The organism is Streptomyces sp. GbtcB6 (assembly GCF_019091475.1).
Lineage (GTDB): Bacteria > Actinomycetota > Actinomycetes > Streptomycetales > Streptomycetaceae > Streptomyces > Streptomyces hyaluromycini.
This window is the reverse complement of sequence record NZ_JAGXJL010000009.1, coordinates 169,773-225,506: the sequence shown is the minus strand read 5'-3', so window position 1 is coordinate 225,506 and position 55,734 is coordinate 169,773. Positions and strand designations below refer to the sequence as shown.

53 protein-coding genes and 2 pseudogenes (1 of these 55 cut by a window edge) are annotated in these 55,734 nt (G+C 71.6%); 25 read left to right on the top strand and 30 right to left on the bottom strand.

Annotation, left to right across the window (positions count from 1 at the left end; genetic code table 11):
• Window positions 1-35: 35 nt before the first annotated feature.
• Window positions 36-290 (top strand): annotated as a pseudogene (locus KVT45_RS17940) (hypothetical protein); the annotation flags it as partial.
• Between the two features lie 248 nt (window positions 291-538).
• On the opposite strand, the gene KVT45_RS17935 reads toward KVT45_RS17940, so the two are convergent.
• Window positions 539-1,015: a hypothetical protein gene (locus KVT45_RS17935; protein WP_217548579.1), complete on the bottom strand. Its 477-nt coding sequence runs from the start codon at window positions 1,013-1,015 to the stop codon at window positions 539-541.
• 164 nt (window positions 1,016-1,179) lie between these two features.
• On the bottom strand, window positions 1,180-1,617 hold the full coding sequence (locus tag KVT45_RS17930) for a glutaredoxin domain-containing protein (RefSeq protein WP_217548577.1): 438 nt from the start codon (window positions 1,615-1,617) through the stop codon (window positions 1,180-1,182).
• Between the two features lie 64 nt (window positions 1,618-1,681).
• Between KVT45_RS17930 and KVT45_RS56360 the strand changes: the two are divergent.
• Window positions 1,682-1,939 (top strand): annotated as a pseudogene (locus KVT45_RS56360) (transposase); the annotation flags it as partial.
• A gap of 17 nt (window positions 1,940-1,956) precedes the next feature.
• Here KVT45_RS56360 and KVT45_RS17925 read toward each other — a convergent pair.
• The gene (locus KVT45_RS17925) at window positions 1,957-3,234 is read right to left on the bottom strand and encodes an MFS transporter (RefSeq protein WP_308310778.1); all 1,278 of its coding nucleotides are present in this window, start codon (window positions 3,232-3,234) and stop codon (window positions 1,957-1,959) included.
• Between the two features lie 47 nt (window positions 3,235-3,281).
• Here KVT45_RS17925 and KVT45_RS17920 point away from each other — a divergent pair, with 47 nt between their 5' ends.
• Window positions 3,282-3,680: a MerR family transcriptional regulator gene (locus tag KVT45_RS17920; protein WP_217548575.1), complete on the top strand. Its 399-nt coding sequence runs from the start codon at window positions 3,282-3,284 to the stop codon at window positions 3,678-3,680.
• Window positions 3,681-3,764: 84 nt separating this feature from the next.
• Here the strand turns inward: KVT45_RS17920 and KVT45_RS17915 are convergent, their stop codons facing one another.
• The 4 genes from KVT45_RS17915 to KVT45_RS17900 all read right to left on the bottom strand — a co-directional run bounded on the left by KVT45_RS17915 (window position 3,765) and on the right by KVT45_RS17900 (window position 7,285).
• Window positions 3,765-4,328 carry a hypothetical protein gene (locus tag KVT45_RS17915; RefSeq protein WP_217548573.1) on the bottom strand — a complete coding sequence of 188 codons (564 nt, stop codon included), beginning with the start codon at window positions 4,326-4,328 and terminating at the stop codon, window positions 3,765-3,767.
• Between the two features lie 152 nt (window positions 4,329-4,480).
• On the bottom strand, window positions 4,481-4,936 hold the full coding sequence (locus KVT45_RS17910; RefSeq protein ID WP_217548571.1) for a DUF1153 domain-containing protein: 456 nt from the start codon (window positions 4,934-4,936) through the stop codon (window positions 4,481-4,483).
• A gap of 154 nt (window positions 4,937-5,090) precedes the next feature.
• Complete coding sequence (locus KVT45_RS17905) at window positions 5,091-5,687, bottom strand: hypothetical protein (RefSeq protein ID WP_217548569.1); 597 nt, start codon at window positions 5,685-5,687, stop codon at window positions 5,091-5,093.
• A gap of 359 nt (window positions 5,688-6,046) precedes the next feature.
• Window positions 6,047-7,285: a 4-hydroxybenzoate 3-monooxygenase gene (locus KVT45_RS17900; protein WP_217548568.1), complete on the bottom strand. Its 1,239-nt coding sequence runs from the start codon at window positions 7,283-7,285 to the stop codon at window positions 6,047-6,049.
• A gap of 473 nt (window positions 7,286-7,758) precedes the next feature.
• Between KVT45_RS17900 and KVT45_RS17895 the strand changes: the two genes are divergently transcribed.
• Complete coding sequence (locus KVT45_RS17895) at window positions 7,759-8,547, top strand: DUF5995 family protein (protein WP_217548567.1); 789 nt, start codon at window positions 7,759-7,761, stop codon at window positions 8,545-8,547.
• Between the two features lie 485 nt (window positions 8,548-9,032).
• Window positions 9,033-10,409, top strand: a complete 1,377-nt coding sequence (locus KVT45_RS17890; protein ID WP_217548566.1) for a glutamate decarboxylase — start codon at window positions 9,033-9,035, stop codon at window positions 10,407-10,409.
• A 221-nt stretch (window positions 10,410-10,630) separates the two neighbouring features.
• Here KVT45_RS17890 and KVT45_RS17885 read toward each other — a convergent pair whose 3' ends face one another.
• The 3 genes from KVT45_RS17885 to KVT45_RS17875 all read right to left on the bottom strand — a co-directional run bounded on the left by KVT45_RS17885 (window position 10,631) and on the right by KVT45_RS17875 (window position 13,231).
• Complete coding sequence (locus tag KVT45_RS17885) at window positions 10,631-11,158, bottom strand: hypothetical protein (RefSeq protein ID WP_217548565.1); 528 nt, start codon at window positions 11,156-11,158, stop codon at window positions 10,631-10,633.
• A 157-nt stretch (window positions 11,159-11,315) separates the two neighbouring features.
• Complete coding sequence (locus tag KVT45_RS17880) at window positions 11,316-12,434, bottom strand: Gfo/Idh/MocA family protein (RefSeq protein WP_217548564.1); 1,119 nt, start codon at window positions 12,432-12,434, stop codon at window positions 11,316-11,318.
• The gene (locus KVT45_RS17875; protein WP_217548563.1) at window positions 12,434-13,231 is read right to left on the bottom strand and encodes a sugar phosphate isomerase/epimerase; all 798 of its coding nucleotides are present in this window, start codon (window positions 13,229-13,231) and stop codon (window positions 12,434-12,436) included. The genes KVT45_RS17880 and KVT45_RS17875 overlap by 1 nt, the downstream gene beginning before the upstream one ends.
• Before the next feature lie 82 nt (window positions 13,232-13,313).
• Here KVT45_RS17875 and KVT45_RS17870 point away from each other — a divergent pair, with 82 nt between their 5' ends.
• Genes KVT45_RS17870 through KVT45_RS17860 form a run of 3 tightly spaced genes read left to right on the top strand, consistent with a single transcriptional unit; the run spans window position 13,314 to window position 15,222 of the window.
• The gene (locus KVT45_RS17870; protein WP_217548562.1) at window positions 13,314-13,943 is read left to right on the top strand and encodes a TetR/AcrR family transcriptional regulator; all 630 of its coding nucleotides are present in this window, start codon (window positions 13,314-13,316) and stop codon (window positions 13,941-13,943) included.
• Between the two features lie 43 nt (window positions 13,944-13,986).
• The gene (locus KVT45_RS17865; protein WP_217548561.1) at window positions 13,987-14,652 is read left to right on the top strand and encodes a nitroreductase; all 666 of its coding nucleotides are present in this window, start codon (window positions 13,987-13,989) and stop codon (window positions 14,650-14,652) included.
• Window positions 14,653-14,697: 45 nt separating this feature from the next.
• Complete coding sequence (locus KVT45_RS17860) at window positions 14,698-15,222, top strand: hypothetical protein (protein WP_217548560.1); 525 nt, start codon at window positions 14,698-14,700, stop codon at window positions 15,220-15,222.
• A 40-nt stretch (window positions 15,223-15,262) separates the two neighbouring features.
• On the opposite strand, the gene KVT45_RS17855 is transcribed toward KVT45_RS17860, so the two are convergent.
• Together KVT45_RS17855 and KVT45_RS17850 are read right to left on the bottom strand one after the other, a co-directional pair.
• Window positions 15,263-16,192 (bottom strand): amidohydrolase family protein, encoded by a 930-nt coding sequence (locus tag KVT45_RS17855; protein ID WP_217548559.1) that lies wholly within the window; start codon window positions 16,190-16,192, stop codon window positions 15,263-15,265.
• A gap of 165 nt (window positions 16,193-16,357) precedes the next feature.
• Window positions 16,358-16,621, bottom strand: a complete 264-nt coding sequence (locus KVT45_RS17850) for a DUF2630 family protein (RefSeq protein WP_217548557.1) — start codon at window positions 16,619-16,621, stop codon at window positions 16,358-16,360.
• Window positions 16,622-17,045: 424 nt separating this feature from the next.
• Between KVT45_RS17850 and KVT45_RS17845 the strand changes: the two genes are divergently transcribed.
• Complete coding sequence (locus KVT45_RS17845) at window positions 17,046-18,401, top strand: RICIN domain-containing protein (protein ID WP_254646975.1); 1,356 nt, start codon at window positions 17,046-17,048, stop codon at window positions 18,399-18,401.
• A gap of 313 nt (window positions 18,402-18,714) precedes the next feature.
• Here the strand turns inward: KVT45_RS17845 and KVT45_RS17840 are convergent, their stop codons facing one another.
• From KVT45_RS17840 to KVT45_RS17830, 3 genes are all read right to left on the bottom strand, one after another.
• Window positions 18,715-19,956 carry an MFS transporter gene (locus KVT45_RS17840; protein ID WP_217548554.1) on the bottom strand — a complete coding sequence of 414 codons (1,242 nt, stop codon included), beginning with the start codon at window positions 19,954-19,956 and terminating at the stop codon, window positions 18,715-18,717.
• 213 nt (window positions 19,957-20,169) lie between these two features.
• Window positions 20,170-20,607 carry a Fur family transcriptional regulator gene (locus tag KVT45_RS17835; RefSeq protein WP_217548716.1) on the bottom strand — a complete coding sequence of 146 codons (438 nt, stop codon included), beginning with the start codon at window positions 20,605-20,607 and terminating at the stop codon, window positions 20,170-20,172.
• 79 nt (window positions 20,608-20,686) lie between these two features.
• Window positions 20,687-20,893, bottom strand: a complete 207-nt coding sequence (locus KVT45_RS17830) for a DUF2180 family protein (protein WP_217548552.1) — start codon at window positions 20,891-20,893, stop codon at window positions 20,687-20,689.
• A gap of 180 nt (window positions 20,894-21,073) precedes the next feature.
• On the opposite strand from KVT45_RS17830, the gene KVT45_RS17825 reads away from it, so the two are divergent.
• The 7 genes from KVT45_RS17825 to KVT45_RS17795 all read left to right on the top strand — a co-directional run bounded on the left by KVT45_RS17825 (window position 21,074) and on the right by KVT45_RS17795 (window position 27,963).
• A complete protein-coding gene (locus KVT45_RS17825; protein WP_217548550.1) occupies window positions 21,074-21,793 on the top strand; it encodes a GntR family transcriptional regulator in 720 nt (239 codons plus the stop codon).
• Entirely contained in the window at window positions 21,790-22,782 is a 993-nt protein-coding gene (locus tag KVT45_RS17820; RefSeq protein ID WP_217548548.1) for an ADP-ribosylglycohydrolase family protein, read from the top strand. Before KVT45_RS17825 ends, KVT45_RS17820 begins: the two co-directional genes overlap by 4 nt.
• Before the next feature lie 84 nt (window positions 22,783-22,866).
• Window positions 22,867-24,351 (top strand): cytosine permease, encoded by a 1,485-nt coding sequence (locus KVT45_RS17815; protein WP_254646931.1) that lies wholly within the window; start codon window positions 22,867-22,869, stop codon window positions 24,349-24,351.
• Window positions 24,348-25,301: a PfkB family carbohydrate kinase gene (locus tag KVT45_RS17810; protein ID WP_217548547.1), complete on the top strand. Its 954-nt coding sequence runs from the start codon at window positions 24,348-24,350 to the stop codon at window positions 25,299-25,301. The genes KVT45_RS17815 and KVT45_RS17810 overlap by 4 nt, the downstream gene beginning before the upstream one ends.
• A 171-nt stretch (window positions 25,302-25,472) precedes the next feature.
• Complete coding sequence (locus tag KVT45_RS17805) at window positions 25,473-26,393, top strand: NADP-dependent oxidoreductase (RefSeq protein ID WP_217548545.1); 921 nt, start codon at window positions 25,473-25,475, stop codon at window positions 26,391-26,393.
• Between the two features lie 70 nt (window positions 26,394-26,463).
• A complete protein-coding gene (locus KVT45_RS17800; RefSeq protein ID WP_217548543.1) occupies window positions 26,464-27,318 on the top strand; it encodes a DMT family transporter in 855 nt (284 codons plus the stop codon).
• 207 nt (window positions 27,319-27,525) lie between these two features.
• Window positions 27,526-27,963, top strand: a complete 438-nt coding sequence (locus tag KVT45_RS17795) for a universal stress protein (RefSeq protein WP_308310771.1) — start codon at window positions 27,526-27,528, stop codon at window positions 27,961-27,963.
• Between the two features lie 105 nt (window positions 27,964-28,068).
• On the opposite strand, the gene KVT45_RS17790 is transcribed toward KVT45_RS17795, so the two are convergent.
• Together KVT45_RS17790 and KVT45_RS17785 are read right to left on the bottom strand one after the other, a co-directional pair.
• Window positions 28,069-28,575: a MarR family winged helix-turn-helix transcriptional regulator gene (locus KVT45_RS17790; protein ID WP_217548541.1), complete on the bottom strand. Its 507-nt coding sequence runs from the start codon at window positions 28,573-28,575 to the stop codon at window positions 28,069-28,071.
• Between the two features lie 98 nt (window positions 28,576-28,673).
• Window positions 28,674-31,058 (bottom strand): excinuclease ABC subunit UvrA, encoded by a 2,385-nt coding sequence (locus KVT45_RS17785; RefSeq protein WP_217548712.1) that lies wholly within the window; start codon window positions 31,056-31,058, stop codon window positions 28,674-28,676.
• Window positions 31,059-31,402: 344 nt separating this feature from the next.
• Here KVT45_RS17785 and KVT45_RS17780 point away from each other — a divergent pair, with 344 nt between their 5' ends.
• From KVT45_RS17780 to KVT45_RS17770, 3 genes are all read left to right on the top strand, one after another.
• Window positions 31,403-32,395, top strand: coding sequence for a phospholipase D-like domain-containing protein (locus tag KVT45_RS17780; protein ID WP_217548539.1), 993 nt, complete (start codon window positions 31,403-31,405; stop codon window positions 32,393-32,395).
• Between the two features lie 145 nt (window positions 32,396-32,540).
• Window positions 32,541-33,377, top strand: a complete 837-nt coding sequence (locus KVT45_RS17775) for a PaaX family transcriptional regulator C-terminal domain-containing protein (protein ID WP_217548537.1) — start codon at window positions 32,541-32,543, stop codon at window positions 33,375-33,377.
• A gap of 199 nt (window positions 33,378-33,576) precedes the next feature.
• Window positions 33,577-35,607 carry an NAD(+) synthase gene (locus tag KVT45_RS17770; protein ID WP_217548710.1) on the top strand — a complete coding sequence of 677 codons (2,031 nt, stop codon included), beginning with the start codon at window positions 33,577-33,579 and terminating at the stop codon, window positions 35,605-35,607.
• 71 nt (window positions 35,608-35,678) lie between these two features.
• Here KVT45_RS17770 and KVT45_RS17765 read toward each other — a convergent pair whose 3' ends face one another.
• On the bottom strand, window positions 35,679-36,143 hold the full coding sequence (locus tag KVT45_RS17765) for a PaaI family thioesterase (RefSeq protein WP_217548535.1): 465 nt from the start codon (window positions 36,141-36,143) through the stop codon (window positions 35,679-35,681).
• Window positions 36,144-36,213: 70 nt separating this feature from the next.
• Window positions 36,214-36,798 (bottom strand): TetR/AcrR family transcriptional regulator, encoded by a 585-nt coding sequence (locus tag KVT45_RS17760; protein ID WP_254646930.1) that lies wholly within the window; start codon window positions 36,796-36,798, stop codon window positions 36,214-36,216.
• Between the two features lie 429 nt (window positions 36,799-37,227).
• Between KVT45_RS17760 and KVT45_RS17755 the strand changes: the two genes are divergently transcribed.
• Window positions 37,228-37,908, top strand: a complete 681-nt coding sequence (locus tag KVT45_RS17755) for a hypothetical protein (RefSeq protein ID WP_308310769.1) — start codon at window positions 37,228-37,230, stop codon at window positions 37,906-37,908.
• A 93-nt stretch (window positions 37,909-38,001) separates the two neighbouring features.
• On the opposite strand, the gene KVT45_RS17750 is transcribed toward KVT45_RS17755, so the two are convergent.
• Window positions 38,002-38,691: a DUF6215 domain-containing protein gene (locus KVT45_RS17750; RefSeq protein WP_217548533.1), complete on the bottom strand. Its 690-nt coding sequence runs from the start codon at window positions 38,689-38,691 to the stop codon at window positions 38,002-38,004.
• A gap of 158 nt (window positions 38,692-38,849) precedes the next feature.
• Here KVT45_RS17750 and KVT45_RS17745 point away from each other — a divergent pair, with 158 nt between their 5' ends.
• Together KVT45_RS17745 and KVT45_RS17740 are read left to right on the top strand one after the other, a co-directional pair.
• Complete coding sequence (locus tag KVT45_RS17745; RefSeq protein WP_308310767.1) at window positions 38,850-39,554, top strand: alpha/beta fold hydrolase; 705 nt, start codon at window positions 38,850-38,852, stop codon at window positions 39,552-39,554.
• 101 nt (window positions 39,555-39,655) lie between these two features.
• Window positions 39,656-41,524, top strand: coding sequence for a glycoside hydrolase family 5 protein (locus KVT45_RS17740; RefSeq protein ID WP_217548702.1), 1,869 nt, complete (start codon window positions 39,656-39,658; stop codon window positions 41,522-41,524).
• A 35-nt stretch (window positions 41,525-41,559) separates the two neighbouring features.
• Here the strand turns inward: KVT45_RS17740 and KVT45_RS17735 are convergent, their stop codons facing one another.
• Both KVT45_RS17735 and KVT45_RS17730 read right to left on the bottom strand, forming a co-directional pair.
• On the bottom strand, window positions 41,560-42,390 hold the full coding sequence (locus KVT45_RS17735) for an AfsR/SARP family transcriptional regulator (RefSeq protein WP_217548531.1): 831 nt from the start codon (window positions 42,388-42,390) through the stop codon (window positions 41,560-41,562).
• Window positions 42,391-42,674: 284 nt separating this feature from the next.
• A complete protein-coding gene (locus KVT45_RS17730) occupies window positions 42,675-43,655 on the bottom strand; it encodes a DMT family transporter (RefSeq protein WP_217548530.1) in 981 nt (326 codons plus the stop codon).
• Between the two features lie 458 nt (window positions 43,656-44,113).
• Between KVT45_RS17730 and KVT45_RS17725 the strand changes: the two genes are divergently transcribed.
• Window positions 44,114-45,385 (top strand): FAD-dependent oxidoreductase, encoded by a 1,272-nt coding sequence (locus tag KVT45_RS17725; RefSeq protein WP_217548528.1) that lies wholly within the window; start codon window positions 44,114-44,116, stop codon window positions 45,383-45,385.
• 30 nt (window positions 45,386-45,415) lie between these two features.
• Here KVT45_RS17725 and KVT45_RS17720 read toward each other — a convergent pair whose 3' ends face one another.
• The 5 genes from KVT45_RS17720 to KVT45_RS17700 all read right to left on the bottom strand — a co-directional run bounded on the left by KVT45_RS17720 (window position 45,416) and on the right by KVT45_RS17700 (window position 49,507).
• On the bottom strand, window positions 45,416-46,240 hold the full coding sequence (locus KVT45_RS17720; protein ID WP_217548526.1) for an AfsR/SARP family transcriptional regulator: 825 nt from the start codon (window positions 46,238-46,240) through the stop codon (window positions 45,416-45,418).
• Between the two features lie 82 nt (window positions 46,241-46,322).
• The gene (locus KVT45_RS17715) at window positions 46,323-46,991 is read right to left on the bottom strand and encodes a ScbR family autoregulator-binding transcription factor (RefSeq protein ID WP_217548524.1); all 669 of its coding nucleotides are present in this window, start codon (window positions 46,989-46,991) and stop codon (window positions 46,323-46,325) included.
• A 174-nt stretch (window positions 46,992-47,165) separates the two neighbouring features.
• Window positions 47,166-47,831: a ScbR family autoregulator-binding transcription factor gene (locus KVT45_RS17710; protein ID WP_217548523.1), complete on the bottom strand. Its 666-nt coding sequence runs from the start codon at window positions 47,829-47,831 to the stop codon at window positions 47,166-47,168.
• A gap of 174 nt (window positions 47,832-48,005) precedes the next feature.
• Window positions 48,006-48,779 carry an SDR family NAD(P)-dependent oxidoreductase gene (locus KVT45_RS17705; protein ID WP_217548521.1) on the bottom strand — a complete coding sequence of 258 codons (774 nt, stop codon included), beginning with the start codon at window positions 48,777-48,779 and terminating at the stop codon, window positions 48,006-48,008.
• A complete protein-coding gene (locus KVT45_RS17700; RefSeq protein WP_217548519.1) occupies window positions 48,776-49,507 on the bottom strand; it encodes an HAD family phosphatase in 732 nt (243 codons plus the stop codon). Before KVT45_RS17700 ends, KVT45_RS17705 begins: the two co-directional genes overlap by 4 nt.
• Before the next feature lie 396 nt (window positions 49,508-49,903).
• On the opposite strand from KVT45_RS17700, the gene KVT45_RS17695 reads away from it, so the two are divergent.
• The gene (locus KVT45_RS17695; RefSeq protein WP_217548517.1) at window positions 49,904-50,860 is read left to right on the top strand and encodes a ScbA/BarX family gamma-butyrolactone biosynthesis protein; all 957 of its coding nucleotides are present in this window, start codon (window positions 49,904-49,906) and stop codon (window positions 50,858-50,860) included.
• Window positions 50,861-50,913: 53 nt separating this feature from the next.
• Here KVT45_RS17695 and KVT45_RS17690 read toward each other — a convergent pair whose 3' ends face one another.
• Window positions 50,914-51,528 carry a lamin tail domain-containing protein gene (locus tag KVT45_RS17690; protein ID WP_217548515.1) on the bottom strand — a complete coding sequence of 205 codons (615 nt, stop codon included), beginning with the start codon at window positions 51,526-51,528 and terminating at the stop codon, window positions 50,914-50,916.
• Window positions 51,529-52,024: 496 nt separating this feature from the next.
• Between KVT45_RS17690 and KVT45_RS17685 the strand changes: the two genes are divergently transcribed.
• Window positions 52,025-53,362, top strand: a complete 1,338-nt coding sequence (locus KVT45_RS17685; protein WP_217548514.1) for a jacalin-like lectin — start codon at window positions 52,025-52,027, stop codon at window positions 53,360-53,362.
• Window positions 53,363-53,461: 99 nt separating this feature from the next.
• On the opposite strand, the gene KVT45_RS17680 is transcribed toward KVT45_RS17685, so the two are convergent.
• A complete protein-coding gene (locus KVT45_RS17680; RefSeq protein ID WP_308310763.1) occupies window positions 53,462-54,022 on the bottom strand; it encodes an FAD-dependent monooxygenase in 561 nt (186 codons plus the stop codon).
• A 69-nt stretch (window positions 54,023-54,091) separates the two neighbouring features.
• Window positions 54,092-55,734 carry the 3' portion of a helix-turn-helix domain-containing protein gene (locus KVT45_RS17675; protein ID WP_217548510.1) on the bottom strand. The gene runs 82 nt beyond the window's last position, so only the last 1,643 of its 1,725 coding nucleotides appear in the window; the start codon falls outside the window, past its right edge; it ends in the stop codon at window positions 54,092-54,094.

Below are 55,734 nucleotides of genomic sequence, written 5' to 3'. Positions count from 1 at the left end.
GCGTGCGCAAGCTCAGGGCAGTGCTCACCGACCCGATGACGGACCTCGTGTGGGTGCAGGTCACCTTCACCTCGCCGTCCATGGACAGGGCTTCCGGGTGCACCAAGGAGAGCACGGCCACGGCGAAGGTCAGACTGCCCGAGCCGCTGGGCGACCGGGACGTGATCGTCGACCACTACATTCGCTTCACCGCGGATGGTGCCAAGCCGCCCGCGCTGCGGTTGTGCGGAAAGCTGGGCTGCACACCGTCGGCCACCGGCTGCACCACCGCCTCCTACGACCAGGCGTTGGAAGACGTAGTACGGCGAATCACTGGAGACCCATGCTTCGACCGGATCGCAGACCACCCGCAGCACATCTCCGACACGCACGTCGGTCGGCTCAGTCGGTTCGGCAACAACTCGCCCGGGCTCCTTGCCCGCCACTGCTGGCCCTTCCTCCAAGCGTCGGTCGATCGTCCCGGAGCCACCCGAGCCCGGGCCGAGAACACCGCCGGGTGACCTTTCCGCTCGTTCCGAATGCCCCGTCTCGAGACGGGCTAGCGCGATGACCGGGGAACACGCTTCTGCCCTCCGACGGGGCGGACATCGACCAGGTCGAAGCCATCCTCGTGGCGTACGAGATGCTGGACTTGGCCCAGACCGGAGTCGCGGACGAACCCGACCCACCCCTGCGTCGTCGCGTGCCGAAGAAGCCACCCGACGACGTCCATCGTCACCCCGAAGTCGTCCTCGTGGACGCTCGTCCGGACGGTCAGTGCCCACGGTTCGCCGCCGTCCGGGTTCGGTCTGTCCACGGCACGGACCAGCAGGGACATATCGGCTCCGTCGAACGAGTGGCTCGCCGAGCCACCGTCGAAGGTCTGCCAGGGACCACCCCATGACTCCCAGTCGGTCGACTTCAACTCTGCCGGCATGTCCCCCTGCCCCAGGAGCCACCTCAGTTCCGAAAGCACCGGCTCGGGCAGGTCCGGCGGCAGGTCGACCGCCAGGAACAGGTCGTAGTGATCACTCACACCAGAGACCCTAGCCCCAGCCACTGACAGCACTCTGCGGGCCTGGCGGACGGCGGTAGATCCCGGGCTGCCCGAACTCGGGTTTCTGGGTCAGCTTCTGAGCTTGTGTCCGACCTCGGTCCGCTCGGTATGCGGGCGCCTCTTCGGTAGGGCGTGGTTTCCGGTCACGCGGAAGGGGAGAGCTGCTCACGCACCCACTCGGGATCGGGGTTGGTGTGTGGCCGGCCCGCCACGACGACGGTCGGCACGATTTCGTTGCCGTCGTTGGCCGCCCTCACCACTGCGGCTCCTGCCGGGTCGCGCCAGATGTTGACCCAGTGCAACTGGCGGGCGCCGCGGCCCAGCCGGACGCGCAGTCGCATGCAGTACGTGCAGCCCGGCCGCCAGAAGACGACCGGCCGGCCGTCGACCGCGCTGCGGCGTTGTGCCTCCTGCGCACCGATCGACCTCGGGAAGATCAGGGGCGAGTTCACGCCGGCGAATGCCAGGAACAGCAGCATGAATGCTGCGGCTGTGCCGGGGCTCCCCTTGAGGATCAGCCCGGTCGCGACGGCTGAGCCGCAGAGCACGAAAAGCATCGGCAGGATCCAAGCGCGCATCATGGTGACGAAGGCTATCGCTGAGTCGAAATGGTCCTCGAACTCGGTCGCTCACCCGGATGTGAAGGTGAGTTCGCTGCCCGATCATGTTCCGCGGGAGGCGTTCGCGAAAGCGCCACGCTTCCGGGACGACCTAGATGACCGGTTCGAGTGTCTGGCCGCTCGCGGGGATGAACTGTTCGGCCTCGCCGGTGCGTTGCCGTGTGTGGACGGGCCGGTGGGGGCGCCGGTCGACCTGACGTCGGTGCTCGGGCACCGGCGCGGGCACGGCGCCATGTACGACGCCTTGAACAACGGGAACGTGGACGTGCCCCGGTCACGGAAGAAATCCGATCCCAGCGGTCACGGGCCCGTTCCGGCTGGTCCGCCTCTCGGATGTGCCCGGTGTCTCCCCCAGGTGCGTACCGCGGTGGCGATGACGGCGAGGGTGATGGTCGCGGTCCCCGAAGCGGTCAGTACCTGCCGGGGTCCCAGGGCAGCGCTGAGAGGGCCGCCGAGCGCAGTGCCCACCGGGGAGGCGGTGAGCAGGGCGGCGCCTCGGGCGGCCAGGACGGTCGTCAGCCAGGCCGCCGGCGTGCGGTTCTGGAAGAGGGTGAAGGACAACGCGGTGAACGGGCCGTAGACCAGGCCGCCCAGGGCGAAGCAGACAAGAGTGATGCTGGTGGACACGTCCAGCCCGAAGGGCACAAGCATCAGGCCCCAGCCTGCGACGATGCCCAGGGTGACCGGCCAGAGCGGAAGCCTGCGCAACGCGCCGGCCGCCAGGCCACCGACGACAGCACCCGCCCCGAACAGGGTCCAGTACAGCCCGAGAAGGCTTGCGTCTTTGTGGAGGTCGTCGGTGACATGCAGCGGGAGCGCAACCTCCACTGGTCCGTAGAGGAAGTTGAAGAACCAGGTCAGTGCGAGAATGCCGAGAAGCTCGGGTTCTCCGCGCAGCAGGTGCAGACCGGCGCCCGCCCGTCCGTTGTCGACCGGCGCGGCCGTCGCTGCGGCCTGGGCCTTGCCGCCCAGCCGGCCGACCTGGACGGCGAGGACGGCGAAGGACACCGCATCGAGCCCGATGATCCAGGCCGGGTTGATCCTTGCCGCCAGGAGTCCGGCAAGTGCGGGACCCACGATGACGGACGCCGAGGCGCTCGAACTGACCAGCGCGTTCGCGGCCAGCCGCTGGTCCTGGGGCAGCATCCGGGAGAGCAGTGAGTACTTTCCCGCACTTCCCCAGGCGTGCAGCACCGACGATCCGGCGAGCAGGACGACATAAAGAACCGGATGCAGCACTCCTGCGGCCCAGGCCAAGGGCACGGACCCGAGCAGCAATGCGCGAAGCCGGCTGTCTGCGGCCAGTAACCGCCGGGGAGGCACACGACTCAGCCGACGGCCGAGGGCCAAAGCCCCCGCCGCACCGGGAAGGGCGTAGGCGGCGACGGCCGCACCCACGACCAGCCCCGACTGCCCGGGAGGCGCGATCAGAACCCCCAGCCACGCCACGGCGACCAGGCTCATCCCGTCGCCGAGGTCGGAGGCCGCCAGGGCCGGCAAGAGCCGTCGGAACTCGGGATGTGAAAACAGCGGCCGATACGTCGGCGGCAGCAGGCGAGTTGTCGATGGAATGGGCACCCGGTCAGACTCGTGGTTCAAGCGTGCTTGAAGTCAAGGGGGGACCAGTGCGAGAGCTGGGCATCGGTGATCTTGCGCGGCAGGTCAGGATGCGGCCCTCGGCCCTGCGCTACTACGAGAGCATCGGCTTGTTGCCGCCCGCCAGACGAGTCGCGGGCCGACGCGTCTTTCCGGCCGGCACCCTGAGGCGGATCGCGCTGGTCAGAATGGCGCAGCGGGCCGGGTTCACCCTCGCCGAGATCCGCCGGCTGCTGGACACCGACACCGGCCGGGGCGCCACCCGGCAGTGGCGCACCCTCACGGAGCGCAAGATCCCCGAACTGGACCGGTTCATCCAGGAGACACAGGCCCTGCGGAACGCCGTCGCGGACTGCCTTGCCTGCGGGTGCATGAACTTCGACAGCTGCCGGCTGCTCTCCTCCGACCCAGCCGCGGAAGACACCTGAGACAGTTCTGAGCAGCGTGCCCGGTGGCGGAACCCGATGGCGGCTGCGGCTCCCTTTCCCCCTCGTCCGTAGGGGCGTGGTCCATCAGCCGGTACCGCCCGTGCCGCCGGTGCCGCCGCGGCCGCCGCTCTCACAGCCGAGCCCGAGGCAGATCCCGCCACGGCCGCCCGTGCCGCCGCGGCCGCCGTCGCCGGTGCCCACCACGGCTCCGCCCGTGCCGCCGGTGCCGCCGTTGGCGCTGCCGCCGCAGATCCCGGCGCAGATCCCGCCCGCGCCGCCGGTGCCGCCCTCACGGCCGGGCGTGCCGGTCGTGCCGGTGCCACCGTTGGCGCTGCCGTTGCACAGTCCGGCGCAGATCCCGCCCTGGCCGCCGTTGCTCCCGTTGACGGTTGCGTTGCAGTTGCCCGCACACACCCGGTCGCCGATCCGCACACTGCCGTCGCCACCCTTGATGGGCCCGAACTGGCCGATGCCGCCGCCCGGCCGGGCGCTGTCGGCGGGAAGCTGCCGGGCGGCCGCGGTGGCCGTACGGCTCTGCGGCACCGGAGCCGCCATCGCGGCCGGCGCCAGCGCACCGGCTACGACACCAGCGGTCAGGGCGGCCGAGAACGTGAGACCGATACGGACCTTCCAAGAACGTATACGCATGGCATTCCTCTTTCCAAAGAATTGTTTTCCGTACTGCGGTTTCCGCTGCATCGAATAAACCCGGTCTTGGGCCGTGCCGTCACGGCCCGGGAACTCGGGGCTTGACAGGAACGCCCCGGCCCGCATCGGGCCGGGGCGCAGGGGGAATTTCCTCAGGAGCCGAAGAGGGAGTTAAGACCCAGCAGCGCGGCCCAGTCCCCGTTGCGCAACTGCTTGTCCCACGTGTCGAACTCCTTCTCGGAGATCTTGTACTTCTTGACGACCTCGGCCTTCTTCGCCTGCCCGGACTCCACGGTCAGCACGATCCGTGCCTTGTCCAGGCCCGTGAGCTCCGACTTGGGCTTGTCGGGCAGGTCGCCGAAGGTGAAGCAGCCGGGCTTGCCGGGCTTGCCGGGTTCTCCCGGCTGACCGGGCGCACCGCCCTTCCCGCCCTCTCCGCCCTTCCCGCCTTCTCCACCATGGCCGCAGTGGGACAGGGCGGCCGGGGCCGTCCGGCTGGTTCCTGTGGTGACGCCCGGCGCCGCCTGGGCGGCACACGCGGTGCCGGTGGCCAGGGCCAGCGAGGCCACCGCCAGGACGAGCGGACGCTGCCAGCGAGTTCTGGACATGGGGGTTCTCCGTTTTCCTTGATCGAGGTTGTGGTTCTGCGGGCGCTGCGCCGGCCGTTCGGCTCCGCGCACCGGTCAACGAGGTGCGGGGATGGGAAGTGGGGGGGTGGGGGCGGAGGCCGCGTGGGCCTTCGCCCCCACCGGGGCGAGACGGTCAGAAGATGCTGCCGCCGCCGGCACCGCCGGCACCGCCCAGGCCGCCGAAGAGGACACCGAGCCCGCCCGCGCCGCCCTTGCCGCCGTTGCCGCCCTGGAAGACACCGAAGCCGCCGTTGCCGCCCTTGCCTCCGTTGCCGCCCTTGAGGATGCCCGAGCCGCCGGAGCCGCCGGAGCCTGCGCTGCCGCCGAACAGGCCGGAGCCGCCGTTGCCGCCGGAGCCGCCGTTGCCGCCGACGACACCGTCGCCGCCACCACCACCGCCGCCGCCACCACCGCCGGACAGGATGCCGGCGCCTCCGTTGCCGCCCCTGCCTCCGTCACCGCCGGTGCCCAGGACGCTGCCGCCGCCGGAGCCGCCGGAGCCCCCGCCGCCGCCGATCAGGCCGCCGCCTCCGGCACCTCCGTCACCGCCGGCGCCGCCGCCCTGGACGAAGCTCACGACATGCGCGGCGGGCATCGGGGCGGCCATCGCGGCGGACGCCGGAAGGATGATGCCCCCGGTGATCACCGCGGCCGAGGCGGCGAGTGCCGCGAGGCGGGAGCCCCGGCGCTTGGAACGGATGCCGCTGCGGGTACGAGAAATACGGGTCATGGGTTCTCTCCTGTCGATACTGTCGATACATGGGGTTTTTCTGTCTGCCCCGGAAATTCCGGACGACGGCCGGTGAAGCGTTCTCGCCGGACCGCCCGAGCGGGACAACTCGCGGTTTCAACGGAAGCGGGAATCCCCTGTCGGGATTTCCGTCCCACCGTTCTGCCTCATTTGTGTTCCGGATTTCCTTCCCGGTGAGGCCCGCACTTCAAGTAGGCCCCGCGGACACCGCAGGGTCACGTTCCGAGGGGTCGTGACTTGACCCGACGGGATGAATCAGGTAAAGCACGCAAAAGGGGCACGCGAGTGCGGCCGCGGCCACTGGGCCGTGCCGGCCCAAGCGCGTTCCGCGGCGTTGGTCAGCGGCCGGTGGAGGCGGGGCGGTCCTGGGCCGGGTCCAGGCCGGTCATGAGTTCCGCGAAGGCCCGCGCGGCCGCCGGAGAGCTGAAGAGCCGGTCGAGGCGGGCGCGGGCCAGACGCTGCAGGAACGGGCCGCAGCGGGTGGCGTCGCCGGCGTCGTGGACCGTCCGGGTCAGCCAGTGGGAGAACTCCTGGTCGCTCCACACGCGCCGCAGGCAGCGCTCGGAGTAGGTGCGCAGGGCGGTGTCGTCGCCGTCGCGAACCTGGTCGCGGACGGCGCGGGCGAAGAGATCGGCGTCGTACAGGGCGAGGTTCATGCCCTTGCCGCCCATGGGGGACACGATGTGGGCGGCGTCCCCGACGAGGAACAGCCGCCCGTACTGCATGGGCTCGTTCACGAGGCCGCGCAGCCGGAAGGTCTCGCGGTCGGTGATCGGGCCCGCGGTCAGGGCGGGGTCGGCGAGCCGGGTGCGCAGCGCGTCCCAGATGCGGTCGTCGGGCCAGGCGCCGGGGTCGTCGTCGGGCGGGCACTGGAGGTAGTAGCGGCTGCTGTGCGGTCCGCGGGGGAAGTGCGCCGCGAAACCCTGCGGGCTGACGGCGAGCAGGGGGTGGGCGGGCGGCGGCGCGTCGGCGAGGACGGTGAGCCAGCCGATGCCGTGGTCGAGGGTGTGGGCGGTGAGGTGGCCGTCGGGGACGGCGGTGCGGGTGACGCCGTGCTCGCCGTCGCAGCCGGCGACGAAGGCGCAGCTGATCGCGTGCGGGGTGCCGTCGGCGGAGCGGTAGCGGACCATCGGGCGGTCGCCGGTCAGGTCGTGCAGGGTGACGTCGGCCGCCTCGTAGCGCAGGTCGCCGCCGTCGGCGAGGTGGGCGGCGGTGAGCTTCTGCACGAGGACCTGCTGGGGGCACAGACGCGCTCCGGGGCCTTCTGAGCCGTCGCTGTCGTCGACGAGGTGGCTCTCGCCGTCCACCCTGAACTCCAGGATGCCGTCGTGCGGCGGGCCGCCCAGCACCAGGTCGGCCAGTCCCCAGGACTCGAACATCCGCACGGCGCGGGCCTCCACGATGCCGGCCCGCTGCCGCTGCGCCACGTGCTCGCGGCTGCGGCGTTCCAGGACGACGCAGTCGATGCCGCACCTGCGCAGCAGACTCGCGACGGTCAGCCCGGCCGGGCCCGCGCCGATCACCACGACGGTCGCGGATTCCGGTGTCTCATCCAACTGCCGTGCGCCCTCGGCCACTTGGCACCTCCAGGCTCAGCGTAGCCGAGTGCGGCCGACGGTGAAGCGGCGCGCTCCAGGCCGGGCCCACACGCTCCAGGCCGGGTGGCTGCCGCCGCACAACGACCGCAGACCGCGCCTGCGCGCCCAGCCACACCAGAGACCGCACCGAAGACCACACCGGAAGTCACACCCCGGACGGACCGTCGCCCGTGCCACCGGAACGACGCTGCGTCCGGCAACGGGCTCGAACGAGCACGTGCCGCACGATCGTGGCCACCGCAGTGACCAGCTCGGTGGTCGCGAAGCGGTCGGCCCACCCCCAGCCCCCGGGTGCGCCGCGGCCGCGGCGGGCAGGTTGCGGGGCCCGCGTCCTGTTTCCCGCACAGCAGGACCCGCTCCCGGTGCACGGTGGTAGGACAGGGCTGCCACCCGCACACCCACGGCTCACCGTGTGCGCGCCGGGCACCCAGACCACGGGAGGGGAACCGTACATGACGGCACAGAACATCGACGACGTCGTGGACAGACTCGCCGGGATCGTGCAGGAAGCCGGCCGCGCCGGCGACCGGGCCGGATACTTCGCGGCCCTGTACCGGCAGGTGACCGTCGAGATCCGCACCGCCATCCACAGCGGACTGTTCGAAGACGGCGCCCGGATGGACCGCTTCGACACCCTCTTCGGCAACCGCTACTTCGACGCATACGACGCCTGGCGCCGCAACCGCGGCGGACCCCGCTGCTGGCGCGAGACCTTCGGCCTCCTCGACGACGCCGACACCATCATCGTCCAGCACCTGCTCCTCGGCGTGAACGCACACATCAACCTCGACCTGGCCATCGCCGCCGCCCGAACCAGCCCGGGCAGCAGCATCCGCACACTGCAGCACGACTTCCAGCTGATCAACGACATCCTCGCGCGAGTGGTACTGGCCGTGCAGGACTCCGTCGACGCCCTGTCCCCGTTCATGTCCCTGCTGGACCGGGCCGGAGGCCGCACCGACGAACAGATCCTGGACTTCAGCATCCGCCAGTCCCGCCAGGAGGCCTGGCACAACGCCCTCCTCCTCGCCGGCCAGAACGACACCGAACGCGCCGCCACCATCGAACGGCTCGACATCCGCGCCACCGTACTCGCGCGGCTCATCACACGGCCGGGCGGCCTCCTCCGCCCCGCCCTGGAAGTCATCCGCCACACCGAGAACAACGACGTACCAGCCGTCATCACCCACCTCGACAACGCCATGCGGCAAACCACCACCGGGCACGGTCCCGCAGACTGACCCTCCGGCACGCCACAGGTGGAGGGAGAAGGAAGAAGGGGGAGGGGAAGGGGGCCGCGGGGCTTCGGCGGTCGCGTGCGGGACGGAGCGGGATACGGACCACACCGCACCGGCAGGCCGACGACGGCGGAGTCACTTGTACAAGGCTCCCGTCCGGGCACCGCACAGCCCCTGTGCACAGCGGAGCCACTCCCCCACGGCACCCGCGCAACTGGGCCGCGCCCTCCTGCTGCTGACCGTCACCTGGGCACACGCGCCGCACAAGGCCCCGTGCCGAACGCGGTCGCATCGACATCGCCCGGACACCCCCGCCGCCCGAAATCCCCTGCTGCCCCCATCCGCCCGTATACGCAAGGGAAAATTCAGTTCATCGGTGCGCAAATCGATCGCTGGATCGGTGCAATCGGCACACATGTCGCACCTCGCGGCGATCTAGCGTCGAAAGTGCACGGGGGCCACACGGACCAGAAAGCACCGAGGCACACATGCCCATCCCGGATACCGACGTCATCTCCGCGACCGCGTTCGACACCCTCACCCCGCCCGCCGCCACCGACCCGTACCTGCCCGTCGACGAACTGCCGCACTCGGCGTCCTCACCCGACCTGGTGCTCCAGCGGCTCCGCGACGAACTCGCACTCGACGGCAACCCGCAGCTCAACCTCGCCACCTTCGCGACCACCTGGATGGAGCCGCAGGCTCGCCAGCTGATGGCCGACACCGCCGAGAAGAACCTCGCCGACCGCGCCGAGTACCCCCAGATCACCGCCATGGAAGAACGCTGCGTACGGATGCTCGCCCGGCTGTGGCACGCACCGCACCCCGAACAGGTCCGCGGCTGCTCCACCACCGGCTCCAGCGAGGCCGCCATGCTCGGCGGCCTCGCCCTCAAACGCCGCTGGCAGCAGCGCCGAAGGGCACAGGGCAAGGACACCACCCGCCCCAACGTGGTGATGGGCGCCAACGTCCAGGTCTGCTGGAAGAAGTTCGCCAACTACTTCGAGGTCGAACCGCGCTACGTCCCCGTGGAACCCGGCCGCTACCACCTCACCCCCGACACCCTCACCGCCTACTGCGACGACAACACCATCGGCGTCGTCACGGTCCTCGGCTCCACCTACGACGGCTCCTACGAGCCCGTCGCCGACATCTGCATGGCCCTGGACGGCTACCAGGCCGCCACCGGCACCGACATCCCCGTACACGTCGACGGCGCCTCCGGCGCCATGGTGGCCCCCTTCCTCGACCCCGGCCTCATGTGGGACTTCCAGCTCGAGCGCGTCGCCTCCATCAACACCTCGGGCCACAAGTACGGGCACGTCTTCCCCGGCCTGGGCTGGGCCCTGTGGCGCGACACCCACGCCCTCCCCGACGACCTCGTCTTCGACATCGACTACCTCGGCGGCCGCTCCCCCAGCTTCACCCTCAACTTCTCCCGGCCCGGCGCCCACATCGCCGCCCAGTACTACACCCTCCTGCGCTACGGCTTCGAAGGCCTGCACCACCTCGCCCTCCGCAGCCGAACAGCAGCCCACACCCTCGCCACCCGCATCCGCGCCATCCCGCCCTACGAACTCATCACCGACGGAACCCAACTCCCCGCCTTCGCCTTCCGCCTCGCACCCGGCACCCACGGCTTCACCGTCCACGACGTCTCCCACGCCATGCGCACACGCGGCTGGCACCTGCCCGCCTATGCCCTGCCCACCCCGTGCCACGACATCTCCGTCCTCCGACTCGTCGTCCGCACCGGACTCACCACCCAGCTCACCGACACGTTCATCACCGACCTGACCGAAGTCACCCGACGACTCCTCCCCCACCAACCCGTACTCGCCGCCCAAACCCCTGCCACCGCCTGAGCGGCGGCACGCGGCAGCACCGCCGGGCCGGTCCAGGGTGGTACCCGGCGCCCATGCCTCCAGGCCGCCGTCCGGTCACCGCTGACCTCCGCGGCGGCCTGGAGGCATGGGCCCGGGCGAGTACCGGTGGCCGCCGCAGGATCCCGATCGCCGACGTGTCCCGCCACAAGACCCCGCCCGATTCCGGAGCGTGGTGCGGCGCCCCGCTCTCGTCCCCGCGGTCACCAGAGCCCGCTCGGCTCCCTTCCGGCCGCTCGGAGCAGGATGTCCCGCGTGGAACCCATCCCGTACTTGTCGACCTCACTGGAGAGTTCGGCCACCTCCAGCAGGAGCGGCCGGATGTCGACACCGGCGGCGCGGGCCTGCCCGCAGAGGCCGTTCAGGCCGACCATCATGTCCCGCGTGTCGCGGCCCTGGTCCTCGACCGACATCTCCACCAGCCGCTGCCGGAAGCCCTGGGGCGTGGGCTCGAAAGGCAGCGTCGTCGCCCAAGTGAACGAGTGACACCGCTCCAGGAGTGCGCGCAGGGCGGCCCGGTCGCCCTCGTCGCCCTCCTGGTAGAGGGAAAGCACGTCCCGCAGCGCGGCCTCCGCCTCCAGCCGCATCCCCGCCTCGTCCAGCGAACGCGAGCCTTCCTGCATCTTCCGCGTCCAGTCGGGGTCGGTGAGGTCCACCGGCCTCGTCGCAATGGGCTCGATGCACGCATCGATCACCCCGACCCATTCCTCGAGCTCGGCCAGTTCCCTCATGGCACCCTTCCCCGTCCGGCCCAGCGCGGTGGCATGCCGCTGCCCGCACTCCGTGGCGGGAGGACGGGGCCGTAGGAGCATAAGGCGCCCACGGCCCCCACCCGCAGAATGGCCCTCGGCGACGCCAAGTGACAGCGGCCGGCACGCGGCAGGCGCCTCAGACGGTGGCTCCGAAGGGGTCCCGGTCCTCGGGGACGAGGGGTGTCCCGGGAGCGGCACTGGCGACACGGACGGTCTCGCCCGAGGTGACGGCCTCGTCGATGGAGGTCATGGTGTCCAGGACGTGGTAGCCGAGGTCCCCGGTGGCGATGTGCGGGCCTCCGCCGCGGACGGCCCGTGCCATGTCCAGGACGCCGAGACCGCGGCCGGCCTCGATGCCCACCGGGGTGACGGTCTCCCACTCGGGATCGCGGCCCCGCTGCGGGACGCGGGTGATCCTGACCTGGCCGGCGAAGGTGTTGGGGTCGGGCAGGACCAGGGTGCCTTCGGTGCCGGTGATCTCGACGAATCCGGTGCGGGTGAGCGGGGAGTCGAAACTGAACACGCTCTGGCCGACCCCGCCGCCCTCGAACTGGGCGAGTGCCGAGACGTGGGTGGGTACGGACACCTCGAACTCGGTGCCCGCCCGCTCTCCGCTGCGTACCGTACGGACCGCGCGGGCGGTGGAACCGAGCGCGGCGACCCGGGTCACCGAGCCGAACAGGCAGACCAGGGCGGTGAGGTAGTAGGGCCCCATGTCGAAGAGGGGGCCGGCGCCCTTGGCGAACAGGAACTCGGGGGCGGGGTGCCACAGATCCGGCCCCGCGTACTGCATGACCGTCTGCGCGGACAGCGGGGTGCCGATGTCGCCGCGGGCGACCGCCCGCAGGGCCGTCTGCAGGCCGGGGCCGAGAATCGTGTCGGGGGCGACTCCGATCCTGAGGCCGGCCGCGGCCGCCTGGTCGAGCAGCGCCCGTGCGTCGGCCCGGTCCACGGCGATGGGCTTCTCGGACCAGACGTGCTTGCCGGCGGCCAGGATCGCCGAGCTGACCTCCGCGTGGACGGCGGGGACGGTCAGGTTGACGACGATCTCGGTGTCCGGGTGGGCGAGGACGTCCGCGGCCGTCCCCCACTCCTCGACGCCGTACTTGCGGGCCTGGGACTCGGCGCGCGCGGTGTCGAGGTCGCCCACGACGAGCACATGTACGTCCGGGAACCTGGTGAGGTTGGTCAGGTACTGGTCGCTGATGTTCCCGGCACCGATGACGCCGACGCCGACCGGGTGCTGTGCCGCCATCAGCCGATGCCTTTCTGGTTCAGGTAAGTGACGCCCGCGGCGACGCCCTCGAAGATGTCGCCGTCGTAGTGGTCGAACTCGATGACGGCGTACTCGGCGTGCGGGGCCGCGGCCAGCGAGTCGTCCAGCCTTATCTGTCCACGGCCGGGGGCGACCTGGCCGGTGTCGGCCGGGTCGAAGGGGGCGCCCGAGGTGAACGGGTCGTCGATGACGGCGCCGTCCTTCACGTGCAGGGCGCGCACCCGTGAACCGAGGCGGTTCAGCAGGGCGACGACGTCGTTGCCGCCGGCCGAGGCCCAGAACAGGTCGATCTCCAGGGCGACTTCCGGGTTCAGCCGGTCGGCGAAGAAGTCGAAGGCGTCGACGCCCGCGACGGTGTGGACGAACTCCTGCGAGTGGTTGTGGTAGCCGACGCGGAGTCCGTGGTCGGCCGCCCGTTCGGCGGCGTCGTTCAGGAGGGCGGCGGTGCGGGCGATCTCCTCCTCGTCGGCCCACCGGGCCGCGGGGACGAACGGATCGAAGAGGATCTCCACGCCCAGCCGGCGCGCGGCCCGGAACGTCTCGTCCAGGGAGGCCGCGGACGCTCCGTCGGGCGACAGGAAGGCGGCGTGCCCGGTGGGCGCGGACAGACCGTGCCGGGCGAGTGCGTCGGCGAGTTCGTCCGCGCGGTGCACGAAGTCGAAGGCCTCGACGTTGGTCAGGCCCAGGGCGGCCAGTTGGCCGAGGGTCGCGTCCTGGTCGGCCTCTAGGGCGTGGCGTACGGAGTAGAGCTGAACCGACATCTGCGGTGTCGACATGGTGACTCCTCTCGGGGCGGACGGCCACTGAACAGAATACCGACAGGGGTGACGGTTTCTAGGGGTCGTTAGCATCTCGTTCATGGCACGGGACACGGCGCGGCAGGGGACGGCCCCACGGAACTACCCCAAGGGGGAGCGGCGGCGCGCCCAGATCATCGAGGCCGCGTTCACCGCGTTCGGGCAGGTCGGCTACCGCAACGCGAGCATGGTGCAGCTCGCCGCCGCCTGCGGTGTCTCACGCGCAGGCCTGCTGCATCACTTCCCCACCAAGGAGTCGCTGCTGGAGGCGGTCCTCGAAGAGCGCGAGCGCCAGGACGACGAGCACTTCTTCCAGTCGGGTGCGGTCGGCCACGACGGCCTGGAGTACTTCGCCAGCATGATCCGGCTCGTCGCCCACAACCAGGCCAACCCGCTGATCGTGAGCCTGTTCGCGGTGCTGTCGAGCGAGGCCACCGCGGCCGACCACCCGGCGCGCCCGTACTTCGTTACACGCTACGAACGTGCCCGCCGGGAGATGCAGTCGGCCGTCGACGACCTGGCGCGTCGCGGTCTGCTGCGTCCGCATGTGGAGGCGTCGGGGCTGGCGGCGGATCTGATCGCGTTCATCGACGGCCTGCAGATCCAGTGGCTGCTCAGCCCGGACGCCATCGACATGCCGGGGCACCTGCGCACGCTTCTCCGCAGCCTCATCAGCGTCGAACTTCCGTAGTTCCGCCGCCCGTCGGGGGGCTGTTTCGAAAGGACGAGCCGACGTGGACGTGTACGAAGCCGTGGACAGCCGGCGGGCGGTGCGCGCGTTCAGTGCCGAGCCGGTGCCCCGGGCAGTACTCGAACGGGTGCTGGCCGCGGCACGGCGGGCACCGTCGAGCGGGAACCTCCAGCCCTGGCAGGTGTACGTCGTGACCGGCGAGCCGTTGGCCGAGCTGAAGCGGCGGGCGACGGCCAGGGCCCTGGCGGGAGACCCGGGCGACGAACGCGAGTATCCGATGTACCCGGCCGAGCTGAGCCCGCCGTATCTGGACCGCTTCGCCGCGGCGGCCGCCCAGCGGTACGCGGCGCTGGGCATCGAGCGCCAGGATCCGGAACGGCCCGTGAAGATCGCCGCGTTGAACTCGGGGGCGTTCGGGGCGCCGGTCGTGCTGTTCTGCTACCTGGACCGGGCGATGGGCCCCGGTCAGTGGGCGGACGCCGGGATGTACCTGCAGACGGTCATGCTGCTGCTCAGGGCGGAAGGGCTGCACAGCTGTCCCCAGGTGATGTGGACGATGTACCGCGAGACCGTCGGCCGGCTGGTCGGGGCCGGTGACGGGCTGGTGCTGCTGTGCGGTCTCGCGGTGGGCTTCGAGCGGGAGGGCACGCCACCGGTCCGCACCGGACGGGCCGATGTGACCGAGACGGTGAGGTTCATCGGGGAGTGAGCCGGCCGGTGGGCTCAGGTGGAGCGGTGTGTTTGAATGCCGCGCATGGACGGCTCCGACCGCATGTGGATCAGCGCGATCCCTTCACTCGACCCGGACACCCGGGAAGTGATCCTGGACCTCGATCACACGTCAGACGATCCGGCCGAGCAGATGGCCTGCATGCTGCTGAACCGGGGGCACGAGGGTGAGGCCGGAGTGTTCTACCTGCTGCCGGAGGATCTGTCGGCCCGGTATGAGCGGAGGGGGGACCGGCTCTCCGTGTCCCTGCTGGCCCGTCGGGACGTCCTCGCCCGGGATCTGACCTCACGTCCGGCCGCGCTGCGTGCGCACCTCGACCGGCTCCCCCGCGATCCCGGCGGCGAAGGGCTGGTCATCCTCGTGCGCCGGGAGGCCGTCACCGACTTCGTACCCCCCGAACGGGACGGTTTCCAGCAGCCCGTCGCACTGATCGACCACAACATCGAGCACGGCGAGGGGCCGGTAGCCCTGGCGGAGTTGGTGAGCCTGTTCGAGAGCGGCGAGGCGGGCGTCGCCGTCGTCGCCGCGCCCGGACCGCCGCCCGCCTGACCGCGGCCCGGCGTTCCACCACGCGGTGTGTGCGTGGCGGTCACAGCAGGAAGAGGCGTGCCGCGTTGTCGTGGCACACCGCCCGCAGCCACTCCTCACCGAGCTCCAGCCTCTCCAGGGCGTGGAGCTGGTGCATGTAGGAATACGGGATGTTGGGGAAGTCGGAGCCGAGCAGGACACGGCCGCCGAGGGCGGCGACGCGGGGCAGGGCCCGGGGCGGGAACGGCATGAACCGCTCGGTGAAGTCGGTGAACGCCATCGTGGTGTCCAGCCGCACCTCCTCGTAGCGCTCGGCGAGGCCGAGGAACTCCTCGTACTCGGGCATCCCCATGTGCGCGACGATCAGCCGCAGCCTCGGATGCCGCGCCAGTACCCGCGCGATCGGGCCGGGGCCGGTGTGCTTGCCGGGGGCGGGACCGGAGCCGCAGTGGATCACCACGGGAATCCCGGCGTCGGCCAGCAGCCCCCAGGTCCGGTCGAGGAGTTCGCCGGCCGGGTCGTACCCGCCCACCTGCACATGTGCCTTGAACACCCGGGCGCCCGCTTCGACGGCCGCACGGACGTACGTCTCGACGCCGGGCTCGGGGAAGAGGGTCGCCGTGTGCAGGCAGTCGGGGGTACGGCGGGCGAAGTCGGCGGCCCATGTGTTCAGCCAGGCCGCCATGCCGGGCTTGTGCGGGTAGAGCATCGCGGTGAAGGACCGGACGCCGAACTCCCTGAGGAGGGCGGTGCGTTCGGCCTCCTCCTTCCGGTAGGCGATGGGCCACTGGAGGTCGCCGATCAGCGGTCCGTTCGTGTCGAAGTAGTTCCAGACCTTGTGCAGGACCCGCTCGGGCATGAAGTGGGTGTGGACGTCGATCAGTCCGGGGAGACCGAGCCGCTCCCGGAAACGGCGGATCTCGCCGCTCTCCTCGTGCGGGCCCGCGTCGGGTTCGGCGGGGGCGGCGGGTGCCGTGCGGCGATCGTTCATACCGGCCACGATCGTTGCCGGTGAGCGACGAGTCCAGTCCCTGTCGGCCGGCGGTGCGGGGACGCGTCGTACCGCCGGGCGGCGGGCACGGCCGCGCGGAGGCGAGGAGGGCGGCACCCCGGTGCGGGGGCCGCCCTCCTGGCACGTCGTCGGGCCGGTGCGGTCTCAGGACAGGTAGCGCTCCACCTGCGACGCCGGGCGGACGTTCGCCTCACCGGGGTCCTGGCCCGCCGCGACCCTGGCGCGGCGCTGGCGGAGCAGGTCCCAGCACTGGTCGAGTTCCGTCTCCAGGCGGGCCAGGCGGGCGTGCTCGGTCGTCCCGTCGATCTCCTGCTGCGCCAGGCGATCACGCAGGTCCTTCTCCTGGCTGATCATTTCCGCGATGCGGCCGAGGATCTGCTTCTCGGCCTCGGCCTCTGGTCCTGTCATGACTACCTCATTCCGGACGACGGAGTGGATCACGGTTATGACGGGGCGTTCGCCGGTACCTCCGCGCCCGCCCCCGTCCCACCACCTTCCCACCTTCTCTCACCCGGCCCCCAACCGCATCGGCCGGGCGACCGAACCCCGGTGGCGGTCAGGCGCCCGAAGCCCTGGCCCGGCAGGTCCCGGCAGGCCGGGAGAGCGGTCGCCGCGGGCCATGCCCGGTGCGCTTCTCGCAGGCCGTGACCGTCGCGGATGTCCGGGACCGGTTCGGCGGGCCGGCGCCCGCGGCCTGGTGACGGAGCATCAAATTCCTTTGTGTGATGTGGAATTCAAGTGGGACGACTGGCGCGGGACGCGTTCCGGCGGGTAAGTCATGGCTCTGTCACCATCGGCAACTCCTGCCACAGCGAAGGGATATCCCGTGCGTCTGCGCTCCTTGCGCGTCCTGTGCTGTTCCGCCGTCCTCGCCCTGTCGGCGCCCGTGTTCCTCCCGGGCACCGCATCGGCCGCGGTCCCGACGGCCTCGGTCTACCTCCAGAACTACGTCACCGGCCTCAACGCCGCCGACAGCGGCGGCACCGTGGCCGCGCACAACCCCAAGGGCAACGAGGACCACCAGCAGTGGACCGCCGTCGCGGTCAGCGGCGGCTACCAGCTCCAGAACGCCGACGAGTCCGGCACCTGCCTGGGGCGCAGCGGCACCGCCGTGGTCACCGCCGGCTGCGGGGCGGACGGCACCACCTGGACGATCACCGCGGGCGCCGACAGCACCTACTCCGTCAGCGTCCCCGGCACCTCCCAGTACCTCACCGGCTCGTCCTCCGACTCAGCCGCCGTACAGGTCGGCTCCTCCGGCGACCTCGCCCGCTGGTACCTCACCCCGGTCTCCTACGCGACCACGGCGATGCCCTCCGCCGACACCCGCACCCTCGACCAGGTCACCTTCCTCACCGCCCACAACGCCTTCGCCAACAGCTCCGACGGCAACTTCGCGTCCTTCCCGGTCAGCCTGTTCCCCAACCAGAACTACGGCATCAGCCGACAGCTGTCCGACGGGGTGCGCGGCTTCATGCTCGACGACTACACGGTCTCCGGCCAGGCCGTGCTGTGCCACAACAGCTGCGACGGCGTCAGCAGCCCGGTCCCGCTCGCCGCCGACCTCCAGCGCATCGTCGACTTCCTCAAGGCCAACCCCGGCCAGTTCGCCACCGTCTTCCTGGAGGACTACGCCTCCTCCGACGTGCTGAAGTCGTCCCTCGCCACCGTCAACGGCCTGTCCGACGTGCTGTACCGGCCCGACCAGGAGGGCGTGGCCGCCAAGGGCTGGCCCACCATGGCCGATCTCGCGGCCCGCGGCAAGCAGTTGCTGATCTTCAGCGACCGGACCCGGGCGAGCGACAACGCCAACGGCTGGACCACCCGGGACACGTTCGGGGTGATGTACCAGCGCGAGTGGACCGTGGAGAACTACTGGTCCATGGGCGGCGGGCTCGGTGGCTCCGACTGGTCCTGCTACAGCCGCTGGGGCACCGACAGACCGCTCACCACGGACTCGTCCGCCTTCCACCCGCTGTTCGTGATGAACCACTTCCGGGACTATCCCATCGCCGGCACCGCCGCCACCGACAACGGCAAGATCCTCAACCGGGCGCAGAACTTCTGCACTCCTGCCGCCCGGAAGAAGCCCAACTACGTGGCCGTGGACCGCTATGACACCGGGTCGCCCACTCCGCTGACCACGGTGGGCACCCTCAACACGTACATCCTCACGCCGGGCCAGTGAGCGGCGGCCGGCCGGGGCGGCGGGCAGGCCGCCGCCCCGGGCGGCGCGGGGTACGGAACCGGTTCGCCGACGGAATCCGGTGCGGGAGTCGGCAGACCGAGCGGGGCCACGCCCGGTCCCGAAGCCGGTGTCGAGCGGGCCGCTGTCAGGCACCTGCACGAGCCGGGCGAGCCGAACACGACGGGCGAGCCGGACGGGGCAGGTGAGCCGGACGCGGCGGGCGTGCCCGGCGGCCGCTGAGCGGCCTGGCCCGCGGGACGGACAACGGGTCGGGGACCGGGATGCCGCCGTGTCGGGCGGGTGGGCCGGCGGCTCAGCCCCGGTTCGGTTCGGTCAGGTCCGGTGCGGGTGCGGGTGCGGCGGTCTGCGCCGGCTCCGCGGTGACCTTGCCGGTGACCACCTTCGAGGGGCGGTTGCCGCGGTCCAGGAGGCCGCCGGTGACGGCCAGTCCCAGGCCGGCCGCCGCGAGGACCGCGCCGACCAGGTTGGGCGCGGCCCAGCCCCAGCCCGCCGAGATGACCAGGCCGCCGAGCCAGGCCCCGGCCGCGTTGGCCATGTTGAAGGCGGAGTGGTTGGAGGCCGCCGCCATCGTCGGGGCGTCCTTCGCGTTGATCATCAGCAGCATCTGGACGGGCGTGGTGATGAGCGCGCCCATCGCGCCGATGAAGGTGACCGTCACCAGGGCCGGGACCGTGCTGTGGACGGTGAAGTAGAACGTCACCAGTGCGGCGCCCAGCAGGATGATCCCGGCGTACATCGTCGGGCGCAGGGCGCGGTCGGTGAGGGGGCCGGCGAGCAGGGTGCCGAGGGTCATGCCGACGCCGTAGAGGGCGAGGACCCAGGTGGTCGAGGCGTCGGAGATGCCCGTCAGGTGCGTGAGCATGGGGACGAGATAGCTGTAGACGGCGAAGAAGCCGCCGAACCCGACGACGGCGGTGGCCAGGCCGATGAAGACCTGCCGGTTGCCCATCGCCCGCAGTTCCTGCCGGATGCCCGCCTGCGGGCCGCGCGGCTGGTGGGGCACGAGGAGGGCGAGCGCGAGGAGCGCGACGAGGCCGATGACGGCGACCGCGCAGTAGGCGTACCGCCAGCCGAGATGCTGGCCTAGGGCGGTGCCGGCGGGGACGCCGACGATGTTCGCGATGGTGAGGCCGAGGAAGATCCGGGAGACGGCGCGGGCCGCGCGGTCGGCGGGCACCAGCCGGGAGGCGACGACGGCGCCCACGCCGAACAGGGCGCCGTGCGGGAGTCCGGCCAGGAAGCGGGCGGCGAACAGCAGGCCGAAGTTCGGGGCGAGCGCGGACGCCGTGTTGCCCACGACGAACAGCCCGGTCAGCAGAAGCAGCAGCCGCTTGTGGGGTACACGCGCGCCGATGCCGGTCAGCACGGGGGCGCCGACGACGACGCCGAGGGCGTAGGCCGAGACGAGGTTGCCGGCATGCGGCACCGACACCCCGACGCCGTCGGCGATCTGGGGCAGCAGGCCCATGGTGGCGAACTCGGTGGTGCCGATGCCGAACGTGACGACGGCAAGGGCCAGCAGAGCCAAAGGCATGGTGAGCGGGGGAACCTTTCGGGGACGGCGGGTTCGGGGAGAGGAAAGCGGGTCGGACCCGAAAGGTGTCTCCACCCCCGATGGCCGGCCGCACCGAGCACCCTTGCCCAGTCCACCCCGAGAACGTTGCAGCGGGATGCGGCGAGCGCGCATTCCTGGATCGGCTCACGCAGCGGGGTGAGGTGCGTCACTCGGGGGTCACGTCGGCAGAAGCTATTGCTGTGCGGCGGCCTGACGGCACTGCGCGCACAGTCCCCACCAGGTGATCTCGGCCTCGTCGACGGCGAAGCCCTTGTCCTCGTCGGGGGTGAGGCACGGTGCCGCGCCGACGCTGCAGTCGACGTCCTCGATCAGACCGCACCGGCGGCAGACGAGGTGATGGTGGTTGTCGCCGACCCGCAGCTCGTAGCGGGCGGGCGAACCGGCGGGCTCGATACAGCGGACGAGGTGGGCCTTCGTCAGGTCTTCCAGCACGTTGTAGAGGCCCTGCCGGGAGAGTCCGCCGGTCTCGGCCCGGTCCGTGCCGATACGTGTTTCGAGATCGGCCGCCGTGGAGTGCGGATGGCCTTGCAGCGCGGTCAGCACGGCCCTGCGTTGGGCCGTGCTGCGCAGTCCCTTGCGCTTGAGCAGGTCGCCCGCGGTCTGCTCCATGGTCATTTCGCTCTCCTACGGCATCCCAACCGTTCCGCCCTTTGAGTGCACGATACAACCAGAGTTGACTCGGTCAGTTCTAGGAAGCCTCCGCCGTACGGCACGTGCCGCAGACCAGGCGCCGGGACGGAAGGACGCTCGTCATGGGGATCACCCCGATGGGACGCTGGACGGTGGTCTGCATGACCCGTGAGTGATCGGCGCAGGTGAAGAGGCCGCAGCGGGTGCAGGCGCCGATCCCGTTGGTGTCGTGACGCCCCGCCTGGGCGCAGTCGTAACAGTGCATGTCGCTTCCCGATGAGACGGCCCACTCGCCTGTGCGGTGGGGTGCGTGATGGCCGTGCGCCGACGGGGTCTCGCCACCTCGGCACGCATCGAACATAACCCCCTAGTTTTGACAGAGTCAAGTTTAGCGAGCGGGTCGGAACCTCTGGACCAACGGCACTTGTTCACTTACTGTCTAGACATGCCTGGACAGGTTCACAAGCACCATCGCATCGCCCGTGTACTCGCCGACGAGATCCGCGCCGGGGTCCATGCCGACGGCAGCCGGCTCCCTGGGGAGCACGCGCTCAGAGAGCGGTTCGGCGTCAGCCGCACCACCCTTCGGCAGGCCCTTCAGGTTCTCGGCGAGGAGGGCCTCATCGCCACCCACGCGGGCATCGGCTCGTTCGTCACCTTCGACGGGACACCGCTCGACAACCGCCTGGGCTGGACCCGGGCGCTGGCCGCGCAGGGCTCCGAGCTGACGACGGAGATCCTCCGCTTCGAGGAGGTCGCCGATCCGGAGCTGGCCGCCCGACTCGCGCTCGCGTCCGACGCGTTCATCGCCCTGGACCGGGTCCGGCGGCTGCCCGACGGGCGGGGCGTGTCGCTGGAGCGCAGCAGGGTGCCGGTCACCGGGAATCTGGCCGGGCTGCCGGAGCGCGGACTCGACGGGGGTTCGCTGAGCCGGGCGCTGATCGCGGCGGGCCGGGTCACCGACTCCGGTGAGGGTGTCGTCTCTGTACGCGGGCTGGCGGAGGCCGAGGCCGCCGTACTGCACCGCTCCCCCGGCGAGTCCTTCCTCCGGCTCGACCAGGTGTACCGGGCCGCCGACGGCTCGGTGGTCGAACAGGTCGGCAGTCTGCTCGATCCCGCCCGCTTCGAACTGCACGTCCGCTCGGGCAACGGAGGCCGCTCGTGACCGACCGACTCGACCGCGCCCTGGGCGCCTTCTACGGACTCGCCCTCGGTGACGCCCTCGGGATGCCCACGCAGGTGATGTCCAGGCAGGACGTCGTACGGGTGTACGGCACCGTCACCGGCTTCGAGGCCGCCCGTCCCGACAACCCGGTCAGCGCGGGCATGCCCGCCGGCTCGGTAACCGACGACACCGACCAGGCCGTCATCGTCGGCCGGCTCCTCGTGGAGGGGCACGGCCGGATCGATCCGCTGCGGCTGGCCCACGAACTGCTCGACTGGGAGAAGGAGATGAAGGCCAAGGGGTCCTTCGATCTCCTCGGCCCGTCCACCAAGGCCGCGCTGGACGCGGTGGCCCGTGGTGTCCCCCCGCGCGAGGCGGGCCGCAACGGTACGACGAACGGCGCCGCGATGCGCGTCACCCCGGTGGGGATCGCCTTCGCCGCCGACCCGCTCGACGCGTTCGTCGACCGTGTCGTGGAGTCGTGCCAGGTCACCCACGACACGACCATCGGCATCGCCGGTGCGGCCGCCGTGGCCGCGGCCGTCAGCACCGGAGTTGACGGCGGCTCACTCGACGAGGCCGTCAGCGCCGCCGTGTCCGCCGCCCGTGCCGGTGCGCGGCGCGGGCACTGGATCGCCGGGGCGGACATCGCCGCCCGGATCGAGTGGGCCCGGGAGCTGGTGCGGGGCCGTACCGAGGCCGAGGCCCTGGACCGGGTCGTGGCGCTCGTCGGCACCAGCGTGGCGAGCCAGGAGTCGGTGCCCGCCGCCTTCGCGGTGCTCGCCCTGGCCGACGGCGACCCGTGGCGGACCGCGCTGCTCGCCGCCAACCTCGGCGGGGACAGCGACACCATCGGGGCGATCGCCGGCGCCGTCGCCGGCTCGGTCGCCGGGCTCTCCGCGCTGCCCGCCGAGGCCGTCCGCACGCTGCGCACCGTCAACTCCCTCGAGCTGGAGCCCTTGACGGCCCGCCTGCTCGCCTACCGCTGAACCACCCCGTCACCCCCGTCGGCCGACCGACGCTCCACTCCGCCCCGCCACCCGCCCTTCCGCACCCTGCAAGGAGGTTCCGTCATGGCCGTTTCGAAGACGAACGATCGCGTCGGTACCGTCGAGACCCGGGGGATCGAACCGGTCCCCGACAGTGAACGGCGCGGCCATGCCGGCCAGATGTTCTGGACCTGGTTCGCCGCCAACATCAGCATCCTCGGGCTGCCGCTCGGTGCCACCCTGGTGGCGTTCCGCGGCCTCGACATCTGGCAGGCGGTCCTCGTGGCCGTCCTCGGATCCTTCGGATCCTTCGCCCTCGTCGGTGCCCTGAGTCTGGCCGGCAAGAAGGGCGGCGCCCCGGCCCTCACGCTCTCCCGTGCGGTCTTCGGGCAGCGGGGCAACGCGGGGCCGACCCTGATCACCTGGCTGAGCCGGGTCGGCTGGGAGACCATCTCCACGACCACCGCGGCCTATGCGCTGCTGGCGCTGCTCGACACGGCGTTCGGTGTCCGGAAGAACACCGTGCTCACCCTGGTCTGCCTGCTGGTCTTCATCGCCTGCACGCTGCTCATCAGCGGCCTCGGCCACGCCACCATCATGTGGATCAACAAGTGGGCCACGGTCGTCTTCGGCCTCCTGAATCTCGTCGTCATGGGCTTCCTGATCTCGACCGTCGACTGGACCAAGGTCCTCGACGCCCCGGCGGGTCCGGTCAGCGCGGTGGTCGCCGGGGTGGGCTTCATCGCCTCCGGCACGGGCATCGGATGGGCCAACGCCGGTGCGGACTACGCCCGTTACCTGCCGCGCGCGATCCCGGGCCGCCGGCTCGTGGTGGCCTCGGCGTTCGGCGCGGGCATCCCGCTGGTGCTGCTGATCTCGCTCGGCTCCCTGCTCTCCGCGGGCGACCGGACGCTGGCCACCGCCTCCGACCCGGTCGCGGCGGTCAACGCGATGCTGCCCTCGTGGATGGCGGTCCCCTACCTCGTCGCGGCCTTCGGCGGACTGCTGATGTCGAACCACCTCTCCACGTACTCCGCGGGGCTCACGATGATCACCCTCGGGCTCCGGGTCCCACGCGCGTACGCCGTCGCTCTCGACGTCATACTGATGTTCGCGGGCGGCATCTACTTCATGCTGGTCGCCGACGACTTCTACGGGCCGTTCTCGACCTTCCTGACGCTGCTGGCCGTACCCATCTCGGCCTGGATCGGGGTGATCGCGGTGGACTCGCTGCGCGGCCGCGACTACGACCCGCGGGCCCTGATGGACACCACCCGTTCCAGCGCCTACTGGTACTCGGGCGGCTTCCGGCTGCCCGCGGTCCTCGGCTGGGCGCTCGCCATCGTCGCCGGCCTGCTCTTCACCAAGGCGTCGACCAGCGCGGACGACGTCTGGTTCGCGGGCCCGCTCTCGGACACCTGGTTCGGCGTCAACGGTCTCGGCTGGGCCGTCTCGATGGCCGTCGCCGCCGGGGTGTACGCGCTGTTCGGCCGGCGTTCCGGCCCCGCCGCGGGTGAAAGCGGCGTCGAAACCTCCTCCTCCGCTCGCCTCCAGGGAGCCGACCGATGACCGGCCGGGTGGTCCTCGCCGGGAACGTGATCGCCGATCTGGTGATCGAGGTCCCCGCACTGCCCGAACGCGGCGGTGACGTCGTCGGCACGCGGACCGAGACAACCGCAGGCGGCGGTTTCAACATGCTGGTGGCGGCCCGCCGCCTGGGCACCGAGGCCGTCTACGCCGGTCTGCACGGCACCGGACCGCACGGCGATCTGGTCCGCGCGGCGCTGGCCGCCGAGGACATCGGAACGCTGCTCCCCGCCCGCACGGACCGGGACACCGGCTTCACGGTGGCGCTGGTCGACTCCGGCGGCGAACGCACCTTCGTGACCAGCTTCGGGGCGGAAGCCACGCTGGCCCCGGCCGATGTGGCCGCCGTCGCGGCGCGCCTGCGTCCCGGTGACCTCGTCCAGCTCTCCGGTTACGGGCTGGCCCTGCCGGGCAACGGCCCGCTGCTGTCCGGCCTCGCCGCCGCACTGCCCGCCGGGAACACGCTCTGTCTCGATCCGGGGCCTCTGGTCGCCGACATCCCCGAGAGCGTCCTCGCGCCCGTCCTGGCCCGCACCGACTGGCTCAGCACCAACGCCCGCGAGGCCCGCCTCATGACCGGGCACGAGGATCCCGGTACCGCGGCGGCGGCGCTCGGGCAGCGACTGGCCCCCGGGGCCGGGGTGCTCGTACGGGCCGACAAGGACGGCTGCTGGCTGGCCGCCCCCGGTCAACCGCCCGTGCACGTACCGGGTTTCCCGGTCACCGCCGTGGACAGCAACGGCGCGGGCGACGCGCATGTCGGTGCGTTCCTCGCCCTGCTGGGCGAGGGGCTCGATCCGTTGACGGCCGCGCGCGGCGCCAACGCGGCGGCGGCCTGTGCGGTGACCCGGCGCGGCCCGGCCACCGCGCCCGGCCGGACGGAACTGGCCGCGTTCCTGGCCGGCGACCCCCTCGCCGAGCGGCTCGCCTGACGTACTCGCGGGCCTCGACGACCGCCGGTCACGAAAGACGACCGCCGGTCACGAAACCGGGAAGAGAGCGTCGCCGCCGGGTCGTTGAACGCCAAGCCGCGGTCGGTGTGTCACCGGCCGACGGCTCGTCGGCGAAGGCTTGTCCCAGCGAGGAAGAGCGGTGATCACGCGATGCAGGCGGTGCGGTTCCACGCGTACGGCGGGATCGATGTGCTGCGGGTGGAGGAGGTCGAGCGGCCGGTGCCCGGGCCCGGCCAGGTGCTGGTCGAGGTCCGCGCGGCCGGGATCCAGCCCGGTGAGGCGATGATCCGCGAGGGTGCCCGGCACGGACGCTGGCCCGCGACGTTTCCCTCCGGGCAGGGCAGCGATCTGGCGGGCGTCGTGGTGGCAGCCGGCCCCGAGGTGCGCGGCTTCGCGGTGGGCGACGAGGTCGTCGGCTTCACCCACGGCAGAGCGAGCCACGCGGAGTACGTCGTGGCCGACGACGTGAACCTGGTGTCCCGCCCGAAGGAACTGCCCTGGGAGGTGGCCGGTTCGCTGTACGTGGCCGGCACCACCGCGTACGCGACGGTGTTCGCGGTGGACCCCCAGCAGGACGAGACCGTCGTGGTGTCCGGCGCGGCCGGCGGCGTGGGGTCGCTCGCCGTACAGCTCGCGCGGCGGCGCGGTGCCACCGTCATCGGGCTGGCGAGCGAGCCGAACCACGCCTGGCTGGCGGACCACGGCATCGTCCCGGTCGCCTACGGGGAGGGCGTGGCCGAACGGATCCGGAAGGCCGCAGGCGGCAAGGGCGTCGACGCGTTCATCGACACCTTCGGCGACGGCTACGTGGACCTGGCCGTGGACCTGGGCGTACGCCCCGAACGGATCAACACGATCCGCGACTGGCAGGCCGCGGCCAGAGTCGGCGCACGGACCTACGGGGAGGGCTCGGCCGCGAGCGCGGTCGTGGTCGGTGAACTCGCGCGGCTCGCCGCACGGGGCGGGCTGGACGTCCCGATCGCCCGCGTCTACCCGCTGGCACAGGTACAGGACGCGTTCCGCGAGCTGGAGCAGGGGCACGCCCACGGCAAGATCGTGCTCCGGCCGTAGCCCCGCTCCGGGCCACCGGCCGGGGCGCTCCTGGGCTGAGCGGGCAGGGCGCAGCAGGCATGCTGGAACCATGGTGCTCGCCGTGCTCTTCGCCGTCCTGGGTGCCGTCAGCAATGCGGTGGGCACGGCCTTCCAGCGCAAGGCCGCGTCCACCGTGCCCGGCCGCAGTGGGCTGCGCCTGCTGCTGACTCTGGTACGGCGGCCCGCCTGGGCCATCGGCATCGCCGGAGTGACGGGGGCCGCGGTCTTCCAGGCGCTCGCCCTGGTCAACGGACCGATGGCGCTCGTCCAGCCCCTGTTCATGCTGGAACTGCCGTTCGCGCTGCTGATCGCCGTACCGCTGATGCATCGCCGGCCCAGCCCGGAGGGATGGCGGACCATCGCGGTGGTGGTGGCAGGCCTGGCCCTGCTGCTCGCCGCGGCGGCCCCGTCCGGCGGCCGCCAGCAGGCGTCCATGCAGCGCTGGATCCCGGTTCTCGCCCTCACCCTGGGCGCCATCGCCGTCGCGGTGCTGCTCGTACGGTCGTCCTCGTCACCGCTGTTCCGCGCGGCGGCCCTGGCCTCGGGAGCCGCGATCGGCAACGCGCTGACCGCCGCCCTCATGAAGTCGGCCACCGGCCGCCTCGCCGACGGGGGCCTGACCGCGTTCCTCACCACCTGGCAGACCTACGGCTTCGCCCTCACCGGGATCGCGGCGCTGATCCTCCTGGAGAACGCGCTGCAGGCCGGTCCGCTCGTCGCCTCCCAGCCCGCGCTGACGATCGGCGACGCGGCGGTGAGTCTGCTGCTGGGCGTCGCCCTGTTCGACGAGTCGGTCCGCACCGGGTGGTGGCTGCTGCCCGAGGTGATCGGTGCCGGTCTGATCCTGTGGGGCGTGACCCGGCTGACCCGGGTGGTCCCGCACCTCGTCGACGTCATGCGCTGAAAGGGCCGCGGTGCCGACACCGTTCGGCTCGCGGCAGTTCAGTGGCTGTTACACGGGCCGCCGTCCGTCGCGCCGGAGGCCGGTGAGATGATCACAGGGTGGGGCTGGAAGAACTCGTTCGGCGCCGGACGCGCCGACCCGCCACGCCGTGATCCGGCGTCCCTGACCACCGAGTAGACCTTCCAGGCCCCCGGAAGGGGAAACACCGTGTCCGTGTTCCAGCGCATCCTGGTCGCCGTCGATCCCAGCCCCGCCCGCCGCTCCGCCGTGCGGCTGGCCGGCGAGCTGGCGCAGCTGACGAACGCCGAGGTCCGCGTCATACACGTCATCGCCTCCGCCGCCTCCGTCGCCGCGGTCGTGCCCCTGGAGGAGGACTCCGAGGCCCAGGCCGTCCTCGACGAGGCGCTGACGGCGCTGCGCGACCAGGGCGTCAAGGCCGAAGGGACCCTCGTGAGGGGGCTCACCACGCAGGTCGCGACCGCCATCGCGGAGACCGCCCAGGAGTTCGCGGCCGATCTCATCGTCCTGAGCCCCCACCACCGCAGCTCCGTCGAGGCGCTGTTCGACCCGCGGGTCAGCGACGCCGTGGCGCACCACACCAACACGGCGATCCTGCTGGCTCCGGAGGGCCAGGACGAGGACTGACCGTTCACCGGCCCACACCGGCCGGCGCCCCGGGGCCCGCTGCGGATTCGTCGTCCGCGGCGGGCCCCGGGGCTTTCGGTCCGTGGCGCTGCGGCGGGCGCTGCGCTAGCGGCGCCGCCAGGGCAGCGCCTCCGGCTCGTCGCTGTCGGCGTCCATGCGGTGCAGGGCGGTGTTGACGGCCTCGCCGATCGCGGCGAGCTGGGTCACCTGCTCGGGGGTGAGGGCGTCGAAGACGGCCCGGCGGACCGCCTCGACATGTCCGGGGGCCGCGCGCTCCAGGAGGCTCATGCCGGCCTGGGTGAGGACGGCGTGCTGGTTGCGGCGGTTGACGGGGTCCTCGCGGCGGTCGACGTAGCCGGCCTCCTGGAGCCGGGTCACCGCATGGGTGAGGCGGCTTCGGGTGATCTTCAGCCGTTCGGCCAGCTCGGACATGGTCAGACTGTGATCCTTGACCGAGGAGAGGTTGGCGAGCAGGGTGTAGTCGGCGTGGGTCATCCCCACGTCGCGCCGCAGCTGGCGGTTCAGGTGGTCGGACAGGTGGGTGGAGAACTGGACGTAGGCGAGCCACGCCCGTCGTTCCTCGGAGTTCAGCCAGCGTGGCGTGGTGGTCATGAGCGCAGCCTAACGATACATGTTTGAATATTCAAACCTCGGTGGGCGACGTGCCTGCGGGGCGGGGACCGGATCCCCGCCCCTCAGGCCGGCCCGGCTCAGCCGCCGATGTACTGCGCGAGGTGTTCGGCGGTGAGGGTCGAGCGGGCGGCCACCAGGTCGGCCGGGGTCCCCTCGAAGACGATCCGGCCGCCGTCGTGGCCGGCGCCGGGGCCGAGGTCGACGATCCAGTCGGCGTGGGCCATGACCGCCTGGTGGTGCTCCACGACGATGACCGACTTGCCGGAGTCGACCAGCCGGTCCAGCAGGCCGAGGAGCTGCTCGACGTCGGCGAGGTGCAGGCCCGCGGTCGGCTCGTCGAGGACGTAGACGCCGCCCTTGTCGGCCATGTGCGTAGCCAGTTTGAGGCGCTGGCGCTCGCCGCCGGACAGGGTGGTGAGCGGCTGGCCGATGGTGAGGTAGCCGAGGCCGACGTCCTTGAGCCGCTGGAGGATGCGGTGGGCGGCCGGGGTGTGCGCCTCGCCCGCGGCGAAGAACTCCTCGGCCTCGGTCACCGGCATGGCCAGCACCTCGCTGATGTCACGGCCGCCGAGGTGGTAGTCGAGGACCGACGCCTCGAACCGCTTCCCGTCGCACTCCTCGCAGGTGGTGGCGACGCCCGCCATCATCGCCAGGTCGGTGTAGATCACGCCGGCGCCGTTGCAGGTGGGGCAGGCACCCTCGGAGTTGGAGCTGAACAGGGTGGGCTTGACGCCGTTCTGCTTGGCGAAGGCCTTGCGAATCGGGTCGAGCAGTCCGGTGTACGTCGCCGGGTTGCTGCGCCGGGAGCCGCGGATGGCGCCCTGGTCGACGGAGACCACCCCGGCGCCGGCCGGGATCGAGCCGTGCACCAGGGAGCTCTTGCCGGAGCCCGCGACACCGGTCACGACGGCCAGGACGCCGAGCGGGATGTCGACGTCGACGCCCTGCAGGTTGTGGGTGGACGCGCCGCGGATCTCCAGTGCGCCGGTGGGCTTGCGGACCGTGTCCTTGAGGGCGGCCCGGTCGTCGAAGTGACGGCCGGTGATGGTGCCGCCGGTCCGCAGGGCCTCGACGGTGCCCTGGAAGCAGACCGTGCCGCCGCCCGCCCCGGCGCCGGGGCCGAGGTCGACCACGTGGTCGGCGATCGCGATGACCTCCGGCTTGTGCTCCACGACGAGCACCGTGTTGCCCTTGTCGCGCAGCCGCAGCAGCAGGCCGTTCATCCGCTGGATGTCGTGCGGGTGCAGGCCGGTGGTGGGCTCGTCGAAGACGTAGGTGACGTCGGTGAGCGAGGAGCCGAGGTGGCGGATCATCTTGGTGCGCTGCGCCTCGCCGCCGGAGAGGGTGCCGGCCGGCCGGTCGAGCGAGAGATAGCCGAGGCCGATCTCCACGAACGACTCCAGCGTGTGCCGGAGCGTATCGAGGAGGGGGGCGACCGAAGGCTCGTCGACACCCCTGACCCATGCGGCCAGGTCGCTGATCTGCATCGCGCAGGCGTCGGCGATGCTGATCCCGTCGATCTTCGAGGAGCGGGCGCCCTCGCTCAGCCGGGTGCCGTCGCAGTCGGGGCAGGTGGCGAAGGTGACCGCCCGCTCCACGAACTCGCGGATATGCGGCTGCATCGACTCCTTGTCCTTGGAGAGCATCGACTTCTGGATGCGCGGGACCAGACCCTCGTAGGTCATGTTGATGCCCGCGATCTTCATCCGGGTCGGCTCCCGGTACAGGAAGTCCTGCAGCTCCCTCTTGGTGAACTTGCTGACCGGCTTGTCCGGGTCGAAGAAGCCCGACTCGATGTAGAGGCGGGAGTTCCAGCCGCCGCCCTTGTAGCCGGGGACGGTGATCGCGCCCTCGGCGAGGGACAGGGTCTCGTCGTAGAGCTGGGCCAGGTCGAGGTCGGTGACGGCGCCCCGGCCCTCGCAGCGCGGGCACATGCCGCCGGTGATGCTGAAGCTGCGCCGCTCCTTCACCTTCTGCCCGGCGCGTTCGACGGTGACGGCGCCGGCCCCGCTGATCGAGGCGATGTTGAAGGAGAACGCCTTGGGCGAGCCGATGTGCGGCTTGCCCAAGCGGCTGAAGAGGATGCGCAGCAGGGCGTTGGCGTCGGTGGCGGTGCCGACGGTGGAGCGGGGGTCGCCGCCCATCCGCTGCTGGTCGACGATGATCGCGGTGGTCAGTCCTTCGAGGACGTCGACCTCGGGGCGGGCCAGGTTGGGCATGAAGCCCTGGACGAAGGCGGGATAGGTCTCGTTGATCAGACGCTGCGACTCGGCGGCGATGGTGTCGAACACCAGCGAGCTCTTGCCCGAGCCGGAGACGCCGGTGAAGACCGTCAGCCGGCGCTTCGGGATCTCGATGCTGACGTCCTTGAGGTTGTTCTCCCGCGCGCCGAGCACGCGAATCAGCCCGTGGCTGTCGGCCACATGCGGCGCGGACGTGGTCGTTCCGGTCTCTCTGGCCATGCTCAAACCCGTCTCCGTCTGCTGCGCGGGGTCTCGGTCGACGGCCGCCACGCTAGCCGGGGAGGAACAGTAACGCTTCTCCATTCCTGACCGACCCTGCCGCCCGCACGGTCACGTACGGTCCCCCAGGTGCTCGGCGGCGCTCGGCTACGAAGATTTTGCGTTCTCGCGGTGTGCCCATGAACCGGCCCCCACCTGCACCGAGTCCGCTATGTCCGCCCGTACGCCCCACAGGTAACGGTGAGTTCACCCGGCTTCTCTTCCTCGGCAGTCTACGCGCGTGGTGTCATGCCCACGCTCACCCACCCCCCACGTGAGCGTCTATCCGACTAGGAGTCACGCACATGCTGTCGAAGCTTCTCGTTCGCGCGGGGGTCGCCCTGGCGGCCAGCGCGGCCGTGGTCGCCACCGCGGTCCCCGCGAACGCCGCGAGCTACACCGCGTTCGCCTTCTCGCTCAGCAGCAGCGAGCCGACGATCTACGACTTCATCAACTCGGCCACCAGCTCGCTCGACATGACGATGTACGAGCTGGAGGACACCACGGCCGTCAACGACCTCATCGCCCTCAAGAACAAGGGCGTCACCGTGCGGGTCGTCCTGGACCAGGCGCACAAGAGCGCCAACAACTCCGCCTACACCTCCCTCACGAACGCGGGTGTGGGCGTGGCGTGGTCGTCGACCAGCTTCGTCTACACGCACCAGAAGACCATCACGGTCGACGGCACCAAGTCGCTGGTCCTGACGGGCAACCTGACCTCCCAGTACTACTCGACCGGCCGGGACTACGGCGTCTTCACCGACGACACCCGTGACGTCGCGGCGATCGAGAAGGTCTTCAACGCCGACTACGCCGGCACCTCCATCACCCCCACCGACGGCGACCACCTGCTCTGGTCCCCCACCGACTCGCGCAGCCGCCTGCTGACCGTGATCAACGCCGCCACCAAGACGCTCGACGTCGAGGAGCTGGAGTTCAGCGACAGCACGGTGGTCAACGCCATCGTCGCCAGAGCCAAGGCGGGCGTGAAGGTGCGGGTCGTCCTGGAGACGCCCGGCGACTACTCCAGCGAGGTCTCCGCGGTCAAGGCCGCCGGCGGCACGGTCGTCGGCTACTCCGACCCCAACGGCTTCTACATCCACGCCAAGGCCATGGTCGCCGACTACGGCCTGTCCACCCAGGAGGTGGAGGCCGGCTCCATGAACATCAGCAGCAACTCCCTCTCCAACAACCGTGAGCTGGGCATCATCCTCACGGGCACCGGGGTGGCGCAGTCGGTGGCCACGACCGTCGAGACCACGTTCAACAGCGACTACTCGGGCGGCACCGCCGCGTAGTTCCGGGTTCGCGGGCCCGCCCCGGCCGCGCTTCGGCCCGGCCGGGGCGGGTGTTGCCCCCGCCCCGTCACCCGTCGGCAGGGCGCGCCGCCCGGCGTGCCACCCGCGCCGCGTGCGTCCGCCACGTGGCCGTAATCTTGCGCACGTGAACGCCGAGACGGTCCCGGAACCCCTGGACGCCCAGCAGCCCCGACCGCAGTCGCTCCTGCTCGCCTTCTTCGGCAACCACGTGCTGGAGCAGGGGCCGCTGGCCGTCTATTCGGGCAGCATCATCACGGTCCTCGGCCGGGCGGGCGTCGGCGAGCAGGCCGTACGCTCCACGCTCACCCGCATGGTCAACCGGAACCTGCTACAACGGCAACGGCAGGGCCGCCGGATGTACTTCGGCCTGACGCCCCTCGCCACCCAGATCCTGTACGACGGCCGGCGCCGGGTCTGGGACACGGGCGCCGTCAACGACGACTGGGACGGCTCCTGGACCCTGCTCGGCTTCTCGCTGCCGGAGTCCTGGCAGCGCCAGCGGCACGATCTGCGCTCCCAGCTCGGCTGGTCCGGCTTCGGGCCGCTCTACAGCGGGCTGTGGATCGCGCCCGGCCGGGTGGACGTCTCCGCGGTGGTCGCCGAACTCGGACTCTCCGCCCACGTGAAGATCTTCCACGCGCTGGCCGACGAGGCGACGGACATCGACCTCATGATCCGCGACACCTGGGACCTGGGGTCGATCGCGGCCCGGTACGAGGACTTCCGCGCCCGCTGGGAGGCGTGGCGGGCCGGCCCCGACGACGACGCCGTCGTCACCCGGCTGCGGCTGGTCAGCGAGTGGCTGGGCATCATCCGCACCGATCCGCGGCTGCCCGTGCGGCACCTGCCCGCCGACTGGCCGGCCCACGACGCGGAGACGACGTTCCACCGCGTCGCGGCCGAGACCGAGGCCCCGGCCCGCCGGATGGCCGCGGCGCTGCTGGAGACCACGCCCCTGTGAGCCGCCGCGCACGGTCGACCGCCCTGCGGGTCGATCGCCGCGCGACCTGCGCAGAATGCCTGGTCAGCCCGGATCATCGGGCGATCTATGCTGCTTGGGGCAGGAAATTCGCCAGACCGTCGACGGAGAGGGTGCCCGTGTACGGCGACGCTCTCTGTCCGGCATCCGCACCGTGTCCGTCTCTCCCGAGGAAGCCCCGTTGAACTTCTGGTCGATCTATGAGCATGGCTTCGCGCGCGTCGCCTCGTGCACGGGCCACACCGTCATCGCCGACCCGCGCGCCAACGCCGAGGCGGTCCTGCGGCAGGCCCGCCGCTGCGCCGAGGAGGGCGTCGCGGTGGCGGTCTTCCCGGAGCTCGGCCTGACCGGTTACTCGATCGAGGACCTGCTGCTCCAGGACGCGGTGCTCGACCAGGTCGAGGAGGCCGTCGCGACGGTGGCGGCCGGTTCGGCCGGCCTGCTGCCGGTCCTCGTCGTCGGCGCCCCGCTGCGCCACCGCAACCGCGTCTACAACTGCGCGGTGTTCGTGCACCGCGGCCGGATCCTCGGGGTCGCGCCCAAGTCGTACCCGCCGAACTACCGGGAGTTCTACGAGCGGCGCCAGATCGCCGCGGGCGACGACGAGCGGGGCGGCACCATCCGGATCGGCGGCGAGAGCGTGCCGTTCGGGGTGGACCTGCTGTTCGAGGCGGAGGACGTCCCCGGTCTCGTGCTGCACGCCGAGATCTGCGAGGACATGTGGGTGCCGGTGCCGCCCAGCGCGGAGGCGGCGCTGGCCGGGGCGACCGTGCTGGTCAACCTCTCGGGCAGCCCGATCACGGTCGGCCGGGCGGAGGACCGCAAGCTGCTGTGCCGCTCCGCGTCGCAGCGCTGCCTCGCCGCGTACGTCTACGCGGCGGCCGGGCTCGGCGAGTCGTCGACGGACCTGTCCTGGGACGGCCAGACCATGATCTACGAGAACGGCGCACTGCTGGCCGAGACGGACCGGTTCCCGCTGGGCGACCAGTACGCGGTGGCCGACGTGGACCTGGACCTGCTGCGGCAGGAGCGGGCCCGGATGGGTTCGTTCGACGACAACCGCCGTACCCACGCGGCCCGCACCGGTGACTTCCGTACTGTCCCCTTCCGCCTTGACCCGCCGACGGCCGACCTCGGGCTGCGCCGCCGCGTCGAACGCTTCCCCTTCGTCCCGGCCGACCCGCAGCGGCTCGCCCAGGACTGCTACGAGGCGTACAACATCCAGGTCACCGCGCTCCAGCAGCGGCTGGCCGCGATCGGCGGCCCGAAGGTGGTCATCGGGGTGTCCGGCGGCCTCGACTCCACGCACGCGCTCATCGTCGCCGCCCGTGCCATGGACCGCGCGGGCCGCCCGCGCAGCGACATCCTGGCCTTCACCCTGCCGGGCTTCGCGACCGGCGAGCACACCAAGGGCAACGCCCACCGCCTGATGAACTCGCTCGGCGTGACCGCGGCCGAGCTGGACATCACGCCGACCGCGCGGCTGATGCTGCAGGAGATGGGCCACCCGTTCGCCGCCGGCGAGCCGGTCTACGACGTGACCTTCGAGAACGTGCAGGCCGGACTGCGCACCGACTACCTCTTCCGGCTGGCCAACCAGCGCGGCGGCATCGTCCTCGGCACCGGAGACCTGTCGGAGCTGGCGCTGGGCTGGTCGACGTACGGTGTCGGCGACCAGATGAGTCACTACAACGTCAACTCCGGGGTGCCGAAGACACTGATCCAGCACCTGATCCGCTGGGTCATCAGCAGCGAGCAGTTCGACGCGGAGACCGGCGAGACCCTGGCCGCGATCCTCGACACGGAGATCAGCCCGGAGCTGGTGCCGGGCGAGGAGCTGCAGTCCACCGAGTCCAAGATCGGCCCGTACGCACTGCACGACTTCACCCTGTACCAGGTGCTGCGGCACGGGTTCCGGCCGTCGAAGATCGCCTTCCTGGCCTGGCACGCCTGGCACGACCGGAACGCGGGCGCCTGGCCGCCCGGCTTCCCGGAGGCCGACCGCAAGGCGTACGACCTGGCGGAGATCCGGCACTGGCTCGACTACTTCTGCCGCCGCTTCTTCGCCTTCGCCCAGTTCAAGCGCTCGGCGATGCCGAACGGACCGAAGGTCTCGGCGGGTGGTTCGCTCTCCCCGCGCGGCGACTGGCGTGCTCCGTCGGACAGTTCGGCGAAGGCCTGGCTGCACGACCTGGCCCGGGTCCCGGAGTAGCCGCCCGCCCGCGAAGAGCCCCGCCCCTGACGGATCAGGGGCGGGGCTCTTCGCGTGGGTCCGGTGCGCCGTCAGTCGCCGGCCGGCCGCATGATGAGGCAGGTGGTGGTCGCGTGGGCGATCAGTTTCCCGCGCTCGTCCAGCACCTTGCCCTCGGCCGTGGCGGTGGAGCGGCCGACGTGGATGACGTTCCCCTCGGCCGTGAGGGTCTGGCCTCCGGTGTGGGCGGCACGGATGTAGTTGACCTTGAGTTCCAGAGTGGTGTACCCGACGCCGGCGGGCAGGGTGGTGTGTACGGCGCAGCCCATCACGGAGTCCAGAAGGGTGGCCCCGATGCCGCCGTGGACGATGCCGAGGGGGTTGGCGAAGTCGGGGCGGGTGTCGAGCGAGATGACCATGCGGCCGTGCTCCACCTCGTCGAAGCGCATGCCGAGCAGCCGGCCGATCGAAGGCGTCACGGTGTCGGTCGGCCGCGCGGACTGTATCCAGCGCATCAGTTCGAGACCGGACAGGGCGGCTAGGTCGGTGGTGGACACGGGTGGCTCCTCGGTGTGCTGGTCGTGGTGCAGGGCGCGCCGCCGTCCGGGCAGCGGGCCGCGGTTGTCGTCACCGGTCGTGGAAGGCGTGGGTGAGCAGTTCACGCAGCTCGGCGGCGGCCGCGTCCAGCGGTGCGGTGCTCTGCTCGGCGCGGCACATGATCACGGCGCCTTCGAGGGCGGCGATGACGAAGACCGCCAGCCTGGTGCTGCGCGGCTGTGGAAGGCCGTGCCGGTGGAAGTGCGCGGCCAGCGCCTCCTGCCAGCGGGCGAAGACGGCAGCGGCGGAGCGGGCGAGCTGGGGTGCCTCGTCGTTGGTCTCCGCGGCCACGGCCACGATCGGGCAGCCGACACGGTAGCCGCTCTCCGCCAGCCGCTCCCGCCACAGCGCGAAGAAGGAGTCGACCGCCTCCAGGGGGTCCTCGGCCTCCATGGCGGCGTCGATCCGCCTCAGCATCTGGTCACCGGACCGGGTCACCGCCTCCTCGACCAGCTGGGCACGCCCGCCGGGAAAGTGGTGGTAGACGGAGCCGCGGGGCGCGCCGGTGCGGGCGAGGACCCGGTCGATGCTGGTGGCGCCGGCGCCGTACTCACGCAGCAGCTCCGAGGCACCGCGGAGCATCCGTTCCCGGCTGTCGCTCCTGCGCGGGCTCATGCGACCACCGCCCTTCCCTCGGAGACACATCACGTCCTTACGTGGGAGTAACTTATGGTGTGTGCCATAGAACATGCAAGAGCCACCGACGGGCAACCGATCCGGTTTGTGGCCGGCCCCCCGGTCGGGGTAGGATCGATCTTGAGCGAGGCACCCAACTCCGGGTGACACGCGATGCGTTGGTGGTCCAAGGAAAGACGCTCCGCTTCCTGCGGGGAAATGCAGGTGCAAGGCCTGCCCGGCGCTCCATGCGAAGAGCCCCGCCCCTGATCCGTCAGGGGCGGGGCTCTTCGCATGTGCGGTCCATGCCGGCCGACGGGCGCACCCTGACGGGCGAACAACCGGCCGACACCCGGACGGAGCCCCGGAACGGAGCAAGACACCTGGTCAAGACCGTCGTCATGGCAAGGCCGACGCCGTTCACGGCCGGTGACCGATTGCGGGGCCTTCCCCCGCTTTCCACGGTGGGCGCAAGACAGCAGTTCTCGAAAGGAAACCCATGCGCGCCCTAGTCTCCCGCGGCCTCCTCGTCTCCCCCTGGTCTGTGCCGCCCTGGCCCTCGGCCCGGCGGCCGCCTCCGCTGCCGCCGCCGACGTCGGCCGAGAAGCGTCGGGACCCGGTGTCGCACAGACGGTTCCGCGGCCCGGCACCGACCTCGCCACGTTCCGCGACCGGATCGACGCGGCGGACACGACGCGCTACGACCGCGCCCTGACACCCCTCCTTCACGCACTGCCCGACCTCACCACGGCGCAGGGCACCCGGATCGACCCGGCCCGGGCCGCCGCCTACGTCAAGGCGGTACGGGAGTGGAGCAGCACGCTCCAGGAGCGGCTGCGGCATCTGCGCACCGGCTCCGCCGACCGCGCGCACCGGGTCGCGCCCCGCGCGGCCGACCCCGTCTCGGACCTGCTGAGCGCGATCCAGTCCGCCGTCGACAGCCTGCTCAGCTCGCTGACCTCGCTCGACCTCGGCGGGGTGCCGAGCTCCGCCACCGGGCTGCTCGCCCCGATCCTCGACACGGTCACCGGTCTCCTCGGCGCCGTGCCCCCACTGCCGACGCTGCCCTCGCCGGTCAGCCTCGCCTCCACAACGACCGTCGCCCCATGAGGAACTGACGCGCCGCCTCGGCGCGCTCCCCCGCCGCCGGACCGCCCCAAGACCCGGGCGGTCCGGCGGCACGCCCGGTCCCGCCCGGAGCCGTCAGTGCCCGTTCCAGCCCGGGACGGTCGGCAGCACCTGCTCCGCGACCCGCGCCAGGGCCGTGTCGTCCGGCGGTACGTCGTCCTGCCGCCAGATCGCGACCTCGTACGTGCCCTTGCCGTCGTCCTTCCCGTGCCTGGAGACCAGTAGGCAGCGCGCGGTGCCGCCGGGGCCCGTGCTCGCTTTGCCGCCGCCGAGGTTGAAGCCGATGGAGATGGTCGGGCTGGAGTAGAGGAGGGCGGGGTGGCCGAGGACGGTCGTCCTGCGGGCGTCGCCCAGCAGGCCGCCCGTCTCGGAGACGGTCATGTCGTCGTACGACGCCGTCAGCTTCACGGAGTACGTCTCCAGGGTCACCGTCGCCTCGGGTTCGGCGATCTTCGTGCCCCCGGCGAGCGTGAGCCACTCCCCGCTGCCGTCGGCGGTCTCGATCCGCTCGCGCGAGGTCCCCAGCAGGGCCGGCAGGTCCGGGCGGTTGAGCGCCGTGCACAACCGGGCGCCGGAGACGTATCGGGCCGGCAGGTGGTCGTCCGAGGTCGAGCAAGTCGCCGGTTCACCGGGCGTGTTCTTCTGGTGGACGAACTGCTTCTGCGCCCACAGGGCGCCCACGACGACCGCGAACAAGGCCACCGCCGCGATCGCCTGAAGCCCCGGTCTGCCGTCCTTTTCGGGCTCGCTGAAACCCTCGGTCATGTCCCCCACCCCCGCTGTGCATCCCCTGTGCGCGCTGGAGCCTAACCGATGTTCACGGGGAAGGCACGCGCCGCACATGCCTCTCGGTGGCAGGGGATTCCTCCGGGAGTGTTTGATGGCGAGAGCACGCTTCAAGCCGGAGGAAACAGGGGGACGCGGTGACCGACGAACGGGTCGTCGAGGCGGGCGGGAGCGCCCTGGTGGTGCGTCGCAGCCCGCGGGACCGGACGCGCGCGGCGGTGCTCGTCCTGCACGGCGGCCAGGAGAACGGACGCCGTCCGGCGCGCCCCTGGCAGCCGGCCGCGCTGCGCATGCGCCCCTTCCTGAGCGCCGCCGCCTCGGTCTCCTCACCCCGCGACGTGCTGATAGGCCAGGTGCGCTACCGCTACCAGGGCTGGAACGACGCCGCCGACCCGCTCGATGACACCCTGCGCGCCCTCGACGAGCTGCGCGGCCTGGCCGGCGACGCGTCCGTGGTGCTGGTCGGCCATTCGATGGGCGGCCGGGCGGCACTGCGCGCGGCGTCCGACCCCTCGGTGCGCGGTGTGCTCGCGCTCGCCCCCTGGTGCCCGCCCGGCGACCCGGTCGACGATCTCACCGGGACGCGGATCGTCGTCCTGCACGGGGACCGTGACCGGGTCACCGGCCCCGCCGACTCGGCCGCGTACGTACGACAGGCCCGTACGGCCGGTGCACAGGCCGGGATGGTGCTGCTCAGGGGCGGCGATCACGCGATGCTCCGCCGCAGCCGCGACTGGCACCGCGCCTCCGCCGCCGCCATCAGGCGGTTGCTGCGCCCCGAACGCGACCTCGAGGGGTGGACGGCCGAGGCCTGTGCGTCGGACGAGCCGCTTCTGCGCTGACCCGTGCCCTGGTAGGGTGCCTCGCCCCCACGGGACATCCACCCAGAGGACTGCCGATGCCGATCGCACGATCGTTCCGGATTGTCACGTACATGACATCCATGTTCCTGGTTCTCACCCTGTTCGGTACGGCCCCGGCCACCGCCGGGCCGCGGTCCGCCACGCCGGCACCGGCCGCGTCGGCCGGCGGCACCTGGCAGCCCCCGCTCTCCACCCGAGGCCGTTACATCGTCGACGCGGCCGGCAACCGCTTCCGCCTCAAGGCCGCCAACTGGGACGGCGCACAGGGCTCCTGGACGGGCAGCGGCAGCATCGACGATCCCGCCAACCACCACGCCGGCCAGGACTCCTACGGCATCCCCCTGGGCCTGGACCGCGCACCCCTGTCCCAGCTCGTCTCGGACTTCCAGGCGCTCGGCATCAACAGCATCCGGCTGCCGTTCTCGAACGAGATGATCCATACGACGACTCCGGTGCCGGACGCCGCGGTCACCGCCAATCCGCAGTTGCGCGGCAGGACACCGCTGGAGGTCTACGACGCCGTCGTGACCGCCCTCACCGGCGCGGGCTTCGCCGTCATCCTCAACAACCACACCAACACCTCCCGTTGGTGCTGCGGCGTCGACGGCAACGAGCGCTGGAACACCGGCCAGTCGACCCAGCAGTGGGCCGACGACTGGGTCTTCATGGCCCGCCGCTACGCCGGGAACTCCCGTGTCGTGGGCGCCGATCTCTACAACGAGGTACGCCGGAACGTGCTCGACGACCCCAACTGGGCCCTGGGCGACGACCACGACTGGTACGCGGCGGCCCAGCTCGCCGCCGACCGCATCCTCACCGAGGCGAACCCGAACCTCCTCATCGTCATCGAGGGCATCAACTGGACCGGCCTGCCGGTCGACGGGCTCCCCCACGGCCGCCCGGTCCTCACCCCCGTCCGCACCCTCTCGAACACTCTGGTCGACGCCCACAAGCTGGTCTACTCGGCCCACTTCTACGGCTACACCGGTCCCAACCACAGCGGCGCCACCGGCATCGGCGAGACCAGCGACCCCCGCTACCAGGACCTGACCCGCGACGAGCTGTACCAGGCCCTCGCCGACGAGGCCTTCTTCGTCACCACCGAGGGCAAGCACTACACCGCGCCCGTGTGGGTCAGCGAGTTCGGCATCGGTGCGAACGAGACGGGCACGGCGGCCCGCACCTGGTTCGGCAACATCACCGACTACTTCGCCGACCACGACACGGACTTCGCCTACTGGCCGCTGGTCGGCTGGGAGGGCCACGACGACTGGGCGCTGCTGCGCTACGACACCTCCGGGCACCGGTCCGGCATCCTCGACGGCGGCGACTGGCGGGTCACGGCCTGGGACCACCTGATGAACTCCCCCAGCCGCACCGGGTACGTCGAGCCGGGGACGACCTGGCGCATGCTGTCCACGGACCACGGCGACCAGGTCGAGTCCCTGCGCGTGCGGGCGGGCGGCGACTGGGACTCCGGCGCCTACAAGGCGGCCTGCCCGGACGGGCTGCGGCTGATCGGCCTCGCGCACTCCGGCGGGCGCGGCCTGTGCACCGACGCGACCGCCGGCGACCTGCGCGCCACGGGCAACGCCCAGACGGTGGTCACGGACGAGCGCTACGTCCCGGCGGGCGGCGACTGGGCCTCCGGGTACACCAAGTACCAGTGCCCGGCGGGCCAGTTCGCGATCGGCTACAGCCGTCGCGGGGAGCGGGTGTCGGCGGTGCTGTGCGCGCCCGCACGCACCGCGCTGGGCACGGCCGGCCGGACGGTGTGGTTCGACCGGTCCGACAACCGGCCCGCCGACGGGGCGGGCGACGACTTCGCCTACGGCGCCTACAAGGGCCAGTGTGCCGCCGGCGAGTACCTCGCCGGCGTCGCCTTCACCACCCGGGTGGGCAGCACACCGGGTCCCGCCGCCGTGCTGTGTGTCCCGTTGGCGACCTGAGCGGGTCCCTCACGGGACCGGTGCAGCCGATCCGTTCAGGGCACGCGTGCCAGTTCGTCGTGGTGCGGCTGTGTGCCGGGGTTCTCGGCGGTGGCCCTGAGGATCGACTGCTGGAGGCGGCGCAGGCGTGCCGACGGCTCCAGTCCCAGGTCCCTGACGAGGAGGGTGCGCAGCCGCTGGTAGACGAGGAGGGCCTCGCCGCGCCGGCCCGAGCGGTAGAGGGCGAGCATGAACTGCGCGTGCAGGTTCTCGTGGGAGCGGTAGCGGCTGGTCAGGACGGTGAGTTCGGCGAGCAGTTCGCGGTGCCTGCCGAGCCGGAGGTCGGCCTCGATGCGCTGGTCCAGCGCGCACAGCCGGCTCTCCTCCAGCCGCCGCGCCTCCATGCCAAGGTGGACCCCGGTGGGCACGTCGGCGAAGGGCGTGCCGGTCCACAGGTCGAGCGCCTGGCGCAGGGTGCTGGAGGCGCCGGCGAAGTTCCCGTCGTCCATGGCACGGCCGCCCTGTTCGCGCAGCCGGTCGAACTCCCGGATGTCGCTGCCGCCGCCTCCGGCGGCGAGCAGATAGCCGCCCGGCAGGGTCACCAGCACGTCCTTGGCGGACCGGGCGGCCGCGTCCTCGGGATCCGCACCCCGGCGCAGCGCCGTCGCGATGAGCTCCCTGAGCTGGAGCACGTAGGTCTGCAGGGTGGTGCGGGCACTGCGCGGTGGAGTGCCCGCCCAGAGTTCCTCGATCAGGGTCGGGACGGGCACCACCTGGTCGGCGCGCAGGGCCAGCAGGGCCAGCACCTGGCGGGGCTTCGGTGCGGTCGGGGCGATGGAGGCCCCGTTCTCCCGCACGTTCAGTGCGCCCAGCAGCCCGATGTCCACACGCGTCTCCCTGGTCCTCTCATCTGACACTCCGCCAGTAGAAAACAGCTTGGACGGTCTGTCAATAGACCAGCGGTCGGGCCGCTTCCAACGGACCGCCGGAGAACGGTGGCGGCACTCCGCTCACCCCTGCCGATCGCCGAAGTGCCAGCGCAGCGCCACTGTTTCGGCGACCGATAGGGTGGTCCGGAGCTGATCGGGTCACTCGGTTCGGCCACCGAAACAGGCGGAATCTCGCCCGCGGAGGCCGCCGTAAACAGACCATCCGGTCGGTTACTTGGCTGTCATTCGAGTCGGGTGCCCCGCGCGCGGCTACCGACGGGGACGGCGAGGAACACGATGCCGAGCGCCAGCACCGCCAGTCCGCACCAGGAGACGTCCGGCAGGCGCTCGCCCAGGACCGCGACTCCCAGGACCGCGGCCACGGCCGGCTCGGCCAAAGTCAGGGTCGTCGCGGTCTGGGGGGCGGTGCGGCGCAGGCCGTGCCCGAACAGGCGGTAGCAGAGGAAGGTGGTGACCACCCCGAGGTACAGGACGACCAGCGCGCCCCGCACCGTCAGCAGCCCGCCGCCGGCACCCCACAGCACCACCGGCAGCACGAGCAGCGCCGCTCCCCCGAACATCACGCCCAGCACGGCGCCGGAGGAATGTCCGTGGGCGATGAGCCGTCCGCCGACCAGGGCGTACACGGCGTACGACAGCCCCGCGAGGCCGGCCGACACCACGCCGAGGACGTCCACGGGGGCGCCGTCACCGGCCAGCCCCGGCCCGAGGACGAGCACCGTGCAGCCGAGGACGGCCGCCGCGGTCGCGGTGGCCCAGCGGGCCGAGGGGCGGGACCGGCGGGTGAACCAGGCGAGGAGGCCGGCGAAGACGGGGGCGCCGCCGAGCGCGATCACGGTGGCCACCGCCACGCCCGTGCGGGCCACGGCGGGATAGAAGGCGAGCGGGTACCCGGCCACCGCGAGGGTGCCGAGGGCGAGCAGCCGGCGCTCGCCACCGGTGCAGGCCCCTGGCAGGGAGCGGCTGCCGGGTGCGGTCAGGAACAGCAGCAGACCGCCGAGGACCAGGCCGGCGGCGCCGATGGCCGCGGCCGGCACTCCGTCGGGGGCAAGAGAGCTCGCGGTCCCGGTGGTGCCCCACAGCACGGCGGCCGTGAGGATCGGGAGCGGCCCGGCGAACGGGCCTGCGTGGCGGGGACGCGGGCGCGCGGAGGCGGCGCCGCCGAGCGCGCGGGAAGAGTGGGATGAGGTGTCGTTCGGCACAGTCGTGAACTTCCGTCGTCGAATACCGTCTGCGGACTGGTTTCGATGCGGGCGCACGACGTGAGCCCCGGGCCGCCTCGGAGGCAGGGCCGGGAGCGTGGGTTCGAGCCGTCAGCGGGTGCGCCCGGTCAGGCGCAGAGCGGCGGCAGAACGACGTGCCAGTAGGTGTTCACGGAAGGATCCTACCGGGGCGGCCCGCCGGCCGGTGCCGACCGGTCCTGTCGGTTCCGTGATCGCCGGCGGCCGTCCGCCGCACGTCAATGACATGGTCGACGTCACTTGTCGTATGGTTCGACCAAGTTTTGGCCAACGTGCGTCGATATCGTTTCCCGGCACCTGCCCGTGGGAGAGACTCACCCGCGGAGGGGGGACGAGCACGTCCGTTTCACGCCGGACGTGCCATCCCGCAGTGTCGCGCCGCTTTGGGGAAGGCGGCGAGCAGACAAGCGGAGGAATGCATGACGCAGTCGCTTCCGGGGCAGCGCCCTGCCCAGGAGCAGACGTTCACCGGACACGGGCGGCCACCCGTCGTCGTGATCGGTGCCGGGCCGTACGGACTGTCGGTGGCCGCCCACCTGCGGGCGGCGGGGGCACCGGTCCGCGTCTTCGGTGACGTGATGGGCAGCTGGCGGCACGCCATGGCCACCGGGATGTACCTGAAATCGACGCCGGACGCGACCGACCTGTCGGCGCCGGAGCCCGGCGGCCGGCTGGCGGACTTCCGGCGCGCGCAGAGCGAGCCGGAACTGACCGAGCTGACACCGATCCCGTGCGATGTCTTCGTGCGGTACGGGCAGTGGTTCCAGAAGCGGTACGTCGGTGAGGTCGAGCCGGCCCGGGTGACGGCGGTCGAGCGGCCGGCGGACGGCCCCGGCTTCGTCGTCCGGCTGGACGACGGGAAGGAGATGGCGGCCTCGGCCGTCGTGGTGGCGACCGGCCTGAACGGTCTCGCCCATGTCCCGGACGAGTTGCGGCAGCTCGCCCCCGAGGGGCCGGGCCCGCGGGCGTTCGTGTCGCACACCAGCCACCACACGGATCTGTCCGTGTACGCGGGCCGGCGGGTGGCCGTCGTCGGCGGTGGCCAGTCCGCGCTGGAGAGCGCCGCGCTGCTGCACGAGGCGGGCGCCGAGACGCAGGTCCTGGTGCGCGAGCGGACGGTGCTGTGGGGCATGACGCCCGACCTGGCCCGGCCCTGGACGCAGCGGGTGGCCAAGCCGGCCTCGCCGCTCGGCACGGGCTGGATCCTGGCCGCGGTCTGCGCGTCGCCCGGTGGTGTGCGGTGGCTGCCCGCGCCGGCCCGGCTGCTGCTGTTCCGGCGGGCGCTCGGGCCGTCGGGCGGGTGGTGGCTGCGGGACCGGGTGGAGGGTGTCGTACCGGTGCACACCGAGCGCCGGATCACGGCGGCCGTGGTCCGCGGGCCGGAGGTGCGCCTGGATGTCGCCGGTCCCGGGGGCGAGCGCGAGTCCGTCGCCGTCGACCATGTGCTCGCGGCCACCGGTTACCGGCTGGACCTGGACGCCCTGCCGTTCCTGTCTCCCACGGTGCGGCGCGCCGTGGCGTGCGTGCCGGGCTCGAACGCCCCTGCGCTGCGTGGGACGTTCGAGTCGTCGGTGCCCGGCCTGTACTTCACCGGTTCGCTCGCGGCGCCGATGTTCGGGCCGATGATGCGGTTCGTGGCGGGCACGGAGTTCGCCGCCGTCCGCATCGCCCGGCACGCCGCGGCCGGCTGAGGAGGTCCTCGGCCGGTTCGGGCGGGCCCGTCAGCCGATGCGGGCGAGCGGGTCCGCCGTACCGGGCGCCTGGGTGTCCTCAGCGGGAGCCGCCAGCACCGACTGCCGAATCCTGCCCAGCGCGGCCGAGGGCTCCAGTCCCTGGTCGCGCACCAGGGTGGTGCGCAGTCGCTGGTAGGCGTCGAGGGCGTCGCTCCGGCGGCCCGAGTGGTGCAGGGCGAGCATGAGCTGGCCGCACAGGCTCTCGTGGGTGGGGTGGCGGGCGGTCAGTACGGTGAGTTCGGGGATCAGCTCGCGGTGCCGGCCGAGCCGGAGGTCGGCCTCGATGCGCTGGTCCAGCGCACACAGCCGGCTCTCCTCCAGTCCCCGGATCCGGGCGTGCAGGTACTCCCCCGCGGAGATGTCGGCCAGGGCCGGGCCCCGCCACAGGTCGAGCGCGGCGCGCAGCAGCCGGGCGGCCTCGCGCTGGTCCCCGGCCTCCCTCGTCCGGTATCCGGTGCCGGCGATCCGTTCGAACTCCCGGACGTCCCTGGCGCCTTCACCGCTGTCGAGCAGGTAGCCGCCGGGTACGGTACGCAGGACCGTCTTGGCGGTGCGCGCGCCCGCGCCGTCACCGGCCGCTGCCAGCGCCGGGGCGATGAGGTCGCGCAGGTGCATGATGTACGTCTGCAGGGTGGGGCGTGCGCTGCGCGGCGGCTGTCGCCCCCAGAGTTCCTCGGTCAGCGTCCCGACGGTCACCGCCCGGTCGGCGTGCAGCGCGAGCACGGCGAGCACCTGACGCGGCTTGGGTGCGGTCGGGATGATGGGGACGCCGTTCTCACGCACGTCGAGAGCGCCGAGTATGCCGATGTCCATGCCGTCCCTCTGCTCGTCCGCCACCGTGGGTGGTGCGGGGCGATTCCTGGGCCCCCGAGTCAAAAACGGCACGGGCGGTTTGTCAAACCGAACTCCGGCCGGTTGGCGCGCTCTTGACCCGTGACCAGGGATCGGAGCAGGAGTCGGAGAGCGCAGCGCCTGCGAACTGGTCGCCGCGCGCGGCGAGTTGGGGCAGTACCAGGGACCAGAACTGCTCGACGTGGCGGGGTGAGATCCGGTCGCGGTCCTCCGCGCCGAGCACTTCGAAGCCGACCGTCGCGGCGACTATCACCGCGGCCACCCGGTCCGGTGACACCCCTTCGGCCAGCTCTCCCGCACGCTGCGCGCGCAGCAGTTCTTCGCACACCCAGGCACGCCACCAGCAGCCGAACCCCATGGCGTTCTTGCGGGAGGGATCGACGCTCAGTTTGAAGCCGGCGCGGACGACGACGTCGGCGGCTACCGCACCCAGGACTTCCCGGGTGACCGTGACCAGCAGGTGCAGTGCGGAGGCGGCCGACGGCCGCCGGTCGGCGACCAGTTGCTCGACGGACCGCCGGGCCGTGCTCTCCACCTCGATCGCGAGGGCGTCCTTGTTGGGAAAGTGGAAATGCAGCGCTCCGGCGCTCACTCCGGCTCGCCGGCTGATCGCGGGCAACGAGGACAGCGCGTACCCGTCGGCGGCGAAGATCTCTGCGGCGGCAAGAACGAGGGCCTGGCGGGTTCGGGCCGCCCGGAGCTGCTTGACCATCGCGTCCCCCTGTTGATCCGGGCGAATCCGGAATTGGGTGGTCCGATTCCCCCCTGGGCCTGCAACATTCCGATTCGAGAACCTTAGCAAACAGCATGATTGGTAGGTTTGTCGGCGCTCGGGCCCGGCCGGCGGCGCGTAACAAACCAGGAAGGCGGTTTGGTTCGAGGCTGGTCAGGCCTCGGTGGGTACGGGCGATTCCTGCCGGTGACGCTCGACTTCCTCGACGACCCGGGCGCCCCGGTCGGGCGCGGTGTCCAGCCGGATCAGGGCCGCGGGAGTGGCTATGGCCGGCAGTACATGTTTGTAGAGGACGGAGATGCGGTCGTTGAGGTCGGTCCAGTCGGAGACCACCTCGGACATGAACTGGGTCCCGATCCAGGCCCCGAGGAAGCACTCGGCGGTCTCGCGCGGCGTGACGTGCGGCAGCACCTCGCCGCGCTCCTTGGCCTCCACGAGCTTGTCCGTCACCAGTTGGGTCCAGGCGGGCCAGGCGCTGCCGAACAGGGAGCGCCCCTGAAGGTCGGCGGACAGCCGTATGCCGGCGAGGAGGATGACCTCCTTGGGGATCCGGTGGGCCAGCGTCATGCCGATGTCCACCCACTCCTGGAGCTTCAGCTCGCGCGGCACCCAGTAGTCGTCGCTGATCTGGGCGTTGATCACACCCCGCGCGAGGGCTTCCTTGGAGTCGAAGTGGAAGTACAGTGCACCCTTGGTGACTCCGGCCCGCTCGAGGATCTCGGAGATCGTCGCCGCCGTGTATCCGCGCTCCGCGAAGACCGCGGCGGCGGCCTCGACAACAGCGCGTCGGGTCCGAATCGCACGCTCCTGACGCGCCATGGGGACCTCTCCTCGGTCAAAACAAAACCGGACGTGACGTACCTTACCCCAATCGGGGGTCGGTATTTCGGCCGCACAGTATCGATTCCCGGTCGGCCCCGACCTGATTCCGCTTCGGTTCCGTGCAGGTCCCGCGCCGGAGCCGGAGCGTCGGCGCGGGACCTGCCGGGCAGTTCACCAGGCGGTACGCCCGCCGTCCACGGTAAGTGTGGCACCCGTGACGAAGCTCGCCTTGTCACCGCACAGCCAGGCGGCGGCCTCCGCGACCTCCTCCGGATCGGCGGCGCGGGCCTGCGGGGCGGAACGGTAGGCGCGCGCCTCGTTCTCGGGCGACCTGGCGAACCAGTCGTCGACCATTTCGGAGCGGGTCAGGCCCGGGGCGATGGCGTTCACGCGGATGTGGTGCGGGGCGTACTCGACGGCGGCGGCCTTGGTCAGTCCGATCACCGCGTGCTTGGAGGCGATGTAGGGGGCGGCCGTCGAGGAGGCGACCAGGCCGCCCACGCTGCTGGTGTTGACGATCGAGCCCCCGCCGGTCTCCAGCATGGCGGTGATCTCGTGCCGCAGGCAGTTCCAGACGCCCCGCACGTTGGTCTCGGTGACCCGCTCGTAGTCGGCGTCGGCGATGAGGTGCATCGGCGTCTTCGGCAGCGCGACGCCGGCGTTGTTGAAGGCGGCGTCCAGGCGCCCGTACCGCTCGACGGTGAACTCGACGGTCCGCCGGACCTCCTCGCCGTCACGCACGTCCAGGGTGCGGTGGCTCGCATCGACACCCCGGGCGCGCAGTTCGCCGGCGAGCTCGCGCAGCTTGTCCTCGCGGCGGGCGGCGAGGACGACGGTGGCCCCCTGCCGGGCGAACACCCGGGCAGCGGCGGCCCCGATGCCGCTGCTGGCGCCGGTGATGAGAACGACCCGGCCCGCCAGCGCGGCTCCGTCCCCGGCGGTCATCCGGTCACCTCACGCGTGCCGGAGAGGGAGTCGGCGTCCTGCCAGACGGTGCCGAGCCCGGCCTCGCGGTCGAGGGTGCGCAGTCGCTCCTCGTCGATCTCGGCGAGGCCGCCGACCAGGTGCCGGACGCCGAGTTCGCGCATCAGCTCGCGCTGGAAGCCGTGCTCGAAGGTGCTGGGGTGGCCCACGAAGGGCACGTCCAGCTCCCTGGCGTGGCCGGCGAAGCGGGCGACGTCGTCGATGAAGAGGACCTGGTGGTGGTCGAGGCCGAAGCGGTCCCGGACGATCTCCCGGATGCCGGGGCGGAAGTCGTTGGTGCAGATGTAGTGCGGCGCGGTGAACAGGTGCTCCCAGGCGCCGAGATGGCGGCGGAAGTGGTCCTCGTCGAGGCCGCCGTAGCAGATGACGTCCAGGCCGAGGGCGCGCAGCCGGTGCAGGAGTTCCTCGGCGCCGTCGAGGATGCGGACGGGGTGGTCGCGCAGGTAGCGCTCGCGCTCGGCGAAGTAGTCGGCGATGGCCTCCTGCTCGCTCACCCCGGCGCCGGTCTCCTCCAGCAGCACCTTCGCGGCCGCGAGCCGGGACTGCGAGAAGAGCCGCTGTTCCAGCTCCCGGGTGTACGAACCGCCGTACTTACGGACGAGCCGGTACAGAACGGGACTGAAGCTGTCGTTGAGCAGGACGCCGTCGATGTTGACGGCGGCGAGGCGCAGGGTGCGCAGTGGTTCCATCGGGGGTCTCCCTCTCGCAGGCCGTTCGACAATCATGCAGGGGCTGTCGAGGCGGAATGCGTTTCGGGCACCGCGTCAGGCGGGCCGAGGCCAGGGGGATTTGGCCAAAAGAGACCGTCAGACAGGTTTTCGCATGGGCGGTCCGGACCCTGGCCCGTCGACAACAAGCCGTCGACATCTGCCACTTAGTCCGTTTTTCGCCGTGCCTTCTGCGTGGTTGAGCGCAAAAATACTTGGCCAAACCACTACCGAGCGGAGTCATGCATGGATCGAGTCGAACCACGCTTGGTGAATCCTTTACCTGGTGGCCGGCCCGAGAAAACCGGTAGGTCCGTATCTTATAGGCGTCGAACAGAGCTTCAAGCCAACGAAGAGCTATCCGACGGGGGGTTGTCGATGAGTCTGTCCGCCGGCGAGATCGGAGTCGGTCTGCCCGTACTGCCTCGGCTGACCACCACGGTCCCCAAGGAGTACGTCCACCGCGCCTCGCTCGCCGAGGTGTTCCTCAGCGGCTGTACCGCCCAGGACGACGGACTGCGGTTCTCCCTCACCGGACAGTGGCCCCGCGCCCACACGTTCTTCAACAGTGCCGACGGTTCGAGCCATGACCCGCTCCAGGCCGCAGAGACGTTTCGGCAGGCCGGCATGTTCGTGACGCACGCGGAACACGGCGTCCCGCTCGGCCATCACTTCGTGCTGTGGTCGCTCAGTTGCCACACCGATCTGGAGCGGCTGCGGATCGCCTCCCGGCCCACCGACTTCGAACTCGACGTGACCTGTCCGGACTCCGCACCGCGCGGCCGGGCTTCGGCGCGCCGGATGGGCATCGGGTTCGTCCTGCGCCGGGACGGCCTGCCCGTGGCCCACGGAGAAGGGCGGTACTCCATCGTCACGCCGCCCGTCTACGCCCGGCTGCGCGCCAACCGGCCCGAGAGGCAGGCGGCTTCGGCCGCCCCCGTCGTCGCGGCCGGCCCGATGCCACCGGCGGCCGTGGGCCGCACCTCCCCCGCCGACGTGGTGCTGACGGCCACGGACGCGCCGGACCGCTGGCTGCTCACCCCGGACCTGGACCACCCGATCCTGTTCGACCACGGCGGCGACCACCTGCCCGGCATGGTCCTCATGGAGGGCGCCCGCCAGGCCGCCTGCGCCCGGCTGGCACCTCGCGCGCTGATCCCGGCGAGCACGTCCACGTCGTTCAACCGGTACGTCGAACTCGACAGTCCCTGCTGGCTCGACATCACGGGGGTGACGGCCAGGGGCGACGGCACGGCGACGGTCGACGTCATCGGCGTGCAGGACGGCGAGGTCGTCTTCACGTCCACGGTGAGCGGGCCGGTCGTCCAGGGCTGACAGGGGCCGCCGCCGGGCCCCTCGAAGGGGCCTGGCGGCGGATGTCCCACATGTCAGTGCCGGTGACCGAAGTCGTGCCGGTCGTCCGCGTCACGGTGACCGAAGTTGTGCCGGTCATCGGCGTCACGGTGACCGAAGTTGTGCCGGTCGTCCGCGTCACGGTGACCGAAGTTGTGCCGGTCGTCCATGTCACGACGGTGGTGCAGGCCCCAGGAGGCGGAGTCGACGTAGCGCCCGCGCTCGTTGCGCAGGGTGGCGGTGTCGGCGTCGTGGTTCCACACGGAGGAGCGGCGATCCTGGTACAGGTCCGTCAGGGTGTCCCGGCCCTCCCCGGTGTGGACGCGGACCGTCGCGTCGCCCGCCAGCCGGTAATGGCGGAAGGTGTAGCTGTGACCGTCGGCGTCCGACAGCGTCCAGCCGCTGAGGTTCACGTCCCGGCGGGAGTTGTTGGTGACGTCCACCCACTCCCGGTTCAGGGCACGGCCGGAGTAGACCGCCCGGCCCTGTACGTCGTGCTGTACGGCACTGATGACGACCGTATCGCGGTGCGACAGAGCGGGATGCGAAGCGGCCGCCGCGGCCGGCAGGGCCGTGACGCCCACCAGGGCTGCCGCCACGGCGGCGGCTGAGCCGAGACGACGGGCGGTCGCGGAAACGGAAACGGACACGTGGTCCCCCTTCACGGGGTTCGAGCACACTCCGGCCGCGTGCGACGCGAAGCCGCAGGGCGATTGGGGTGTGTGGGGCTGGATGGCGGCCGGGGTGGCCGCGCATCCACACCTTGCAGCCCGGCCGTGCGGCCTTCGGGACACACACGGCGCCTATTACGGATCCTTCGCTTTCCTATGACTCTCGCATGTAACGTCCATTTACGAGTTGAATGAATGGATTTGACGCCCCTTCGCCCCTTTCCGCCCCACAGGCAACGGCCTCGGCCACCATCGGAGTACTGGGCGAACAGCACCCGGATCACCCGAAAGTGAGTAACAGTCAGCACCCGATCGGCCCTGCGGGCAGAAGTCGATCTTCTGGGCGTCACGCGGAATTTCCAAACTGGTTAGTAACAAGAGGGGGTCCGAAGAAAGCGTTTGCCGCTACGTTTTGGCGTGCCTCATTGGCATGCCCACAACTCTCAGCGCACACCTCCCCGTAGGAGACACCCCCATGCGCAGACTCGTTGCCTGTCTGGCGGCCGCCGTCGCCGCTCTCGGCGGGCTCACGGCGACGGCCACCCCGGCCGCGGCGGCCGGCTCGGGCACGTTCAGCGTGCTCACGTACAACGTCGCCGGGCTTCCGGAAGGCCTGTCGAGCGCGCCCACCCCGCGCGACACCAGCACCACGGCGATCGGCACGCGCATCGCGCCGTACGACATCGTCAACGTCCAGGAGGACTTCAACTACCACGCGTACCTGTACGCCACCGACACCCACCCCTACCGCACCGCGACCAGCGGCGGCGCGGGCATCGGCAGCGGTCTCAACACCGTCTCCGACTACGCCTGGGACGGGGACGACTTCGAGCGCGTCGGCTGGAACTCCTGCCAGATCGACTCGGGCGACTGCCTCACGCCGAAGGGCTTCACCTTCATGCGCGAGCGGCTCGCCGAGGGCGTCTACGTCGACTTCTACAACCTGCACACCAACGCGGGCACGAACGACGGCGACGAGGCCTCCCGGGCCGACAACCTCAGCCAGCTGACCGCCTTCATCGGCACCCACTCGGCCGGCAACGCCGTGGTGGTGATGGGTGACACCAACACCCGCTACACCCGCACCGCCGACACCATCGCCGAGTTCGCCTCGAACAACGGGCTCACCGACGCCTGGGTGCAGCTGATCCGCGGCGGCAGCGCGCCGGCCAAGGGCAGCGACGCGCTGGTCTGCGACCAGTCCGGGGCGACCGTGCCCAACACCTGCGAGGTCGTGGACAAGGTCCTCTACCGCAGCAGCAAGCTGGTGAACCTCAACGCGACCTCGTACAACAACGAGCACGCCAAGTTCCTGACGTCCGACGGGCTGATGCTCTCCGACCACGACCCGATCACGGTCGGGTTCTCCTGGTCCGAGAACGCCGACTTCCAGCTGAGCGACCAGTTCGGCGGTCCGCACGGCGACTACTACCAGGACATCGACAAGGTGGCCGCCGGCGCCCGCGCCACCAGCATCTCGCTGCGCTCCGGCTCCCGTGTCGACCAGGTCGGCGTCACCCTCGCCGACGGCACGACGCTCACCCACGGCGGCACCGGCGGCACGGCGTCCTCGCTGACGCTGGGCAGCAACGAGTACGTGACGACGGCGTACCTGTGCGAGAGCAAGTACAACAACACGACCCGCATCTTCTACGCCAAGTTCACCACCAACCTGGGCCGCACCCTCGCCGGCGGTACGACGACCTCGGACTGCGTGACCCGCACCGCGCCGTCGGGCTGGCAGATCGCCGGCTTCCACGGCCGCTCCGGTGACGAGCTCGACAAGGTCGGCTTCATCTACACCAAGCGCTGACGCGCCCGGTCGGCCGGCGGGCGTCACGAACGGTCCGCCGGCCGGACGGTGCGCGCCGGTCGTACCGCCGGCCCTCGTCCGGAGTGCCGGGAGCGGTCCTCAGCCGAGTGCCTCGCGGTAGTCGGCGAGCGCGGTCTCGGTGGCCGCCAGGGGGAAGCGGGCGCCGAGGTGACCGTCCGGGCGGACGACGAAGCCGGTGGGGCCGTCGGGGCGGTAGAGGCGGGCGAACTCACCGGCCGTGTCCAGGTATTCGGGGACGAGGGGCACGTGGGTGCCGTCTTCCGTGCGGATGGCCAGGACGTCCCAGCCGGGGGCGAGGACGGCCTTGATCACGTCGGTGGGGTCCGCCGCGTAGAGCAGCACGACGTGGTCCGGGCGGCCCCGCAGGATGTCGAGCAGCCGCAGCGGATAGGTGGCGAGCGGTGTGGTGAGACCGGCGCAGTCCGGGGCGCGGTCGCCGGGTTGCGGGGCGTCCGGGGGGCCGTAGGGGGCGGTGGCGAGGGGGCCGTCCCGGTAGCCGACGAGAAGCTGGGCCTCGCGGAGCATGATGATCCGCGGGTCGACGAGGCGGCAGTCCGCACCGTGCCGGCGGAGTTCGGCGGCGGCGCTCAGCCCGACCGGGCCGGCGCCCACGATCAGAACGTCGGTTGTGTGCGTCACGGGCGTCTCCCAGCAGGTGGCCCCGGACCGGTTGCGTCCCTCCATGGTGGCCCCGCCGCGGGCGGCCGGCTACGCGTGGCTGCCGTAGGTGCGCAGCTTGCGGTAGAGCGTCGCGCGGCCGATGCCCAGGGCGGCTGCCGTGCGGGCCTTGTTCCCGCCGTGGCGGCGCAGGGCCTCCAGGATCGCGGTGCGTTCCGCGTGTTCCATGGGGCTCAGCGGGCGCCCGGCGGGTCCCTCGCGTACGGGGTCGGGCAGTTCGGTGCGCCGAACCGGCCCCACCGCCCGGCGCCGCTGCGCCAACGACCGTACGACATGGGCGAGTTCCGTGATGTTCCCGGGCCACGGGTACCGCTCCAGGGCGCGCCGGGCGTCGAGTGTCCAGGTGAGCGGGGGCTGCCCGGGTTCCGTGGCCGGGGCGACGGCGGTGAGCAACTCCCTGATGTCCTCGGGGCGTTCGCGCAACGCGGGCAGGGTGACCGAGCGGGCGGCCAGGGTGTCGAGGAGCCGCTGGAGGCAGGGGCCGGGTGGCGCTCCGGGGGTGTAGGTGACCAACAGGGGTGCGGTGGGCCGGGCTTCGAGGAGGGCGACGATCGCCGCCACGTCCGGCTGTGCCAGGCGTTCGGCGTGGCGCAGCACGAGACTGCCGCGGGGGTCGGCGGGCAGGGCCTCGTGCAGGTCCCCTTCGGCCGCGTCGACGACGAGCGGCTCGGTCCCGCCGAGCAACTCGCGGGCCAGGGAGGTCTTTCCGGTACCGCGTTCACCGACTAGCAGTAAGGGGGCGCGGGCGGCGGCCAGTTCGGCGGCGCGCTCGGTGGCGTGCCGCCAGGGCACCGAGTGCCCGGGCAGCGCGGTGGGCGGGCGCCCGGCGGGGGCGGCGGGGGCACGGCCGTACGCCGGTTCCAGGACGGCGACGGCGCCGACTGTCTCGCCCAGGTGGCGGACGACCTGGAGAGTGGCGCCGCAGGGGAGCCGGGCGCCGGGCGCGTCCCCGCGCAGCGCCCTGTGCACGGCTCGTTCCAGGTCCTCGATGTCCCGGGCCGCCAGCAGCCGGCCCGCGGCCTCGCTCACCAGCCGGCTGTGCCCGGCGAACGCCACCACCGGGCGGTCCTGCTCCGCGCAGGCCGCGAGGTAGGCGTCGAGCAGGGCCCGCTCCGGCGGACGGGTGTGCGCCCGCAGTTCCGCCTCCACCACCGCGGCCGTCGCCTCGGCCAGGGCCGCCTGCGGGTGCGGTGCGCAGCCGCCGCACAGGGCCGACGCCACGGTGACCGTGCCGACCGGCTTGCCGTCGCCGGGGGCCCACAGCGGCACGCTGACCGCGGAGACCTCCTGCCGCATGTCCAGGAAGTGCTCGGGTCCGTGCACCTCGGCGCGGTGGCCGGTGCGCAGGGCCTGGGCCGCGCTGTTGGGGCCGACGCTCTGCTCGGAGAGGTCGGGACAGAACGTGGCCCGCGGGGCGTGCCCGGCGGACCACAGCACACGGAGCCGGGCATCGGTGAGGAGGAGGGTGGCGCGCTCGTGGTCGAGCACCGGGCCGAGTCGCTCAAGGACCGGCCGGGCCGCTTCGAGCAGTGCGGGGTCGGGCGACTGCGGGGCGCGGCCTTCGAAGGGGGCCGCGGAGTCGTGCCGTACGCCGTAGAAACGGGCGCGCCGCCAGGCGGCCGCGACCTCGTCCGGCACGTCCGCCGGCAGCGGATGCCCGGCGAGGAAGCGGG

Excerpts from the sequence above, each read along its gene's own strand:
- KVT45_RS17905 (WP_217548569.1), bottom strand. The coding sequence starts at position 5,687 with ATGACCCGTATTTCTCGTACCCGCAGCGGCATCCGTTCCAAGCGCCGG.
- KVT45_RS17835 (WP_217548716.1), bottom strand. The coding sequence starts at position 20,607 with ATGGAGCAGACCGCGGGCGACCTGCTCAAGCGCAAGGGACTGCGCAGC.
- KVT45_RS17760 (WP_254646930.1), bottom strand. The coding sequence starts at position 36,798 with ATGAGCCCGCGCAGGAGCGACAGCCGGGAACGGATGCTCCGCGGTGCC.
- KVT45_RS17885 (WP_217548565.1), bottom strand. The coding sequence starts at position 11,158 with ATGAGGGAACTGGCCGAGCTCGAGGAATGGGTCGGGGTGATCGATGCG.
- KVT45_RS17695 (WP_217548517.1), top strand. The coding sequence starts at position 49,904 with ATGAGTCTGTCCGCCGGCGAGATCGGAGTCGGTCTGCCCGTACTGCCT.
- KVT45_RS17700 (WP_217548519.1), bottom strand. The coding sequence starts at position 49,507 with ATGGAACCACTGCGCACCCTGCGCCTCGCCGCCGTCAACATCGACGGC.
- KVT45_RS17805 (WP_217548545.1), top strand. The coding sequence starts at position 25,473 with ATGCAGGCGGTGCGGTTCCACGCGTACGGCGGGATCGATGTGCTGCGG.
- KVT45_RS17850 (WP_217548557.1), bottom strand. The coding sequence starts at position 16,621 with ATGACAGGACCAGAGGCCGAGGCCGAGAAGCAGATCCTCGGCCGCATC.
- KVT45_RS17740 (WP_217548702.1), top strand. The coding sequence starts at position 39,656 with ATGTTCCTGGTTCTCACCCTGTTCGGTACGGCCCCGGCCACCGCCGGG.
- KVT45_RS17715 (WP_217548524.1), bottom strand. The coding sequence starts at position 46,991 with ATGGTCAAGCAGCTCCGGGCGGCCCGAACCCGCCAGGCCCTCGTTCTT.
- KVT45_RS17815 (WP_254646931.1), top strand. The coding sequence starts at position 22,867 with ATGGCCGTTTCGAAGACGAACGATCGCGTCGGTACCGTCGAGACCCGG.
- KVT45_RS17840 (WP_217548554.1), bottom strand. The coding sequence starts at position 19,956 with ATGCCTTTGGCTCTGCTGGCCCTTGCCGTCGTCACGTTCGGCATCGGC.
- KVT45_RS17825 (WP_217548550.1), top strand. The coding sequence starts at position 21,074 with ATGCCTGGACAGGTTCACAAGCACCATCGCATCGCCCGTGTACTCGCC.
- KVT45_RS17910 (WP_217548571.1), bottom strand. The coding sequence starts at position 4,936 with ATGTCCAGAACTCGCTGGCAGCGTCCGCTCGTCCTGGCGGTGGCCTCG.
- KVT45_RS17860 (WP_217548560.1), top strand. The coding sequence starts at position 14,698 with ATGGACGGCTCCGACCGCATGTGGATCAGCGCGATCCCTTCACTCGAC.
- KVT45_RS17870 (WP_217548562.1), top strand. The coding sequence starts at position 13,314 with ATGGCACGGGACACGGCGCGGCAGGGGACGGCCCCACGGAACTACCCC.
- KVT45_RS17720 (WP_217548526.1), bottom strand. The coding sequence starts at position 46,240 with ATGGACATCGGCATACTCGGCGCTCTCGACGTGCGTGAGAACGGCGTC.
- KVT45_RS17810 (WP_217548547.1), top strand. The coding sequence starts at position 24,348 with ATGACCGGCCGGGTGGTCCTCGCCGGGAACGTGATCGCCGATCTGGTG.
- KVT45_RS17895 (WP_217548567.1), top strand. The coding sequence starts at position 7,759 with ATGACGGCACAGAACATCGACGACGTCGTGGACAGACTCGCCGGGATC.
- KVT45_RS17915 (WP_217548573.1), bottom strand. The coding sequence starts at position 4,328 with ATGCGTATACGTTCTTGGAAGGTCCGTATCGGTCTCACGTTCTCGGCC.
- KVT45_RS17830 (WP_217548552.1), bottom strand. The coding sequence starts at position 20,893 with ATGCACTGTTACGACTGCGCCCAGGCGGGGCGTCACGACACCAACGGG.
- KVT45_RS17790 (WP_217548541.1), bottom strand. The coding sequence starts at position 28,575 with ATGACCACCACGCCACGCTGGCTGAACTCCGAGGAACGACGGGCGTGG.
- KVT45_RS17875 (WP_217548563.1), bottom strand. The coding sequence starts at position 13,231 with ATGTCGACACCGCAGATGTCGGTTCAGCTCTACTCCGTACGCCACGCC.
- KVT45_RS17800 (WP_217548543.1), top strand. The coding sequence starts at position 26,464 with ATGGTGCTCGCCGTGCTCTTCGCCGTCCTGGGTGCCGTCAGCAATGCG.
- KVT45_RS17780 (WP_217548539.1), top strand. The coding sequence starts at position 31,403 with ATGCTGTCGAAGCTTCTCGTTCGCGCGGGGGTCGCCCTGGCGGCCAGC.
- KVT45_RS17710 (WP_217548523.1), bottom strand. The coding sequence starts at position 47,831 with ATGGCGCGTCAGGAGCGTGCGATTCGGACCCGACGCGCTGTTGTCGAG.
- KVT45_RS17890 (WP_217548566.1), top strand. The coding sequence starts at position 9,033 with ATGCCCATCCCGGATACCGACGTCATCTCCGCGACCGCGTTCGACACC.
- KVT45_RS17685 (WP_217548514.1), top strand. The coding sequence starts at position 52,025 with ATGCGCAGACTCGTTGCCTGTCTGGCGGCCGCCGTCGCCGCTCTCGGC.
- KVT45_RS17930 (WP_217548577.1), bottom strand. The coding sequence starts at position 1,617 with ATGATGCGCGCTTGGATCCTGCCGATGCTTTTCGTGCTCTGCGGCTCA.
- KVT45_RS17785 (WP_217548712.1), bottom strand. The coding sequence starts at position 31,058 with ATGGCCAGAGAGACCGGAACGACCACGTCCGCGCCGCATGTGGCCGAC.
- KVT45_RS17750 (WP_217548533.1), bottom strand. The coding sequence starts at position 38,691 with ATGACCGAGGGTTTCAGCGAGCCCGAAAAGGACGGCAGACCGGGGCTT.
- KVT45_RS17725 (WP_217548528.1), top strand. The coding sequence starts at position 44,114 with ATGACGCAGTCGCTTCCGGGGCAGCGCCCTGCCCAGGAGCAGACGTTC.
- KVT45_RS17880 (WP_217548564.1), bottom strand. The coding sequence starts at position 12,434 with ATGGCGGCACAGCACCCGGTCGGCGTCGGCGTCATCGGTGCCGGGAAC.
- KVT45_RS17705 (WP_217548521.1), bottom strand. The coding sequence starts at position 48,779 with ATGACCGCCGGGGACGGAGCCGCGCTGGCGGGCCGGGTCGTTCTCATC.
- KVT45_RS17855 (WP_217548559.1), bottom strand. The coding sequence starts at position 16,192 with ATGAACGATCGCCGCACGGCACCCGCCGCCCCCGCCGAACCCGACGCG.